This window comes from Paraglaciecola sp., from assembly GCF_039964565.1.
Lineage (GTDB): Bacteria > Pseudomonadota > Gammaproteobacteria > Enterobacterales > Alteromonadaceae > Paraglaciecola.
The window spans coordinates 1-57,671 of sequence record NZ_JBDVXF010000025.1 but is presented as its reverse complement, the minus strand read 5'-3'; the positions used below and the strand labels follow the sequence as shown (position 1 = coordinate 57,671).

The 57,671-nt window shown below is 40.3% G+C and carries 51 protein-coding genes, 1 tRNA gene and 1 rRNA gene (1 of these 53 running past the window's edge); 22 read left to right on the top strand and 31 right to left on the bottom strand.

Features of this window, described 5'->3' with window-relative positions; all coding sequences use genetic code 11:
- From ABJK37_RS10120 to ABJK37_RS10100, 5 genes are all read right to left on the bottom strand, one after another.
- On the bottom strand, window positions 1-1,503 hold the 5' portion of the coding sequence (locus ABJK37_RS10120; protein WP_348352757.1) for an ATP-binding protein. 93 nt of this gene lie to the left of the window's left edge; the window shows 1,503 of its 1,596 coding nt (coding positions 1-1,503); the start codon lies at window positions 1,501-1,503; its stop codon lies off the left edge, out of view.
- Window positions 1,504-1,817: 314 nt separating this feature from the next.
- On the bottom strand, window positions 1,818-3,236 hold the full coding sequence (glgA, locus tag ABJK37_RS10115) for a glycogen synthase GlgA (RefSeq protein ID WP_348352754.1): 1,419 nt from the start codon (window positions 3,234-3,236) through the stop codon (window positions 1,818-1,820).
- 19 nt (window positions 3,237-3,255) lie between these two features.
- Window positions 3,256-4,281: a methyltransferase gene (locus ABJK37_RS10110; RefSeq protein WP_348352751.1), complete on the bottom strand. Its 1,026-nt coding sequence runs from the start codon at window positions 4,279-4,281 to the stop codon at window positions 3,256-3,258.
- Window positions 4,281-5,000, bottom strand: a complete 720-nt coding sequence (gene trmB / locus ABJK37_RS10105) for a tRNA (guanosine(46)-N7)-methyltransferase TrmB (RefSeq protein WP_348352748.1) — start codon at window positions 4,998-5,000, stop codon at window positions 4,281-4,283. The genes ABJK37_RS10110 and trmB overlap by 1 nt, the downstream gene beginning before the upstream one ends.
- Before the next feature lie 99 nt (window positions 5,001-5,099).
- On the bottom strand, window positions 5,100-5,828 hold the full coding sequence (locus ABJK37_RS10100; protein ID WP_348352745.1) for an alpha/beta hydrolase: 729 nt from the start codon (window positions 5,826-5,828) through the stop codon (window positions 5,100-5,102).
- A 78-nt stretch (window positions 5,829-5,906) separates the two neighbouring features.
- Between ABJK37_RS10100 and mutY the strand changes: the two genes are divergently transcribed.
- The 4 genes from mutY to ABJK37_RS10080 all read left to right on the top strand — a co-directional run bounded on the left by mutY (window position 5,907) and on the right by ABJK37_RS10080 (window position 8,620).
- A complete protein-coding gene (gene mutY, locus ABJK37_RS10095) occupies window positions 5,907-6,974 on the top strand; it encodes an A/G-specific adenine glycosylase (protein ID WP_348352742.1) in 1,068 nt (355 codons plus the stop codon).
- A 46-nt stretch (window positions 6,975-7,020) separates the two neighbouring features.
- On the top strand, window positions 7,021-7,293 hold the full coding sequence (locus ABJK37_RS10090; RefSeq protein WP_348352739.1) for an oxidative damage protection protein: 273 nt from the start codon (window positions 7,021-7,023) through the stop codon (window positions 7,291-7,293).
- 184 nt (window positions 7,294-7,477) lie between these two features.
- Window positions 7,478-7,553, top strand: a tRNA-Phe gene (locus ABJK37_RS10085).
- A gap of 371 nt (window positions 7,554-7,924) precedes the next feature.
- Entirely contained in the window at window positions 7,925-8,620 is a 696-nt protein-coding gene (locus ABJK37_RS10080) for a hypothetical protein (RefSeq protein ID WP_348352736.1), read from the top strand.
- Between the two features lie 310 nt (window positions 8,621-8,930).
- Here ABJK37_RS10080 and ABJK37_RS10075 read toward each other — a convergent pair whose 3' ends face one another.
- Window positions 8,931-10,061: a PQQ-dependent sugar dehydrogenase gene (locus tag ABJK37_RS10075; protein ID WP_348352733.1), complete on the bottom strand. Its 1,131-nt coding sequence runs from the start codon at window positions 10,059-10,061 to the stop codon at window positions 8,931-8,933.
- 230 nt (window positions 10,062-10,291) lie between these two features.
- Between ABJK37_RS10075 and ABJK37_RS10070 the strand changes: the two genes are divergently transcribed.
- Together ABJK37_RS10070 and ABJK37_RS10065 are read left to right on the top strand one after the other, a co-directional pair.
- Entirely contained in the window at window positions 10,292-10,687 is a 396-nt protein-coding gene (locus ABJK37_RS10070; RefSeq protein WP_348352730.1) for a c-type cytochrome, read from the top strand.
- 128 nt (window positions 10,688-10,815) lie between these two features.
- Window positions 10,816-13,440, top strand: a complete 2,625-nt coding sequence (locus tag ABJK37_RS10065; protein ID WP_348352727.1) for an EAL domain-containing protein — start codon at window positions 10,816-10,818, stop codon at window positions 13,438-13,440.
- Between the two features lie 16 nt (window positions 13,441-13,456).
- Here ABJK37_RS10065 and rep read toward each other — a convergent pair whose 3' ends face one another.
- Window positions 13,457-15,472 (bottom strand): DNA helicase Rep, encoded by a 2,016-nt coding sequence (gene rep / locus ABJK37_RS10060; RefSeq protein WP_348352724.1) that lies wholly within the window; start codon window positions 15,470-15,472, stop codon window positions 13,457-13,459.
- A 148-nt stretch (window positions 15,473-15,620) separates the two neighbouring features.
- Here rep and ABJK37_RS10055 point away from each other — a divergent pair, with 148 nt between their 5' ends.
- Window positions 15,621-15,866, top strand: a complete 246-nt coding sequence (locus ABJK37_RS10055) for an accessory factor UbiK family protein (RefSeq protein WP_215933866.1) — start codon at window positions 15,621-15,623, stop codon at window positions 15,864-15,866.
- An 81-nt stretch (window positions 15,867-15,947) separates the two neighbouring features.
- Here ABJK37_RS10055 and ubiA read toward each other — a convergent pair whose 3' ends face one another.
- Window positions 15,948-16,829 carry a 4-hydroxybenzoate octaprenyltransferase gene (gene ubiA / locus ABJK37_RS10050; protein WP_348352720.1) on the bottom strand — a complete coding sequence of 294 codons (882 nt, stop codon included), beginning with the start codon at window positions 16,827-16,829 and terminating at the stop codon, window positions 15,948-15,950.
- 6 nt (window positions 16,830-16,835) lie between these two features.
- Window positions 16,836-17,402, bottom strand: a complete 567-nt coding sequence (locus ABJK37_RS10045; protein ID WP_348352717.1) for a chorismate lyase — start codon at window positions 17,400-17,402, stop codon at window positions 16,836-16,838.
- 154 nt (window positions 17,403-17,556) lie between these two features.
- Here ABJK37_RS10045 and ABJK37_RS10040 point away from each other — a divergent pair, with 154 nt between their 5' ends.
- A complete protein-coding gene (locus ABJK37_RS10040; protein WP_348352714.1) occupies window positions 17,557-17,973 on the top strand; it encodes a flagellar basal body-associated protein FliL in 417 nt (138 codons plus the stop codon).
- Window positions 17,974-17,983: 10 nt separating this feature from the next.
- On the opposite strand, the gene glpG is transcribed toward ABJK37_RS10040, so the two are convergent.
- The 7 genes from glpG to ABJK37_RS10005 form a co-directional block, all read right to left on the bottom strand.
- Window positions 17,984-18,844, bottom strand: coding sequence for a rhomboid family intramembrane serine protease GlpG (gene glpG, locus ABJK37_RS10035; RefSeq protein WP_348352711.1), 861 nt, complete (start codon window positions 18,842-18,844; stop codon window positions 17,984-17,986).
- A gap of 14 nt (window positions 18,845-18,858) precedes the next feature.
- Window positions 18,859-19,176 carry a thiosulfate sulfurtransferase GlpE gene (gene glpE / locus ABJK37_RS10030; RefSeq protein WP_348352708.1) on the bottom strand — a complete coding sequence of 106 codons (318 nt, stop codon included), beginning with the start codon at window positions 19,174-19,176 and terminating at the stop codon, window positions 18,859-18,861.
- A 34-nt stretch (window positions 19,177-19,210) separates the two neighbouring features.
- Window positions 19,211-20,236, bottom strand: coding sequence for an L-threonine 3-dehydrogenase (gene tdh / locus ABJK37_RS10025; RefSeq protein WP_348352705.1), 1,026 nt, complete (start codon window positions 20,234-20,236; stop codon window positions 19,211-19,213).
- Window positions 20,236-21,429 (bottom strand): glycine C-acetyltransferase, encoded by a 1,194-nt coding sequence (locus ABJK37_RS10020; protein ID WP_348352702.1) that lies wholly within the window; start codon window positions 21,427-21,429, stop codon window positions 20,236-20,238. Before ABJK37_RS10020 ends, tdh begins: the two co-directional genes overlap by 1 nt.
- 126 nt (window positions 21,430-21,555) lie before the next feature.
- Window positions 21,556-24,015: an EAL domain-containing protein gene (locus tag ABJK37_RS10015; protein WP_348352699.1), complete on the bottom strand. Its 2,460-nt coding sequence runs from the start codon at window positions 24,013-24,015 to the stop codon at window positions 21,556-21,558.
- Between the two features lie 3 nt (window positions 24,016-24,018).
- Window positions 24,019-25,200 carry a TonB-dependent receptor gene (locus ABJK37_RS10010; protein WP_348352696.1) on the bottom strand — a complete coding sequence of 394 codons (1,182 nt, stop codon included), beginning with the start codon at window positions 25,198-25,200 and terminating at the stop codon, window positions 24,019-24,021.
- 6 nt (window positions 25,201-25,206) lie between these two features.
- Complete coding sequence (locus ABJK37_RS10005; RefSeq protein ID WP_348352692.1) at window positions 25,207-25,662, bottom strand: substrate-binding domain-containing protein; 456 nt, start codon at window positions 25,660-25,662, stop codon at window positions 25,207-25,209.
- A 200-nt stretch (window positions 25,663-25,862) separates the two neighbouring features.
- Between ABJK37_RS10005 and ABJK37_RS10000 the strand changes: the two genes are divergently transcribed.
- Window positions 25,863-27,164, top strand: a complete 1,302-nt coding sequence (locus ABJK37_RS10000; RefSeq protein WP_348352689.1) for a 3-deoxy-D-manno-octulosonic acid transferase — start codon at window positions 25,863-25,865, stop codon at window positions 27,162-27,164.
- Between the two features lie 21 nt (window positions 27,165-27,185).
- Here the strand turns inward: ABJK37_RS10000 and ABJK37_RS09995 are convergent, their stop codons facing one another.
- Entirely contained in the window at window positions 27,186-28,262 is a 1,077-nt protein-coding gene (locus tag ABJK37_RS09995) for a glycosyltransferase family 4 protein (protein ID WP_348352686.1), read from the bottom strand.
- Window positions 28,263-28,369: 107 nt separating this feature from the next.
- Here ABJK37_RS09995 and ABJK37_RS09990 point away from each other — a divergent pair, with 107 nt between their 5' ends.
- From ABJK37_RS09990 to coaD, 4 genes are all read left to right on the top strand, one after another.
- Window positions 28,370-29,092 carry a 3-deoxy-D-manno-octulosonic acid kinase gene (locus ABJK37_RS09990; protein WP_348352683.1) on the top strand — a complete coding sequence of 241 codons (723 nt, stop codon included), beginning with the start codon at window positions 28,370-28,372 and terminating at the stop codon, window positions 29,090-29,092.
- 198 nt (window positions 29,093-29,290) lie between these two features.
- Complete coding sequence (locus ABJK37_RS09985) at window positions 29,291-29,686, top strand: adenylyltransferase/cytidyltransferase family protein (RefSeq protein WP_348352680.1); 396 nt, start codon at window positions 29,291-29,293, stop codon at window positions 29,684-29,686.
- Entirely contained in the window at window positions 29,683-30,714 is a 1,032-nt protein-coding gene (locus ABJK37_RS09980) for a CDP-glycerol glycerophosphotransferase family protein (RefSeq protein ID WP_348352677.1), read from the top strand. Before ABJK37_RS09985 ends, ABJK37_RS09980 begins: the two co-directional genes overlap by 4 nt.
- A gap of 80 nt (window positions 30,715-30,794) precedes the next feature.
- Window positions 30,795-31,280, top strand: a complete 486-nt coding sequence (gene coaD / locus ABJK37_RS09975; protein WP_348352674.1) for a pantetheine-phosphate adenylyltransferase — start codon at window positions 30,795-30,797, stop codon at window positions 31,278-31,280.
- A gap of 23 nt (window positions 31,281-31,303) precedes the next feature.
- Here coaD and mutM read toward each other — a convergent pair whose 3' ends face one another.
- From mutM to radC, 5 genes are all read right to left on the bottom strand, one after another.
- Window positions 31,304-32,116: a bifunctional DNA-formamidopyrimidine glycosylase/DNA-(apurinic or apyrimidinic site) lyase gene (mutM, locus tag ABJK37_RS09970; protein ID WP_348352672.1), complete on the bottom strand. Its 813-nt coding sequence runs from the start codon at window positions 32,114-32,116 to the stop codon at window positions 31,304-31,306.
- A gap of 3 nt (window positions 32,117-32,119) precedes the next feature.
- A complete protein-coding gene (locus tag ABJK37_RS09965) occupies window positions 32,120-32,593 on the bottom strand; it encodes a hypothetical protein (RefSeq protein ID WP_348352670.1) in 474 nt (157 codons plus the stop codon).
- A 104-nt stretch (window positions 32,594-32,697) separates the two neighbouring features.
- Window positions 32,698-32,853, bottom strand: a complete 156-nt coding sequence (gene rpmG, locus ABJK37_RS09960) for a 50S ribosomal protein L33 (protein WP_006008015.1) — start codon at window positions 32,851-32,853, stop codon at window positions 32,698-32,700.
- Window positions 32,854-32,864: 11 nt separating this feature from the next.
- Entirely contained in the window at window positions 32,865-33,101 is a 237-nt protein-coding gene (gene rpmB / locus ABJK37_RS09955) for a 50S ribosomal protein L28 (RefSeq protein ID WP_007625404.1), read from the bottom strand.
- A gap of 272 nt (window positions 33,102-33,373) precedes the next feature.
- Complete coding sequence (gene radC / locus ABJK37_RS09950) at window positions 33,374-34,048, bottom strand: DNA repair protein RadC (protein WP_348352665.1); 675 nt, start codon at window positions 34,046-34,048, stop codon at window positions 33,374-33,376.
- Window positions 34,049-34,166: 118 nt separating this feature from the next.
- Here radC and coaBC point away from each other — a divergent pair, with 118 nt between their 5' ends.
- Window positions 34,167-35,381 (top strand): bifunctional phosphopantothenoylcysteine decarboxylase/phosphopantothenate--cysteine ligase CoaBC, encoded by a 1,215-nt coding sequence (gene coaBC, locus ABJK37_RS09945; protein ID WP_348352662.1) that lies wholly within the window; start codon window positions 34,167-34,169, stop codon window positions 35,379-35,381.
- Window positions 35,382-35,390: 9 nt separating this feature from the next.
- On the top strand, window positions 35,391-35,981 hold the full coding sequence (slmA, locus tag ABJK37_RS09940; protein ID WP_348352659.1) for a nucleoid occlusion factor SlmA: 591 nt from the start codon (window positions 35,391-35,393) through the stop codon (window positions 35,979-35,981).
- A 73-nt stretch (window positions 35,982-36,054) separates the two neighbouring features.
- Here the strand turns inward: slmA and ABJK37_RS09935 are convergent, their stop codons facing one another.
- A complete protein-coding gene (locus tag ABJK37_RS09935) occupies window positions 36,055-37,695 on the bottom strand; it encodes a M28 family metallopeptidase (RefSeq protein WP_348352656.1) in 1,641 nt (546 codons plus the stop codon).
- Window positions 37,696-37,843: 148 nt separating this feature from the next.
- Between ABJK37_RS09935 and ABJK37_RS09930 the strand changes: the two genes are divergently transcribed.
- Together ABJK37_RS09930 and ABJK37_RS09925 are read left to right on the top strand one after the other, a co-directional pair.
- A complete protein-coding gene (locus ABJK37_RS09930; RefSeq protein WP_348352653.1) occupies window positions 37,844-38,419 on the top strand; it encodes a TetR/AcrR family transcriptional regulator in 576 nt (191 codons plus the stop codon).
- Window positions 38,420-38,639: 220 nt separating this feature from the next.
- On the top strand, window positions 38,640-38,972 hold the full coding sequence (locus ABJK37_RS09925; protein WP_348352651.1) for a DUF1820 family protein: 333 nt from the start codon (window positions 38,640-38,642) through the stop codon (window positions 38,970-38,972).
- 109 nt (window positions 38,973-39,081) lie between these two features.
- Here the strand turns inward: ABJK37_RS09925 and ABJK37_RS09920 are convergent, their stop codons facing one another.
- From ABJK37_RS09920 to ABJK37_RS09895, 6 genes are all read right to left on the bottom strand, one after another.
- Entirely contained in the window at window positions 39,082-39,543 is a 462-nt protein-coding gene (locus ABJK37_RS09920; protein ID WP_348352648.1) for an EVE domain-containing protein, read from the bottom strand.
- A gap of 83 nt (window positions 39,544-39,626) precedes the next feature.
- Window positions 39,627-41,732: a glucans biosynthesis glucosyltransferase MdoH gene (mdoH, locus tag ABJK37_RS09915; protein ID WP_348352646.1), complete on the bottom strand. Its 2,106-nt coding sequence runs from the start codon at window positions 41,730-41,732 to the stop codon at window positions 39,627-39,629.
- Window positions 41,708-43,249, bottom strand: a complete 1,542-nt coding sequence (locus ABJK37_RS09910) for a glucan biosynthesis protein G (protein WP_348352643.1) — start codon at window positions 43,247-43,249, stop codon at window positions 41,708-41,710. Before ABJK37_RS09910 ends, mdoH begins: the two co-directional genes overlap by 25 nt.
- 273 nt (window positions 43,250-43,522) lie before the next feature.
- On the bottom strand, window positions 43,523-45,472 hold the full coding sequence (locus tag ABJK37_RS09905; RefSeq protein ID WP_348352640.1) for a phytase: 1,950 nt from the start codon (window positions 45,470-45,472) through the stop codon (window positions 43,523-43,525).
- 2 nt (window positions 45,473-45,474) lie between these two features.
- A complete protein-coding gene (locus tag ABJK37_RS09900; protein WP_348352891.1) occupies window positions 45,475-45,858 on the bottom strand; it encodes a metallophosphoesterase in 384 nt (127 codons plus the stop codon).
- Window positions 45,859-46,009: 151 nt separating this feature from the next.
- Entirely contained in the window at window positions 46,010-48,703 is a 2,694-nt protein-coding gene (locus ABJK37_RS09895; protein ID WP_348352637.1) for a TonB-dependent receptor, read from the bottom strand.
- A 336-nt stretch (window positions 48,704-49,039) separates the two neighbouring features.
- On the opposite strand from ABJK37_RS09895, the gene ABJK37_RS09890 reads away from it, so the two are divergent.
- The 5 genes from ABJK37_RS09890 (at window position 49,040) to ABJK37_RS09870 (ending at window position 56,300) form a co-directional block, all read left to right on the top strand.
- Window positions 49,040-49,963, top strand: coding sequence for a diguanylate cyclase (locus tag ABJK37_RS09890; RefSeq protein WP_348352634.1), 924 nt, complete (start codon window positions 49,040-49,042; stop codon window positions 49,961-49,963).
- Window positions 49,960-50,973, top strand: coding sequence for an AraC family transcriptional regulator ligand-binding domain-containing protein (locus ABJK37_RS09885; protein ID WP_348352631.1), 1,014 nt, complete (start codon window positions 49,960-49,962; stop codon window positions 50,971-50,973). The genes ABJK37_RS09890 and ABJK37_RS09885 overlap by 4 nt, the downstream gene beginning before the upstream one ends.
- A gap of 88 nt (window positions 50,974-51,061) precedes the next feature.
- The gene (gene imuA, locus ABJK37_RS09880; protein ID WP_348352629.1) at window positions 51,062-51,751 is read left to right on the top strand and encodes a translesion DNA synthesis-associated protein ImuA; all 690 of its coding nucleotides are present in this window, start codon (window positions 51,062-51,064) and stop codon (window positions 51,749-51,751) included.
- Between the two features lie 32 nt (window positions 51,752-51,783).
- Window positions 51,784-53,205, top strand: coding sequence for a DNA polymerase Y family protein (locus ABJK37_RS09875; RefSeq protein WP_348352626.1), 1,422 nt, complete (start codon window positions 51,784-51,786; stop codon window positions 53,203-53,205).
- On the top strand, window positions 53,205-56,300 hold the full coding sequence (locus tag ABJK37_RS09870) for an error-prone DNA polymerase (RefSeq protein ID WP_348352623.1): 3,096 nt from the start codon (window positions 53,205-53,207) through the stop codon (window positions 56,298-56,300). The genes ABJK37_RS09875 and ABJK37_RS09870 overlap by 1 nt, the downstream gene beginning before the upstream one ends.
- A 92-nt stretch (window positions 56,301-56,392) precedes the next feature.
- On the opposite strand, the gene ABJK37_RS09865 is transcribed toward ABJK37_RS09870, so the two are convergent.
- The gene (locus ABJK37_RS09865) at window positions 56,393-57,049 is read right to left on the bottom strand and encodes a nitroreductase family protein (protein WP_348352620.1); all 657 of its coding nucleotides are present in this window, start codon (window positions 57,047-57,049) and stop codon (window positions 56,393-56,395) included.
- Between the two features lie 528 nt (window positions 57,050-57,577).
- Window positions 57,578-57,671 (bottom strand): 5S ribosomal RNA (gene rrf, locus ABJK37_RS09860); the annotation flags it as partial.

The following is a 57,671-nucleotide window of genomic DNA, read 5'->3' as shown; positions in this document are numbered from 1 at the left end:
AATTGATATTGAACCATTTAAAGCTTGGGTTACTAAGTTATAAACTAAGTGCATTCCAAGACCACTGCCTCCCTGACCTCTTTTGGTCGTAACAAACGGGTCGAAGATCCGCTTACGCAGATGTTCTGGGATACCTTTTCCATTGTCCTTAAACTCAATGCTGACTTTAGTGTCGCCTATCGCCTCAATGGTAATATCTATTTGCCCCTGTTCCATATTCTCAAAACCATGAATGATAGAATTCATGATTAAGTTAATAATAATTTGGTTGATTGGCCCAGCTTTAGACTCGACGACTAAATTATCAGCACAATTAACATTGATTTGATGTTTGACCTTCTTTAATTTTGGACGCATCGACATCAAGATTTCATCCATCAAGCGACTAAAAGAAAATACTCGATTGTTCTCAGAAGTTTGGTCAACCGCAACTTGTTTAAAGCTTGATATTAATTCAGCAGCTCTATTTAAGTTACGATAAATGATATTGAGGTTTTCTTCCCCCTCAGCAATAAACTTCGACAAAGCGCTAGCTTTAAGGGTTTTATCTTCAAACGCTTTACGCATATCAGCAAGTCTGTCTAACATCATAGTAGATGCTGTCACCCCCAGCCCAATCGGCGTATTAACTTCATGAGCAACACCTGCCACCATGTCTCCTAACGAAGCCATTTTTTCATTTTGAACCATTTGCCGTTGGAATTGATGGAGTTTTTCTAAGGTTTGGATCAGTTCACTATTGGCTTCTTTTAACGCATTAGTGCGCTGCTTTACTTTCTCTTCTAAACTGATATTTAACTTTGCCTGTTCAGCTTCAGCAATAGTTTGGCGCTGCATATGTTCTTGGGTTCGTTGCAACATGTTGTTGAAAGCAGCGCCGAGAATATCCAGCTCTTTAATTCCATTCAATTCAGCGCGACTCGAATAATCCTTTTGACGAGAAATTCGCTGCACCAATTTAACCAATCCATTTATAGGGGAAGTAATGGCTCTTTGCAGCCTTAAGGTAAGTAAGAAACAAATAATCAAACATGCAACCAACACGCTGATAGAAAACAAAATTGAATTGGAGGTAAGGGTTTGTAATTCATCTGCGGTGGCACGTAAGTAGAGGTAGCCTACTACTTTATTTTCATGCTGAATCGGGCGAATGATTTCAATGATCCCCGCGGCTATTTTAGGTAAATATATCTGGTCTATTTGATCAATCTTGGCTTTTACAGGCGCAATGCCTTCTTTGTTATAACTAGCAAAAAATTCTATGGTTTGATCGTCATTGGCTCTGTAAATATGGACATTTTCTATTAATTCCGAGGCGGATAGTATCTGCAGGTTTTTATCTTCGGCTAAACCTTCATTGGCAAGCAAAGACTCGACTGAATCACGTCCAATAATCTCGGCGTATATTTCCACATTGTCTTCTAGTGATTGCCTATAGGTATTAATTTGACTATACAAATTAACCCCTGAAGACAAAATTAATGACAATGAAGTAATTGCCATCACTACCCAAACAATCAGGCTTTTAATTGATAAAGATTTAGAGTCTGAAGCCATATTACTTGTAACGTATTCCTAAGTCTGACAACTCGTCAGAAATGATATTGATACAAAAACGTTCAAATTGAAACTAATTGACTGAATTTATGTCGTTTTTTAGCGCAGAAAATAGATACCTAAGAATGGCGAACTATTTTTTGTCTATGCCATATACGCAAGCAACTTGCGTTACTGACGAAAGGCCAATAATCAAAGAGGCGGCATGAACTGCAGTTGTTTTTCAAAAAACGACTAGAACAAACCACGTTTTATCATTTTTAATTCATATAAAGAGTTTGGTATTTTTTGGCGGACACTTCCCACGTAAAACGACTTTGCATGGCTCTCTTCTGTACTTTCACAAATACCCTAGGTGCCTCATGATAAAACAACAAGGCTCTTTGAATACATGACAACAACGCGTCACTATCGGGTTGTTCGAATACAAACCCTGTCGCCATCTCGGGGTTTTCTGCTAAATCGATTACTGTATCTTTAAGCCCGCCAACGGCTCTTACAATAGGTAAAGTACCGTATGCCAAACTATACATTTGATTTAAGCCACAAGGTTCAAACAAAGACGGCATCAAAAAGAAGTCACTACCTGCTTCAATCATGTGGGCTTTACGTACACTAAAGTCTTCGACAAACACCATTTTTTTAGGGTATTTCTGCGCCACTTGTCGCAAAAACTCACTAATTTCGGGGTCGCCGGTTCCTACAATTGCCAGCTGTATATCATGTTGCAACAGCTTTTCTAACATTGGCAAAATAAAACCAAAACCTTTTTGCTCAGTTAAACGACACACCATTCCTATAATAGGAACTTTTGCTTTTTTGGGTAACCCAAATTCTTTTTGCAACTCAGCTTTGCAGCTATTTTTGCCTTTCAGATCAGCATGATGATAGTTTTTTGCGATATGTGGGTCATTGATTGGGTCCCACTGACTGTAGTCACAACCGTTCAAAATACCCGAGACATCACTTCTTCTGTTTTGAAACTCTTCAAACAGGTGATGAGAGCCCAATGGGGTTAATAATTCCAATGCATAATTTGGGCTAACCGCGTTAATTTTATTGGCATAGCGAATCCCCATGCGCACAAAGTTTAGTGCATCGCCATCTAACTGACTGTGTAGCTGATAATGTGGTTGTAGATAGGTTATGTCAGAAAATTTGTGTGTGCCTTGATAGGCACCATTGTGTATGGTGAAAACTGTTTTTGCTTGAGTGAAAAAACCGGAGTCGTCAATACTCACAAAATAAGGGGTAAGAGCAGTATGCCAGTCGTTACAGTGCACAATTTCAGGTTGAAAACCTACCGCTTTTGAAGCTTGCAATGCGGCATGTGCGAAAAATGCAAAACGCTCTGCGTTATCAGGATAAGCATGGTAATCATCAGAATATAAACCGTTACGAGCAAAGTATTCTGGATAATCTACAGCTAATACCTGTACTCCCTGTAGTTCTAATTTTTTAACCGCAAAGTAATAAGCTTTATGCCCAGCAAACAACCTTTGGCTAGCACAACAATCAGCAGCGTCAAACTTGTCGGCCAGTTGTTTGTAATAGGGCATGACAATTGTCACTGTATGACCTAGCTCTGCTAACGCCAAAGGCAAGGCTTTACCTACGTCGGCCAAACCGCCCGTTTTAACTAGATCTTCTACTTCAGACACAACAAACAATATTTTCATTCGAGAAGCTTACCTTATTCTATTTTATTCGAGCACACTGATAGAGAGTAAATTTAGTTGTTTGGGTTATTGAGCTAACCGAGTTGAACTTTTGTTCTAGTAATTCAGAATAACGTAAAAATTTATTGGCTACTAATGTCAACGTTCCGCCTGGCGCTAAATACTTTTTAAGCTGCGCAATGAAGTTCTCAGTAACCGAATAATCAGTCACAATTCCTGTATGAAAAGGGGGATTAGTATAGACCGCAGAAAACTTGCCTTGCACATCCATCAAACCATCTGAAGCGATGACTTTAGCATTGAGATTGTTAAGTTTTGCGCTTTCTTTAGCACAATGCACCGCTAAAGCACTGACGTCACTCATTACCACTTCACTTTCAGGGCTTTGTAGCCCTAGGTAACAGCCAATGACTCCAGCACCACAACCAAAGTCTAATAATCGCCCCTTTTTAATTTCGGGTAAATTATCCAACAATATTGCAGTGCCGGTATCTAACGAACCATGATTAAACACACCTGGTAGCGAACATAGTGTGTAAGTTAAACCACCTGCTTCGATAGTAATTTCGCTTTGCCACTTAGTTAAATCAAATGCTTTGATGGGTTTATCTAGTTGTGCAGCGAATAATGCACAATGGCGCGCTGAATCTATTTTATTAACTTGGTTACTAACAGACTCTAGAAATTTTGCGGCGCTTTTTACACCGCCTTTATTTTCACCGACTAGCAAAAGGCTAGCGTTGTCATTCAAACTCGCTGCGACATTGGCAATTAACATTTTTGCCTGTTCTTTAGACTTAGGCATGTAAATAACCGCGCCATCAAATTTTTCGTCAGTTGGGTAGGCAGCTGCAAAAGTATGTTGTTCGGATTTACCAGCCGCACAGCTTTGTTGGTAAATATCAAAGTACTGATGAAACACTTTGATATCAGGGTTGTTAAGTTGTTGCACAATATGGCTGTCGGTGGGGTTAACTAACAACCATTTGCCCTGCGAAAAGGTTTCAGCACTGCGCATTAGTAGTTGACTAGGAGCAGAAAGCATTAAGACACCCTCTCAAACATTAGATCCCACACGCCATGGCCTAATCTATGCCCTCGCTGCTCAAATTTAGTTAACGGTCGCTGCTCCGGTCTTGGCACATAATCGTTAGTGTCTGATTGATTTTTAAAACCTTCGGCAGCAGACATGACTTCCAACATGTGCTCAGCGTAATTCTCCCAATCAGTGGCCATATGAAACACCCCACCTATCGCCAATTTACTTCGCAATTTTTGTACAAAATCAGGTTGTACAATACGTCTTTTGTGGTGACGCTTTTTATGCCAAGGATCAGGGAAAAATAATTGCACTCTAGCCAAAGTATTGTCTGCAATACAATCCGCAAACACTTCTACTGCATCGTGTTCGTATACTCTCAAATTATGCACGTTGTTTTCGGCAGCTTCACTTAGGCAAGTTCCTACTCCCGGGCGATGCACTTCAATACCGATAAAATCTTTATCCGGCTCTTTTAATGCCATCTCAACCAAAGATTTACCCATACCAAAGCCAATTTCCAAGACTAAAGGCGCGACACGTCCAAAAGTATCAGCGAAGTTTTGCATACCATTTTTATGCTCTAAGCCCATAACCGGCCAATTTTGTTCAATAGATTTGGCCTGCCCAGAGGTTAAACGCCCCTCTCTTTTTACAAAACTCTGTATTTTTCGGATATACACGCCAGATTCGGCTGCTTCTTGTTCAGATTTAAACTGACTCATATTAGGTTCTCTTCTTTCAAATTTTGCTTGGTTACTAGCCAGCATAGATGCGGCGCATTATCCGGTGACACAGCCTGATTGCAAGCCACTCAGCACAATTTAGGCAATTTTTGATGCTAAATATTCAGCTAATTTCTCCGATTGCTCAATTGGCAACATATGCCCAGCTTGTTCAAGTATTATCACATCACTATTTGTTAACTGTTTATGCATAGCCATAATGGTTGACTGGCTCACTAAGTTATCTTGCTCACCACTAATAATGTGGATAGGAAACGCACATTTTGCGAGTGCTGGTAATAAGTTTTTCCTAGACTGAGTAGCGCTAACTTGGGTTGCTAACACATCAGGCCCCAGATCCTGCTCCATCTGTTTTACAATATTTAAATAATCGTTTTGATGCTGATGACCTGCGTAAAAAAAACTAGCAAGGCGTTTCTTAGTCATAGCGTTATATTTTTTGGCACTAATTAACTTTAGCAATTGTTGTCGATGCTGAATTTCGTCTTTGGGTAATGCATCACAGGCACTGGAAATAAGCGTCAAGGAAGCAATTTTACGTTGATTTTCTATGGCTGTCAGCGCAGCGATATACCCTCCCATAGAAAACCCCACTAAGTGCACTGGCGGCTCAAAATACGCCAACCTGTCTGCACTCAACATTTTCATTTGATCTAAGTTTTCAGCCCACTGCAAAGGTACAAAAGCTCGCATAGGCATGTCTAGATGTTGCCAGCATGGATTAAACACCCTTTCATCGCAGAGTGTTCCCGGGAAAAACACTAGCGGTTGACTAATTTGATAAATTGAACCTTTTGTTTTAAGCAATCTATTCTCAACTAAACTATTTCGACTTTGTTAGGGTATTATCGGGTAATTACCTTCAGAACAACAGAACCTTACTCGGTGCCGAACAATATTAACGCTTTAAATAAGACATTTAGTCTAAAAGTTTTGGCTTGGTTTGACCTTAACGGTAGAAAAAACCTGCCATGGCAGCTCAATAAAACACCTTATAATGTATGGGTGTCAGAAATAATGCTGCAACAAACTCAAGTTAAAACCGTTATCCCATATTATCAGGCGTTTATGCAGCGCTTTCCTGACGTTCTCAGTTTAGCCAATGCACCGCAAGATGAAGTATTACATCACTGGACAGGTTTAGGATATTACGCTCGCGCGCGAAACTTGCAGAAAGCAGCGCAAGTAATTAGGGATCAATACCAAGGGATTTTCCCTGAAGATATAGAGCAGTTGATCGCTTTACCGGGTATTGGAAGGTCGACCGCAGGCGCCATTTTATCTTTAGCCTGCGATCAGCATCAAAGCATTTTAGATGGCAATGTTAAGCGAGTATTAGCACGCTATTTTGCAGTAGAAGGTTGGCCAAGTAACAAAAAAGTTGAAACACAGCTTTGGACATATGCAGATAATTTAACACCAAGTACCAGAACCGGTGACTATACCCAAGCTATGATGGACATGGGCGCCACACTTTGCACCCGCAGTAAACCGCAATGTGATAGTTGCCCAGTACACCATGAGTGTTTGGCCTTTGTACAAGGTCGGCAAACTGAGTTACCCCACAAGAAGCCTAAAAAAACCATTCCGGTGCGCACTACCTTTATGTTAATCCCCATGTGGCAGAAACAACTACTCATATATAAACGTCCACCAGCTGGACTATGGGGAGGATTGTGGTGTTTCCATGAAGTAGAACAGCAGGAGCAGGTAGCTGAACTTGCTTCGAGTTTAGGGTTTAAGGATATCCAACAACAGCCACTAGCGGCTTTTCGGCACACTTTTAGTCATTTTCATCTAGACATTCAACCTATTGTGTTACACCTAAAGCAACAACCTATGGACCGAGTAATGGAAGAAACCCAAATGTGGTACGACTTAACTGAACCGCAAAATGTTGGATTAGCCGCGCCAACCAAGAAACTATTTAGTACAATCAATACATCATTTTAATAGGGGTGAACTTTAAGTTGCACCCCCACCATTAAATTAGAGCATTATGAGCAGAACAGTATTTTGTCAACGACTACAAAAAGAAGCAGATGGCTTAGACTTTCAACTATATCCTGGTGAGTTAGGTAAGAAAATTTTCGATAACATCTGCAAAGAAGCATGGGCCGATTGGCAAAAGAAACAAACCATGCTGATTAACGAAAATAAACTCAACATGATGGAACCCGCAGCGAGAACATTTTTAGAAACACAAATGCAAGGATATTTGTTCGAAGGTAAAGAACCGGATATCGAAGGTTATGTTCCTCCGAAGAGTTAAAATAAAACAGTTTTTGGACAACTCTAGCTACGAACTAAGCTGTTTTAGCCGAGATTTTGTTCAATCGATACACAATCTGCAAAATATCCCTAAAAAGGGGTTGACTTAAAAGCACTAAATCCGTTTAATACGCACCCTCAGCGAAACGGACGTAGTCTTACAGACAAAACCCTGTTGTGTTGAAGCCCAGATAGCTCAGTTGGTAGAGCAGAGGATTGAAAATCCTCGTGTCCTTGGTTCGATTCCGAGTCTGGGCACCATTATTCTATAAGCCCTGAACAGTAATGTTCGGGGTTTTTTAGTTTCTGGCATATGAGAATTGAAAATCCTCGTGTCCTTGCCGGTAACCGTAAGTTGCAATTCCGAGTCTGGGCACCATTATTCATAGAAGCCCTGCAAGTAATTGCGGGGCTTTTGGGTTTCTAGCACTTTGAAATTGAAAATCCTCATGCACTTGCCGGTAACCGTAAGTTCAACTCCGAGTCTGGGCACCATTATTTATAGAAACCCTGAACAGCAGAGTCACTAACATGGCTGATCAGATGGAATTGATACCGAGGTATGAACAAACTTGCGGAAACAAAACTACATACTAACATTTGGTAGTAAATTTCAAGGTCAAGGATGCGTTTTGATATCTGTAATCAATTTAACTCTAGCTATAACACTAATAATTTCCACACATTCCTCCGCACAAGAAGTACTTTCAAATTGTCCTGAAGACTCTGTGAATAAATCTGGCACTGTTATAACTGAATCAGTTGCTGGCGTTGATGGAGACACTAAAAATATTTTAGAGGATGCTATAGTAAAATTGGCGTTGGCTATTTTTGCAGGATTGGTTGTTTGGGGCTTTAAGGAATATTATACCCATAATCAGGCTAGCAAACGACTTAAAGCAGGTGTCATAGCTGACATAAACAAACACATAACGGGCATATCAAAGCAAGTAAGGGAAGCTGAAAATATCAAAGATGAATTTATTAAATGGGGGAAACATTTCCCTTTTCCGGTCAATTATTCTGTTGCAAGGTGGGCCTTCTACTCTTCAATCCAAAGAGATCTGCCAAAATATCTAAAAGAAGAAGAGTTGAAACTGGTAATGGAAATACATCAATTTTTGTGGGAAATGGATGTATCTTTTGAAGGTTTCACTAAAACTATAAACTCCTGTGAAAACAAAGAATTGAAAATAAACCAACTTTTATATGACAAGCTGGACAAGCAGGTAAAGAGCATGATGGAAAAAGCCTCAGCTTTAGGTAGTGAACACATTAAAGAGCTGGGAAACCTTGAAGCTATCAACAAAAGGTTAGCCGAAAAATAAGCGTTGTTTCTAAAAATTGTCACGCCTATAAAGATCCTAATAATTGATGGGGGAGTGATTTTCCAGTTATTTTACTGATCAGATGAGTGGGATGGTTTTCCATAGTACGTCTAATATTTTAGTAACACATTTGGTAACACGACTACATAATTAAAAAAATTTAAAATCATAGACTTAAACAAACTTATCAACTCCGAGTCTGCACCATTATTCATAGAAGCCCTGAACAGAAATGTTCAGGGCTTTTTGGTTCTGGTATGTTGTAATTGAGAAGCTACGCCGCTTGCCGGTCACATAAGCGGTGACAAATTTACGTTTTAGACACTATTTTAAATATTCCACCACCATCCGTAGCCACGTAAATATAACCATCAGCGCCCTGTTTCACATTGCGAACTCGGCCTATTCCGGGAAACAAAGTTTCTTGACTGAGCACTTTGTTTCCATCTAATTCAAGTGCCACTACGTAAGCGAACTTTAACGAACCAACTAATACTTTACCTTTCAAGTCGGGATAAATGTCACTAGTAACAAATGTCATACCTGAAGGTGCAATTGAGGGTACCCAATACCAAGCGGGTTGTTGCATGCCTTCTTTTTCGGTCAAATCAGTAAAAGAGGTACCGCTATAATTCACGCCATAACTAATGACCGGCCAGCCATAGTTGGCTCCTAGTTGAATTATATTCACTTCATCGCCGCCTTTAGGGCCGTGTTCATGTGTCCAAATATCCCCAGTAAGAGGGTGCATCGCCATACCTTGAGGATTGCGATGTCCGTATGAATAAATAGTAGGATGGGCATTTTGTTGTTTAACAAATGGATTATCTTTAGGAATACTGCCGTCACTGTTTATACGGTGAATTTTACCCGCATTTCGATCTAAGCGTTGTGGATTAACATCTCGATTGCCTCTGTCGCCGTTGGAGATATACAAATAACCTTGTTTATCGAAACTTAGACGACTACCAAAGTGTTGACCTTTGGTCGAATTGAGTCCACCACCAAAAATAACGGTTTGCTCTGACAACTTAAAATTCTGCAGTTTCGCACGCATAACAGAGGTGTGGGCACCTTCCCCCTCGCCTTCTAATCCAGAGTACGAAAAGTAGATGAGGTGATTTTGGGCATAATTAGGGTCGACTACCACATCCAGCAGTCCACCTTGTCCTTGCGCTCGCAGCGCTGGTAATCCTGTGATTTTTTGACTCAGCAGTTTACCATTGCTGATAATCCTTAACTCTCCTTTACGATCAGAAACCAGAATGTCTTCTTTAGTTAGCCAAGCCATACCCCATGGAATATCTACCCCTTTAGTAACTAATTGATATTCATATGACTGATTACTGTTTGAAACTGGAATATTTGGCTGCTGAGCACAGGCAGAAGCAGTTAAAATAATGCAAAACATTAAGCCAAGTAAACGCATGATAATGTTCATAATCAATTCCTCGTTAGAAAATTTCACTTGAGATACAGAATATCACCGAATAAGTAGAATGAATAAGTCTGCTGCAAATGAAGTCGTTTTATATAATTTAAAATTCATATTGTTGACGCTAAAAATACTAATTCACTTAGATTTATGCGTTAATTAGTTGTTCGCACAATATTAGTAGTTATAATCTGTCCCAGATTTTTAGGTAAACAAAGCTTGTTTTGGAGAATTTTGTGAAATTTAAAGCCTTATTATGTATCTGTATGGGTGTTTTTACCGTTTTAGCGGTACAAGCACAAGAAATGAGCGAAGATGACATTAAGACTCGTATTCAGCCAGTTGGTCAAGTGCATGTAGCAGGTGCAAAACCTGAATCGGCTTCCTCAGGACCCAGAGCAGGTTCAGATATATACGCCAAAGCCTGCGTTGCGTGCCATAGCACAGGTGTTTTGAATGCACCTAAGTTTCAAGACGCAGCAGATTGGGGACCTCGTTTAGACAAAGGTTTTGATACTGTATGGAAAAATGCTATCAATGGGATTGGTGGTATGCCTCCTAAAGGCACTTGCGCTGATTGTACAGATGACGAAATCAAAGCCGCAATCGAACATATGATTGAAGGCATTTAGCTTTACATCAATAACCGCTAACTTGTTGTAAAAAAGACCACTATTAGGGTGGTCTTTTTGATCTTAATAGTTTATTTTTGATAGTTTAGTATCTGCACCTAATTCTCAATTTAGAAGACTAATATATTTTGCCGATAACGCCGAAACAAATTGCCGATCAACTGTCATTGGAGGAATTGCGAGAGCTCGTTCCTCAATTGCAGAAGATAACGCGTAAATATAAGCGTTCGGAATCTATTCAAAAATCGCTGTTCGATATTTCTGAATTAGCTAGTTCAATCAATGAATTATCTAGCTTATATCCCGCAATACATAATATTGTTGCTGGTTTTATGTCTGCACAAAATTTCTTCGTGGCTTTTTATGATGAAGAAAAAGAGATTATTGATTTTGTGTATTTTGTGGACGAGTTCGATGAACAAGTAGTCTCGCAAATCTCCGCAGATGATCTTAAAAACAGTCTCACTGGCTATATCCTGCGCACCGGTAATCATTTATTTCTAACCCAAGAAACCTATAGAGAACAAACTGCCGACATATCGGTCAAAGATTTAGGTGCGCATCCTGTTGACTGGATAGGGGTTCCGCTAAAAAGAGGCTCTCAAGTAATCGGCGCTATGGTAGTGCAAAGTTACGACGAGTCCATTCGCTATAGCCAAGCCGACTTGGAAATATTACTTTTTGTTTCTCAGCATATTGTTAATTGCGTTGATAGGGTTAAAAGTCGAGAATTAACTGAAAAGTCGATTCGCCAAAGTACCAAGCAATTGCGGCAAATCAACGAAGAATTACAAGAAGAAATCAGCGAAAGACAAAAAATAGAATCCCTGCAACAAGCATTATTTGAAATTTCTGAACTTTCAGCTTCGGTTGAAGGCAATATGGATGACTTTTATTCTGCCATCCATGACACTTTATCACGGCTAATTGGTGCGCCTAACTGTTATGTCGCAACCATCGACACTCAAAAACAAACCTTACAGTTCCCCTATTATAAGGACGAAGTGCAATCTAAAATTGAACCGAGGCCGATGGGGTTAGGTTTGACTGAGTATGTTATCCGGCACGGCAGAGCTGAGTTAATAGACAACACAAATGCGCATCAATTATATGAATCAAACGAGCTATCCTTAGACTTAGTAGAAAGTATCCACGAAAAAGTGAATTCTTGGATAGGGTCACCACTAATAATAGACGGTGATATATGCGGAGTAATAGCGGTTCAAAGTTATGGCAAACAAAAGCAATATAACCATAAAGACCTAGAGTTTTTAAGGTTCGTTTCGCACCACATTGCCGTTGCGTTAGGTCGCAAGCGATCTTCTGAGGCAATTCAAGCCTATAACCAAAGGCTTGCAGAAGAAGTAAAAGAACGCACTGAAGAGTTAAACAGTACGAATTTATTCCTGCAAAAACAAATTGAAGAGCGGTTACAAGCGCAACAACAACTCGAATACGACGCGCAACATGATTCGCTCACTGGCTTAGCAAATAGGGTGTTGTTTAATAGCCGACTCGAATTGGCGCTTGCCAGCAAGCAACGATACCGAGAGAGTAACTTTGCGGTAATATTTATTGATTTGGATAGATTTAAACAAATTAATGACTCGTTAGGCCACATGGCTGGAGACCAATTTCTAAAAGAGGTCGCGAGTAGAATTAGCTCATGCATTCGAGGTCATGATCTGCTAGCTCGGTTAGGCGGCGATGAATTTGTAGTATTGTTTGATAACTATGATTCTCCTATCGATGTTGAAGAAATTTCTTCTCGTATAATCCAATCTATTGCCAAACCTTTTAAAATCGAAAACAGAGATATGTACTCTGGAGCCAGTATAGGTATTGCGTACATCGAAAGTGGTTATCAAACTGCAGACGAAGTACTAAGAGATGCAGACGCTGCGATGTACCAAGCAAAGTCGTTAGGACGTGGGCGTTATATTGTTTTCGATAAAACCATGCGAGAAAAGCTGCTTGAAGAGATGGAGATTGAAAGCGAGTTTAGGAAGATACTCAAGACGAGAGCATTTGAAAGCTATACACAGCCAGTACTGAATTTGGCTAGTGGCGAGTTAATATACCAAGAATGTTATGTTCGTTGGAAACATCCCAAAATAGGTAAGATAAAACGAGACCAGTATTGGCAAATTGCTGAACAATGTGGCCTGACTGTTGAAATGGATAGGTTTATGCTATCTAAAGCTTGCGAAATTTTACAAAATTGGCAATTAGATACTGCGACTGACAACAAACAAATTTCTATCAACCTGTCTATTCATCATCTTACTCAAACATCTTTGGCGAAACAATTGATTGAACAAGTTTATGAGGCAGGAGTTGACCCAAAACAGTTAGTCATTGAATTCGACGAGAATGCCTTAAATCGCCGTTCTCAGTTTTTCTTACCTGCGATTAAAATTTTAAAACGCGCAGGCATTACTTTAGTATTGGACAACTTCGGTAGTGGTTTAGCCTCTCTTAGTTATTTGTATTCGTATCCTTTTGACTACGTAAAAGTTGACCACTATTTTGTTAAGACCCTTCCTCGATCTGAACGAAACTTAAAGTTAATTCAATCTGTGCTGTCTATTTCAGGCCATTTGAAGTTTAAGTTAATCGCCGAAGGCATAGATACAGAAGAACAGTATCAAGCCTTGGTCAATGTAGGATGTGAATTAGGTCAGGGTAAATATGTACAGACAGCCAATAAAATTGAATTTAACGAAATTAAAAATAAAGTTGTAAACAGCTAGATTACTCTGGTATTCACTAGCTTTTATTCATCATATTCCGTAGATTCGCTATTCCCACCTGAGATTTTTGCTGACGTTCTTGAGCAGAAACTTTTGGCTTTTTATGCTCCCATATCAAATCATCTTGTGGAAGTTCGTGTAAAAATCGGCTGGGCTCAGGGTTGATCACTTCGCCATATTGACGCCTTTCTTTCACTAAAGTCATAAACAAGACTTTTTGCGCACGAGTAATTCCCACGTAGGCTAAGCGTCTTTCTTCATCAATATTGTCTTCATCAATACTGCTTTGATGGGGCAACAGCCCTTCTTCCATACCGACCATAAATACGTAGGGAAATTCCAAACCTTTTGAGGCGTGTAACGTCATTAATTGTACTTGGTCAGACTCTTCATCATCTTCGCCACGCTCCATCATATCCCTCAAGATTAAACGATTAACCACCTCTTGAAGTGTCATGGGAGGGTCCAGTTCGCTGCCCTCAAGCATGTCACTAATCCAACCAAACAAGGTACTTATATTCGCCATAGCCATTTCAGCTGCTTTAGGGCTAGTACTCGACTCGTATAACCACTCTTCATAACCCATGGCTTTAATCATTTCACGTATAGTGGCAATGCCATCCCCCCTAACCGCTCGGTCTGAAAGCTCAACTATCCAGCGGCTAAATTGTTCTACTGAAACCAACGCTTTACCCGACAACACCTCCTGAAGGTTTGGGTCGAAGGCGGCTTCAAACATAGAGGTGCGATTTTGGTTGGCGAGGTTTCCAAGTTTTTCTAGACTCACCCGACCAATGCCGCGAGTAGGTGTATTAATTACCCGCAGCAAGGCATTGTCGTCATCTTGATTTACCAATAGCCGCAAATAAGCCATGATATCTTTGACTTCAGTTCGACCAAAGAACGACATTCCTCCACTTATTTTATAAGGGATGCGGTTACTCATCAGCACTTTTTCGAACACTCGAGATTGGAAGTTGCCACGATACAAAATGGCATAATCTTTATATTTTGTGGCCCCCATAAATTTATGGGCCATCAATTCAGCCACGACTCGCTCTGCCTCATGCTCTTCATTTTTAGCAGTAATCACTTGCAGTGGTTCACCGTAACCCAACTCTGAAAATAATTTTTTCTCAAATACATGAGGGTTGTTCTGAATAAGAATATTGGCACAATGCAAAATTCGCTCTGAGGAGCGATAATTTTGCTCTAGCTTGATGACTCTTAGATTTGGAAAGTCTGTCTGTAGTAACACTAGATTTTGTGGCCGCGCACCGCGCCACGAATAAATGGATTGGTCATCATCACCAACCACAGTAAACCTAGAACGCTCACCCACTAGTAGTCTCACCAATTCATACTGGCTTGTATTTGTGTCTTGATATTCATCAACTAACAAATAACGGATTTTATTCTGCCATTTTTGTCGAACTGTCTCGTTGTTTTTAAGCAGTAAGGTTGGCAATAAAATTAGGTCATCAAAATCTAGGGCATTATAGGCGCGCAAATGATTGTGATAACGCTCATAGAATTCTGCATGCTCACGATCACTAGGAGAAAGCGTCTGACGTTTTAAGTCCTCTGGCAGAATGAGTGCATTTTTCCAGTTAGATATACAACTTTGCAACGCTGACAACAGCTCCTTGACACCATCAAATTCAATTTCGGTTAAGTCTTTGAGTAGCGACATACTATCTTTATCATCAAACAAGGAAAAACCAGGTTTTAACCCCAAAGTTTTAACTTCAGACTTGATGATATTTAAGCCTAAAGTATGAAAAGTAGATATTTTTAACCCTCTGGCTTCTTTTTTACCTAAAGATTGCGCGACGCGCTCTTTCATTTCTCGAGCAGCTTTATTAGTAAAGGTGACTGCGGCTATATAACGCGCTGGTAGCTCGCATTCTCTAACTAAATAGGCAATCTTATTAATGATAACTCGGGTCTTGCCGCTGCCAGCACCAGCTAGAACTAAGCACGGCCCAGAAATAAAAGTGACAGCTTGGTTCTGACCAGGATTAAGTTTCATGCTAAATTAAACAGCCTATAATTATGGGGCAGTGATTGTAAGAGAATACGCTGGTCAGTCCAAGTAGATTAACGATCAATAGCTTGTAAACTGGACCCTAATTACGTTTAAGAAATCAATTTAAACTCAACAAGGTAAACATATTCCAATGCTAAACCCTAAAAAACTAGAAGAAATCGCTAAGCAAATATCCGAAGCTCTACCACCTGGCGTAAAAAATATGGCAGAGGGAGCAGAAGCTAAGGTAAAACAGGTGTTACAGTCACAAATCAGCCGCTTAGATTTTGTGAGTCGCGAGGAGTTTGATATTCAAAGCCAAGTATTAATGCGTACTCGGGAGAAATTAGCCGATTTGGAAGCTCGACTAGCCAAATTGGAACAACCAGAGGCTTAATCTAACTGAGTCACTCTCAAACCAACGGTAATGTGAACCACTCATACAATTCGAGTGGTTTACTTCTCGCCTAAATAAATCTCAATTAAAAAAAGAGTAATGCGCTATAACACCAATAGCGATAGTTAGACCGACATAGTGGTTATGTAAAAAAGCTTTAAAACACAAACCTCTGTCGCGATCTTTGATTAGGCCCTGTTGATATAAAAACAATCCTAGACTGATAATTAACGAAAGATAAAAGGGCCAGCTCAGTTTTAACGACACAGCAACCGCAGTAAGCAATACCATACAAAACAGTTGTAGCAACATAATGATAAACTTATCGTATTGGCCAAATAAGATAGCCGTTGATTTCACCCCAACTTTAATATCATCGTTTTTATCAACCATGGCATATTGTGTATCGTAAGCCACTGTCCAAGCTAAATTGGCAAAATACAATGCCCATACCACCCAGTTTAGGCTTTGCCCTGTAGCGACAAATACCATTGGTATAGACCAACCAAAGGCTGCGCCAAGCACCACTTGGGGTAAATGAGTATAACGCTTCATGAAGGGGTAAATAGTAGCCAAAACCAAGCCACCTACAGACATAACAACGGTTTGCCATGATAAAGTTAAAACTAACAATAACGCGCAAAATATCAATATTAAGAATAGACCAAGCGCTTCTTTTTCGGTTATTTCACCAGCCACCAAAGGACGAGTAGCAGAGCGCTCCACTAAACCATCGACATGACGATCGGCGTAATCATTAATGACACAACCAGCGGAACGCATCACCACTACGCCCAGTAAGAATACAATCAATATATGAAGTTCTGGAACACCTTGTGAAGCTATCCACAGCGCCCATACACAGGGCCAAAGCAACAAATAAATACCAATAGGTTTGTCGGCACGCATTAAGCGCCAATAGGCGTTTAATTTTGCGGTTGAGAATTGTCCTAAATTATCCATGTTGATTTATTTCATCCCTCGATAGGCGGGCGAACTAGGCAGAAACACCTCACTGACAGTCATTTTTTGTCCCTCAAAACTAAATGCCGAGCGACGCCCCCATAATTCCATCTCATTCGAGATATGTAATTGAGATAAGAATGTTTGACTGGCGCGCATATTGGTTAATTCAAACGGTAACCGTGTGAATCTTTCATCATTGAAAATCAATTGACCTAAAGGTTTCGTGTTGAGGTTAACAAAGTCAATGTCGCATAACTTTTGCGGAATAATCGAGCGCGCAAAGACCCAAGGTTGATTATCGCCCCACAATAACACCTCTCTCACTTGCCACTGTTGCAAATTTAGCTGTTGCTGAGGAGTGCACACTTGTTGAAACTCCTCAGCCGTTATCTGCGCATGCTGCTGACCCAATAGGGTCAAATGAAATGAGGTGCATTGTGATTGTAATCTTTCCGTCAATGATCCAGTGTTTAATAACCAACTCTCTAAACATCGGTTAGGGATAATAAATCGCTCAGGAGCTGCCCATGATGATGCAATACCAATTGGGAAATTATATGATAAATTCAATTTTACAACGTTATTGATTGGTAAAACGTGATCATAACAAGAGCGTGACTTAGACTAAAGTTAAATACATTTGTGGTGAATTTAGTTTTATGCGACCAACAAAAATTGCTAAGCTGATGTTATCTGTAACGATAATTAAAAAATGAAACTAAAGATGAAAAAGACAATATGGGCACTTGTTGGTTTACTGAGCCTTTTAAGTTATCACTCAGTGGTAAACGGGCAGGAAGCAGCTAAAAAAAACTATGCTTACTTCAGTCTTGAACCGGAAATAGTCACTAATTATTTAGGCTCTAGTGCAAGAAAACTAGGTTTTGTAAGAGTATCAATCGAGTTAATGTTAGAAGATGCAGAGTTTCTTGAAGCTGCGGAACATCACTCACCTCTTCTCAGAGCTGCCACTATTGAATCGTTTGGTAGCCAGCCAGCAGAAAAAGTAAAATCTCTTACGGGAAGAGAAGATATCAGAAGAAACTGTTTGGAAAAACTCAGGGAGCTAATGTTAAGAGAAACTGGCTCTGAAATGATCAAGGATGTGATTTTCACTAAATACTTGTATTTCCAGAGTTAATCATCAAACTTTATTGAACATTTGAGTTCTTTGACTTAGTAACCAAAAACCAGGCAAACAAGCAGCCACAAACTAATCCCACTAGGTGCGCGGTATTGGCCATATGCACAGGTAAAACATCTAAATAACCAACAACTAGCCAAACTAATAAGAATACAACTATAGGTTTAGGTAACGTTAATCCCCAGTTTGGTTTTAGCCAACCCAGCCACCAAACACACCCCACCAAGGCATAAACTACGCCAGAAAGACCACCAAAATTTGCACCACTTACCAACAATTGAGCAACATTGGATACTACCGCAGAAAAAACAAATAACATTAACAGGCTACTGATGCCAAAAGTGATTTCAATCTGTCTACCTAAACTCCACCACCACAACAGATTAAACGCAATATGCAACACAGAGAAATGAATCAATGCAGGACCTAATAATCGCCACCATTGCCCCGAATCAACAAGTACATCGATGGGTTGGATTTTAAGCCATAAATAAGGAGCCGTTATCCCTACCATAGCTAATAGGTAAATAAGCAAACAAATAGCCAGTATACTTGAGGTAAAAGGAGCTTGTTTTAGATCGTAAAGGGTTTTAGCAGCGGAAAAAGATTTCTCTGGGATTAGCTTAACTGTTTCGCCTGACTGCCAAGCCGCTTTTTGATATTTTTCATTACTCGGATTGAGAACAAATTCTTCTGCCAGTGTTTTAGCTCGTATTTGTTCTGATGAATCTAACAACATGACGGCATGTGCATAGTCATTTTCTGAGTATTGATACTCTGCCTGAATACCTTGCTCAATGAGGTAAATAGTCAGTAATCTTGCCGGTTGTTCTTTAGAGAAGGCGACTAACTTAAGGGGAGTAGACAAATGAATAAAACTTCCTATGAGGTTTCAAACGGTTGGTTTTGGCGCCACGCCTCAAAACCTCCGTCTAAACTATACACTTCTTCAAAACCTTGATGAATTAAAAACTGCGCCGCTTGTTGACTGCTAATGCCATGGTAACAACAGACGATAACAGGCGTATCGAATTCTACTTCAGACATGAAACTATGCAGCGAACCATTGGTTAATTGAGTGGAGTCTTTGATATGTCCAGCTGCAAATGCTGCATCATCGCGAATATCAACTATACGCACGCCACCTTGCAACAGTTTTTTCTGTGTTTCTTGTACAGAGATATGGGCAAATTGCTCCATCTAAATAACGCTCCTCAGATATTCGAACTTCATACTAACACCAATTAAGGATCACTTTCCCGGATTGACCTGACTCCATCACATCGAAGCCTTTTTGAAAATCATCGATCGCAAATTGATGAGTTATCATAGGTGTTAAATCTAAACCACCTTGGATCAAGCTAGCCATTTTATACCATGTTTCAAACATTTCACGGCCATAAATACCTTTTATCATCAAGCCTTTGAAAATAACTTGGTTCCAATCTATCGCAACATCGCTAGGAGGAATACCTAGCATAGCAATTTTACCACCATTATTCATTTTATCGAGCATATCACGCAACGCAGCAGGCACTCCCGACATCTCTAGACCAACGTCAAAACCTTCCGTCATCCCTAACTCGTCCATGACGTCTTTTAGCGGAGTTTTAGCTACATTCACTGCGCGAGTAGCACCCATCAGGGTTGCCAAATTAAGACGATATTCATTTAAATCGGTGATAACGACATTTCTGGCCCCAACGTGTCTTGCTACTGCAGCGGCCATGATACCTATTGGCCCAGCGCCTGTAATTAACACATCTTCACCCACTAAATCAAAAGATAGAGCGGTATGAACTGCATTGCCGAAGGGGTCAAAAATAGCTGCGAGGTCACTAGATATATTGTGAGGTATTTTAAAAGCGTTAAATGCAGGGATCACTAAATATTCGGCAAAAGCCCCTTGCCTATTGACGCCTACTCCCGTGGTATTTCTGCATAAATGGCGACGGCCGGCTCTGCAATTTCGACAATGCCCACACGTAATATGCCCTTCGCCCGAGACTCTATCACCAAGGGCAAACCCCAAGACTTCTTGCCCCATATCGACTACTTCACCTATATATTCGTGACCTACAACCATAGGCACCGGAATAGTACTTTGCGCCCATGTGTCCCATTGATAAATATGCATATCAGTGCCACAAATTGCGGTTTTGTGAATTTTGATTAATAAATCATTGTGGCCAACCTTCGGTTTTTCACACTGCGTCATCCATATGCCTTTTTCGGAATGTAACTTGGATAAGGCTTTCATCAAATCACTCCCAACTCTTTGCCAACGTCTATAAATGCTGCAACAGCTAAGTCTATTTGTTCAATACTGTGAGCAGCAGACATTTGGGTTCGAATGCGAGCCTGCCCTTTTGGTACCACTGGAAATGAAAATCCCACTACATAAACACCTTTTTGCAGCATCTTATCGGCCATATCGCTGGCTAACTGCGCATCTCCTAGCATCACTGGAATAATGGCATGATCTTTACCTGAAAGAGTAAATCCAGCTTCTGTCATCTTTTTACGAAAATACGCTGCGTTAGTAATAAGTTGTTTACGCAATGCATCACCGTTTTGCATCATTTCAAACACCTTTATTGATGCAGCAACTATTGGCGGAGCAACAGAATTAGAAAATAAGTAAGGACGAGAACGTTGACGTAACCAAGTGATGACTTCTTTTTTCCCCGATGTATAACCACCAGACGCACCACCTAAGGCCTTGCCTAGGGTACCGGTCAATATGTCAACCCTGCCCATCACATCACAATACTCATGGCTTCCTCTACCATTAGCACCGACGAATCCCGTGGCATGACAATCATCAACCATAACTAACGCTTGGTACTTATCCGCCAAGTCACAGATGGCGGATAAATCAGCAATCACCCCATCCATGGAAAACACTCCATCAGTGGCAATAAGCTTGGTTCGAACACCATCAGTATCAGCTTGAATAAGCTGTGCCTCTAGGGCCTGCATATCATTGTTTGCATAACGATACCGCTTCGCTTTGGAAAGCCTGACGCCATCGATGATACTTGCGTGATTAAGTGAATCAGAAATGATGGCATCTTCGGCATCCAAAATGGTTTCAAATAATCCACCGTTGGCATCAAAACAAGAGGGGTAAAGGATTGTCTCTTGGGTACCTAGAAAGTCACTAATAGTGTTTTCTAACTGTTTATGGATATCTTGAGTTCCACAAATAAAACGCACTGAAGCCATACCAAAACCGTGACTATCTAAGCCTGATTTTGCGGCCTTAATTAATTCTGAGTGATTGGCTAAACCTAAATAGTTATTGGCGCAAAAATTAAGAACTTGTTGCTCATTATTGACTTCAATATCCGCTTGTTGGCTTGAGGTTATAATACGTTCACTTTTAAAAAGTCCCTGAGCCTTAGTGTCTGCTATTTGCTGAGACAAACGTTTATAAAAGTCTTGTTTCATAAGGAAATCCTAATGGTGGAATGGCAAAAGAGTGGATCATATATATTCAATTTACTGAATGATATTTTTCAGCGTAGACGCTTCTACACAAGTGGCAATTTTTTTGTACAGCTTATGCCAATGCTATTAGGTGACATGGTTAAGTTTGTCTAACTTGTCCCATACACCAAATTGTAATTTTTCAGGTAACAGTTGGTATAAATCGCCCTCTGGTATTGGGCGAGAGATAAAATACCCTTGTCCAATCTCACATCGCAGTCCTTGCAAGAGTTTCATCTGAGCGCAAGTTTCAACACCTTCGGCAACAACTTGCATGCCTAACTTTTGCACCATTGCAATAGTGGAAGAAACAATCTGCATATCTGCACTATTATCACTCATACCTGACACAAAGCTGCGATCAATTTTGATAATATCAACAGGCATTTGTTTTAAATAAGCTAGTGATGAATACCCAGTACCAAAGTCATCAATTGAAAATATAAAACCCATTGCCTTAAGTTGTTGCATAGTATCAAGGGTTTGTTCGATATCGGCCACCACGGTTCTTTCTGTTAGCTCCACTTCAATTTGTGCGGGGTTGCGATTAAAGGTTTTAATCTGTTCACGGAGGAATGGTAACAAGTCAGGATCTAAAAATTGACTAGCGGATAAGTTGACGGCAATTTTTAGATCGAATATTCCTAATTCATCTAATTTTTGTAATATTTCAAACGCCTTATTTAGCCCCCAATAGCCGATTTTTAGCATATTTTCGGTATTTTCGATCAAAGGAATAAATTCGTCAGGGGGAACAAAACCACGTTCGGGATGATTCCAACGAATCAAAGCTTCAAACCCAAATAGTTTCCCAGTTGCAATTTCTACCTGAGGTTGTAGTGCAAAACTAAACTCGCCTCTTTCAAGAGCTTCGCGCACTTCGTTTTCGAGCTCTACTTTTCGTATGACGGCTTTTTGCATAATGTCATTAAAGGTACTGTATTTGTTACCTCCGGCATCCTTTGAGGCATACATGGCCATATCTGACTGTCTTACTAAATCGTCCATCAGTATCGAACTATCTACGGAGCTAGCGATCCCAATACTACTGGATGTATAAAACAACAATTCATCAACTGCTATTGGCTCTCTAAATGATTCAATCAATTTAGTAGCCAGAAAAGGCGCGCCTTCGTTATGTTTTTTCTCTAAAAACACCACCACAAATTCATCGGCTCCAAATCGAAATAACATATCGGAATCACGTAAACACCCACGTATTCTCAAAGCTGCGTTAACCAAAAATTTATCACCCACATCATGGCCATGGGTGTCGTTAATTTTGCGAAACTTGTCAAAATCAACAAACATTACCGTTAATTTGCTGGCTTCTCGTTTCATGATTGCCAATAATTTTTTTAACTGGTGGTTTAGCATATTGCGATTAGGTAACCCAGTTAGACGGTCGTACATGGCAATGTTTTCTAATTCACGGGTATTCTGCTCAATTTTCTGATCCAAAGACTCCAACTCTTCACTAAGCAAGCTGGCAGAATTTTGCAGTAATTCTATTTCGTCAGAAAAAAGCCAGCTTTTTACATATTTATGGGTTCGAAACTCTTGATACTTTTTTTGAGCCAAAAGAGGGAGTTGCTCAGCTATTAATAACAATCGACGTCGAATTCGCCATGTCAGCAAAAAGAGCGCAAAAACACAGAGCACAACGACTATTATGGATATTGATAATACCTGTTCTTGATATTGATTATGAGCTAAGGACGACTCACTAATATCATGTATAAACATAAGATAAACTGAATTTTCTAAATGCGGATCGATAGGCAATAAATTTAACAAATACACATTTTTATCAAGTGTCAGCCTATAGCCGGAATCAAGCATTTTTGAGAGAGGAAGCTCCTTAGGTAAAGCAGTGAGAATTTCCTGCATAAATTTTCTATTTGCAAAACTTATTGGAGGTTTGATAACTAAATTTTGTAACTCTACTGCTTTGATAGATGTATTTTCTGGTCCTAACACAGCCAATTTAGCAAAAGTTGAACGATTAACTGCGGCCAATGCTTCCATTAACGAGCTACTAACGGATAATACCACCAGTTCCCCAGAATTAGACAAAATTGGCATGCTAATTTGCTGTTGGCACTCTTGTACGCAGCGGATATGTGAAACCGAAGTCTGGGTATTAATCACTTGTTCTATATCATTTAAAATATAATTTTTTTCAGTTGTGGAGGTCGTAAAGCGTAACTTAAGTGTATTATCAAACAACCATAAGTCATTGATTTGCCAATTGAGTTGTAGGTAATCGAACTCATGCTCAAAGAAAAACGCAGTGGCATCAATATTATCCGCATAGTTGGCTTGAAAATGAACAAACGACTCAAACCAGGACTCAACTCTGGTTCGCAACAAGTCCCGGATCAATTCAAATTGCTTTTTATCTTGTTCTCGCAGGGTTTGTTGTTGAACGTAAAAATCTTGATTGTTTTTATTCACCCACAGATACGTTAACGAAGCACTGGCTATCAATAAGAAAGCCATTAATATTCCCATTATTTTAGTAGGTAAGCTGACAAATTTACGCATTGATTAAAACCAATACATAAGCTGAATTGCCCACATATCCCAATATTTGCTGTCGTTTAAAATGGTATTCGGCGTAAATATAGGTGCTAATCTAGCAGTACCTTTTACTTTGTGATACTCGGCTTGTATCTGAATATTTTTAGCAAATTTCCACGTCACTCCCGTCGTCGCTTGATCCATTAAACCAAAATAACCCGGCACTAATCCTTGGCTCAACGTTTGAACATTACTACCGTCTCTGTCTCGTCTATCACGATCATAAATATCTAGCCTAGCAAGCAAAGTTAACTGACTAGATAAAAAATACTTGGCTTGTAAATAGCCCCCCTCTGCAGTGAGGTCACTTTGAAAACCGGGAAACAGTAAATTTTCTACGATAACCCTTTCACGCATAACTTCAGAAGCGACTTCCCAGTTTTGCCCTTGGTATAAAAGATTAAACATGATTCTTTGGGAAGTCTCTTCACCACTAGACAAAGTGTCGCTATCTCCCTGTTTATAACTGAAATCAGCATCAAGCAAAGATAAACCGTATTGAAACTTACTTAAACTGGGGCGCCAATACACACTAATCTGCGTATCGGTATCGTGTGCCAGCTTTCCTGAAGCATAAGTTCCTAATAAATTTTCTTTCTGCTCATCACTTATTTTTGAATTGCCATAACTGAAATTAAAGTCCCATTCTCCCCATTTATTGTCTGTTTGTGCCAGTAATACTATCCCATCAACACCTATAGCAACGTCTCGGAATACATCGAAATATAGTGATTGTGGCAGCACAATAGAGGGGCGAGTATGGGGTACATCGCGGGTTGACGAATATAACCAGTGATAATTTTTGTTTCGACCAATCTGGGTTTTGATAAGCCAATTAGCAGTTTGTAGCAATTGCCATTCTAAAAACAGATAATCAATTCTAAAACCATCGGGATAGCGATTTCCTCCTTCTAAATATACCCCTTGCCCTGCCATTCGTAATGAAGAATTAAATCTGTAAGCACTATTAACGCCTATCTCCGTCAACTTAACCGACACGTCACCATCGTCATTTACGAAGTTCGAATCTTTTGCCTGTACAATTCCTTGAGCAACAAAACCATTTATTTTGAGAGAGTCAGCAGCAACACAAAATGTTGTAAACAATATCCCTACAATCAAGCTGGCAATCCGTATTATTAGTTTCATATAGAGTTATTTCTCCAGCACTTTGATTACGTTGATTTTATCAACGTTAATCGGTTGCGCCACATAACCAATCGCGCCGGGCTTTTGACTGACACGCTCAAGCATCTCTTCTTCACTTTGTAATTTAATAGGCTCTTCTCCCAATCCTGAATACACTAATTTGTTCCAGATACGATCCAATTGATATGGAAACATTCCGAGCACTTGGGTACTAAATACTTGATGGGTTTGGTGTTGATTTGCAAGAACGTACACAGTGATTGTTTGGTCGTTTGACCAAGTGGTTTGCCGCATCGAGAAAATTCTACGTATTTGTTCGACACTCAGATCTTTGGGATCTACAGAAGGATTTACTACAACTTTTACCTCGGGTACCTGACTGCCAACCGAAAAAGCGACAAATAATAGGCAACTCGAAAAAACCAATAGTGCCAAGAAAAGATGTAGACGAGTTTGATTCAAAAACGAACTCCATTCTGGGGTGAATTTTTATACTAAATGAGTTTAATAAAAAAGCTATTACTTATTAGAAATTAATTATTATTCATACTGTTATGAATACCAGAAGGCTGAGGTAATTTACACTAAAAAGACTTATTCAATGGCTAAAGTCTGCTACAGTTGTGTTTGTTTTAAATACTCTCATCTACTATACGCACAGCATGACTAAATCTTTTAAGCCCAGTACTAAGCAAAATATTGTATTACTCGGTTATTCATTATTGTGGCTAATAATTATTCCATTCACTTTGGTTAACTTTAGTTATAAATTGATCAGGCGTAAACCTGGGTACACAAAAGCAAGATTATCTCGTTATGGTTTTACTCAAAATCAAAATAAGAAAATGGATGCATTAGTAATCCATTGCGCGTCGGTAGGTGAGGTAGTAGCGATACAAGGTTTGGTCGAACACTTATTAGTTCAATTTCCCAAACAGCATATTACGATCACCACTAATACCACCACTGGTGCTGATAGAGTGAAATTGCTATTTTCAGACCGTGTTAGTCATGCCTATTTACCCTATGATTTCCCTCTCTTTTTAAAGCTATTTCTAAAAACCAAACGCCCTTCTAAAGTACTCATTAATGAAATGGAGTTATGGCCAAATTTATGTCATCAATGCTGGAACTTGCATATCCCAGTGATTGTTATTAATGGCCGAATGAGTGACAAATCAAAGCAAACTTATCAGAAATTTCCTGCGTTGTTTAAACCTATGTTTGCAAAAATAACAGCAATTTGTGCTCAGGGTCGCAGAGATTATCAGAATTACTTGTCCCTTGGAGTGCCTTCTCTAAAACTGACTTTGACCAATAACATCAAATTTGACTTGAGTGTTTCTAACCAAGACATCGCACTAAGCCAAACGATTAAAAGCAATTTTTCCTTAGAGCAGCGTCTTATACTCGTAGCCGGAAGTACCCACGAACCCGAAGAACAAATTTTAGTGGATGCTTATTTGGCATTGGCAAAAGTGTACCCACAGTTACTGCTAATCATTGTCCCTCGTCACCCACAGCGTTTTGACAAGGTTCATCAACTATTACAAAAACAGAATATAGAAACGGTATTGATGAGTGAATCTCAGCCATGTCAACCCAGCACCCAAGTTCTATTATGCGACCAAATGGGCAAATTACGTTCTATTTACGCTTTAGCAGATATTAGTTTTGTAGGTGGAAGTTTAGCGGAAAGAGGTGGGCATAATGCCTTAGAACCGGCTGCTGTAGGCGTGCCTATTTTAATGGGCGATTCTACCTATAATAATCCCGCCATCTGCCAAGCTTTAGCTGATAGCGGAGCCTTATTATACGTAACCGATGCTCATCAAATTGAATCGGCATGTAATACCTGGTTAAACCATCCAGAACAAAGAAAAAGTGCGGGAGACGCGGGTAAACAAGTATTAATCAACAACAGCGGCGCCCTCGAAAAAACTATGGCTGTACTTAACCACTAAGTTATATCAGAGGCACTGCTTTTATTGTAAGTTACGGAAAAACTCGATCAATCGTGTTGCTTCGTCTTCAACACGATAATCGTTCTCTACTCGCTTTCGCCCTTCTATGCCCATTTGTTCTAATTTTTGTGGATCAGACAATAACAAGTCCATTTTTTGGGAAACGGCTTGCTGGTCATTCACAGGTACAATGTACCCATCCACTTCTGGACGTACTATTTCTTCCCAAGCACCGGCTTGTGTCGCTAACACTGCTGCACCACTACTCATGGCCTCCAATACAGTTAGCCCAAACCCCTCGTTATCACTCAGAGCAGCAACCAAAGACAAGGCACTAAAAATCTGAGGTATTTGTTCAAATGGTAATTCACCTGTAAAAGTAATTCTATCTGACAATTTTGCTTTGGCAGCTTTACTTTTTAGTTGTTCTACAAACTCTTTATTACTCGAAGAAATGGCTCCCACCACAACGCAGTGGTAGTCGGGATATTTGTCAAACAATTCAAGACAGGCTTCTACTAACAGATGAACACCTTTTTGTTTTCTGACTCGGCCAAGAATACCAATGCCATACTTACCCCCGTATCCTAACTCTTGCCACGCCTTTTGTTTGTCTGCAGCAGGTAGATAATCTTGAACTTGCACACCATGAGGATTGACCATATCAGGAGGATCGCATAAAAACCCCGCTGACCTTTTACTCACCGCAATCACAGCATCCATTTTTCTAGTTAACCATACAGTTGAAGCTGAACGTGTACGCTGTGCCGCAGAACTAAATACCAACTTAATTTTCGCTCTAAACAAATATTTAAGCAGTATTCCTTGAATCATTTCGTCTACACGACGCGCATGGAAAACTCGCCATTTACCATTTTTAAGGGGCGACCGACACATTTTTGCGGTTTCCCAAAAACTAATCGCTAAGCTAGGGTCAGGCAAAAAATGGGGTCCCATAATACGTAGATTGATCATGTTTTTTTGATAAGACATGACTTGCAACATAGTGGATGTCACACCTGAAAAGTTTGAATTGGAGTTTCCAATAATTAATTCAACTTCATGTGACGATGATTCACTAGAAATCTGCTTTTTCATAGGTGGGGATTACTCTATTTGTTGGAATATAAAGGTCTATCTGAGTCTGCACTTAACTATGTATTACGTATACAATGCACATATTACTACGGACACAAAATTGTAACATGGCTATTATCCAGCAAAAAACTATTAACTCACAAGTGATGTTATTTGATAAAGAACACTTCCCTAAACTTTCCCCAAAGATGTTTACTGGCCAATTTTGGCAAGCCCAAAATGCGATTACAGGCCAAGCTAAAGGCCGCAGCATTACTTACTTTTTCAAACATAACAAAAAAGAATATGTACTTCGTCATTATTGTCGAGGAGGCCTAATTGGCAAAATACTGGATGATCAATATTTGTATACTGGACTGGAACAATCTCGCCCGTGGCAAGAATTTAGGTTATTGCAACATATGCAGTCCTTGGATTTACCCTGCCCCACACCTGTTGCCGCGATTTTGAATAGGAATGGATTAAGTTATCAAGCAGATATTATTTCCACAAGAATACCGAGGGCTCAAGATTTACATCACATATTACTAAATACCAAATTAAGCGCGGATATTTGGAAAAAAATAGGACGCACGGTTGCTGAATTTCATAATAATCAAATTTATCACCATGACCTTAACATCCATAACATTATGTTAGATGATGGCTATGAAACTTATCTTATCGACTTTGATAAATGCCAGGTAAAACAAGGTGATAAGTGGAAGAGTTCAAATATGAATCGACTGAAACGTTCCTTTGAAAAAGAACGAAGTTTAAGCAATATTCACTGGCAAATAACAGATTGGGAAACACTTACGACCGCTTACAACCAAGCGACTGCACGTTGAGTGTTATTATTTGGATACGCCTACTTCAGGTAACATCGAGATAACTCAGATATACCAATATTTATCACCGTTGTGGATCATTTCCGCAAGACTTAGACGGCGGCTTTTATAATCCTTAACGAACCGATATCATACGACCTTGAGCTAAGTACATTAGGTCTTAGCAATATTATTTAAGTTTTTTACAATAGGCGAGCAATGAGTAGAATCATAACATTTGGTACATATGATGTGTTACACATCGGACACATAAAGTTGCTCAAACGTGCGAAGTCATTAGGAAGTCATCTGATTGTAGGAGTCTCGTCTGATGAACTTAACCAAAATAAAAAAGGACGAGGACCGATATATCCTTTAAAAAGTCGTTTGGAAATCATTTCTTCACTTAGGTTTGTTGACGAAGTATTCGTCGAAGATTCGTTAGAGTTAAAAGCAGAATATATTATTTCGAATAATGCCGATATTTTGGTTATGGGTGATGATTGGCAGGGTCGATTTGACCACTTAAATGAGTACTGTAAAGTCGTTTATCTTCCAAGAACCCCCTCTATTTCTACTACTGAAGTGATTGAAATAATTAAGGAAACTAAGTGAAGCAATATTTATTCTATATCGCTCACAATTATTCTTTCGAAATACTACGGCCGCTGCAGCAAGAAATTCGTTTACGTGGAGATGAGGTTGCTTGGTTTGTTGAAGGAAACGAAATTGATGCCAATTACTTCGAGCAGAATGAAAAAATACTCGAAACTGTTGACCAAGCGGTCGAATATAATCCTAGAGCCGTATTTGTGCCGGGTAATTTAGTCCCAGACTTTATTCCAGGACTAAAGGTACAAGTTTTTCATGGTTTCGAATGGAAGAAAAAAGGTCACTTTCGAGAGCGTGGTTGTTTTGATTTATATTGCACACAGGGCCCTTTTTTCACACAACGTTTCGAAAAGATGCACGCGGAGCACCCGCATTTTTCTGTAATAGAAACTGGCTGGCCAAAAACAGATACGTTATTCAACGCAAAAGCATATGACTGGCCCAATAAACGCGATGCAAAAACAATACTATATGCTCCTACTTTTTCGCCCGCTCTAAGCTCGGCAAGCGCTCTATTTTCTGAAATTTCTCAATTAAGTAAGACCCATAATGAATGGCAATGGATAATAAAATTTCATCCTAAGATGCCAAAGGATTTAGTTGAGCAATATCAAGGACTGACTAGCGATAACATACATGTCATAGAAACAGCTGCGCTCGCTCCTGTGCTACAAGCTGCGGATATCATCGTTTCTGATACGTCATCAATTATTACTGAATTTGGTTTACTTAATAAACCAATCGTCACATTCAAAAATAAAGAACCAGAGCCTCATTTATTAAATATATCCGAGGCAAAAGACTTGTTCTCAACAATTGAAAAAGCCTTAAAGGCAGATTCATTGTTACTAGAGAAAATTCAATATAATACTAGCTTGATGCACCCTTATGTGGATGGGAATTCATCTGCAAGAGTATTGGATGCGGCAGAAAAAATTATTCAAGCACCTCCTGCAGGTTTAAAACCTAAGCCTAGGAATTGGTTACGCAAGTTAAGAACACGCAAAAAATTGTGCTATTGGAAATTTTAATACGTAACATAATACAAATAAATTAGTAAAATATTACCTAATCGGGTTAGCCTAAATGAAACGAAGCAATAAAGCCTATTATGCATAGAAAAGCGATATATCCTGGTACGTTCGACCCTGTTACAAACGGACATGCCGACTTAATTGAACGCGCGGCCAAAATGTTTACCAATGTGATTGTGGGTGTAGCTTCTAATCCAAATAAGAAACCTTTATTTAGCTTAGAAGAACGGGTTGAACTCATTAAACACGTAACCGCACATTTAGATAATGTAGAGGTGATTGGTTTTAGAGGCTTACTTGCAGATTTTGCCGAGAGTCAAGGTGCCAGTGTTTTAGTTCGAGGGCTTCGAGCCGTTTCGGATTTCGAATATGAGTTTCAATTAGCCAATATGAATAGAAGACTCAACCCAGAACTCGAAAGTGTGTTTATGACACCATCTGAGGAAAACTCCTTTATTTCATCCACCTTAGTCAAAGAAGTTGCACTTCACAGAGGCCGTGTGAATGAATTTTGTCATCCTGCGGTAATCGACGCATTACAACAAAAGTTACACGATAAATAAGAGCGCAAAGCCAGTTATTTATGTCAACGTTGGCAGGTTTCGCAGTAAAAAGTATTACGTTGCCCAATGGTAACGGATTGAATAGGAGAGAGGCATGCATCACAGTTCTCTCCTGCTCTGCCGTAGACTAACAATTGTTGTGCAAAGTAACCTGGGTTGCCATCTGCTTGCATAAAGTCTTTCAAGGTAGTGCCACCTTGCTCAATAGCACTAGCTAAAACTTTTTTGATGATCTCGGCAAGTTGCACGTAGCGTTTTTTAGTCACTTTAGAGGCTGATTTTCGAGGATCAATACCGGCAATAAAAAGTGACTCATTTGCATAAATGTTACCGACACCTACTACTACTTTATTGTCCATAATAAATTTTTTCACTGCTACCGATTTGCCACGAGACAACTCAAACAATCTGTCACCGTCAAAATTATCGGTTAATGGCTCAGGGCCAAGAGCAGACAGCAAACTGAGTTGTGGCTCATCACAACCTTGCCATAAGCAGCTACCGAATCTTCTGGCGTCGTTAAACCGTAAACACTTACCATTTTGCATCACTATGTCTAAATGATCGTGTTTTTTCAGTTCGGTATGCTTGTCCACAACACACAGTTTTCCCGACATGCCCAAATGCAAAACAATACTGCCTTTAAGAGTGTCTAGTAACAAATATTTTGCTCTTCGACGAATTGAGGTAATCACTAAACCTTCAGCTTGATGCACCTCTTCAGGAATGGGCCAACGTAATTGACGCTGTCGCACAATAATTTTCTGAATCGTTTGATTTTCTAGGAGAGGACTGATGCCCAGACGACTCACTTCTACTTCAGGTAATTCAGGCATGTTTTACTCTTGCGGGGTTAAGGATTGATAACTAGGACTGATTAACTGATAGGTTTGCTGGTTAATCTTGACCAACGTCTGGTCCTGGTGTTGTTTAAACTGGTATTCAGTAGGCAAGGCTTGGCCAGCAAACCATAGTTCTACCGCAGCGCTAGGGGAATGCCAACTATTGTGTTGCTCAATCAAACTAATCTCTGCATTGACCCAATTTTCGATTAAGTTTGCAAGCATTTCATTTGTGTACTTTATTGTACGCTCGCCAGAAATAGCGCGCCAACCTTGACCAATACGCTCTACTTTGAGTTGTTCGAAAACCATAGTAGTAATTATTTTGTCGCTAGGTACAAGATTACGGGTTGTGGAGGTTTCATCACTCCCACTATTTAGAAAATTACCACTGAAATTAAACAACATGATCAATATTAACATACTGACTATGATGACATTGTTCCAAGCTCGCTGAGATAACTTGCCCATCTAAAAATAACAACCGAATAATTGAGTATGGGGATTATGACATAAGGTGAGAAAGCAAAAAACCCGGCATAAGCCGGGTTCTTCAGGAGACAAAATTAGCGAATTTACTTGATTTTGGCTTCTTTAAACATAACGTGCTGGCGAATTTTAGGATCAAACTTTTTGATCTCCATTTTGCCAGGCATATTGCGTTTGTTTTTATCTGTAGTGTAATAAAAGCCTGTACCAGCACTAGACACTAATTTAATTTTATCGCGCATAATCTGATTCCTTAAACTTTAACACCGTTGGCACGCATATCAGACAACACTGTATCTATGCCTTTTTTATCAATAATACGCATACCTTTAACAGATAAACGCAACTTAACGAAACGGTTTTCACTTTCAACCCAAAAACGGTGGGATTGAAGGTTTGGCAAAAAACGACGACGAGTCGAATTTTTAGCGTGAGAACGGTTGTTACCTACCGCTGGACGCTTGCCTGTAACTTGACATACTTTGGCCATGGCCTTTGTCTCCAAACAATCTAAAAAAATTTAGCTCTGACTCACGTTTAATCGTAATCAATCTACGAGTCAGCTAACGCTATTAACAAGAGGGCGCATTTTATACAGCAAACAAGGGGCGAGTTCAAGAATAATGTGTAGAAAAACAGCTCTTTTATGGCTTGTGGCCATAAAAACCTCTCAAAGCTTAGTTTTAAGGCCTATTAGTGATTTTATAATTGGTTGCAACTAAGTCTCAAGTTTAGCTTAAGGCAGGGTAAACCCAGAACGCTCTAAAGCAACCCTCTTTGCGCAAATGAGACTGCTATACCATCACCAATTACAAAGTGATCAAGCACCTTAATATCCATCAGGTTAAAGGCATCTATAACTCGTTTGGTGATGCTTTTATCTGCCTGACTTGGCTCTGCAATGCCCGAAGGGTGATTATGAGCTAGGATGACCGCAGCGGCGTTATCGAGCAATGCTTGTTGCACTAAAACCCTTGGATAAACGGAAGCACTATCAATGGTACCGTAAAACATAGGCCGATATTTTATCAATCGATGTTGACTGTCGAGTAATAACATTGCAAATACTTCATGGGGTTGATCTCGTAACTTAGCAATAAGGTAGGCTTGGGTTTGTTCTACTGAGTTGAAGGCATCACTTTTATCTAAGGTTTCAGCCATAAAACGTTGGCTCATTTCTAGACTAGCTTGTAATTGCGCGAACTTCGCCTGACCCAAACCTTTAGTTTCACAAAAATCACGCTCTGAAGCACTTAACAAACCACGTAATCCACCAAATTTTGTAAGTGAGCTTCTTGCCAGATCAATAGCACTTAACCCTTTGATGCCAGTGCGTAGAAAAATGGCTAAGAGCTCTGAGTCCGATAGCGCGACAGCACCTTGCGATAAGAGTTTTTCTCTGGGACGCTCGTGTTTGGGCCAATCCGTGATCTTCATGCTTCCTTGCCTTAAATTGCGGGTGAAGGTGATTTACTTCAAAATAAGCCTAGCAAATAGAGTCAATTCCAGCCAATAATGTGGCTATCGAGCACAATGGAACAATATAAAAGAAACAATGCAACTCGAAAACACTAATATAATTCTCGGCATTACAGGCGGTATCGCAGCATACAAGACCCCTGATTTAGTGCGCAAACTGGTCGCTAACGGCGCTAACGTGCGCATAGTTCTCACTCAATCAGCAAAAGAGTTTGTTAGCCCTTTAGCGTTGCAAGCGGTATCTGGTAATCCTGTATCTGATGATTTATTAGATAAAGACGCAGAAGCCGCTATGGGACATATTGAACTAGCCCGTTGGGCAGATAAATTACTTGTTGCACCCGCCACGGCTAACTTTATGGCTAAACTCACTCATGGTTTGGCGGATGATTTATTATCTACTTTATGTCTGGCCACTAATGCTCCGATTGTTATTGCACCTGCCATGAATCAACAAATGTGGTTCGCGGCTGCAACCCAAGCCAATTTAAAGCTACTGACGCAACGTAAGATACAGGTATTAGGCCCAGCTCAAGGTGAACAAGCTTGTGGCGACGTAGGCCCTGGACGTATGCTTGAGCCTCTCGACATTGTAGATTTATTAACCCAAGAGCCCACCGAACAAGTATTAGCGGGCAAACGTATAACGATAACCGCAGGTCCCACGCGAGAAGAAATCGATCCAGTTCGTTATCTCTCTAATCATAGTTCTGGAAAGATGGGTTATGCCTTGGCAATTGCTGCGCAAGAGTTAGGGGCAACAGTGACCTTAATTAGCGGGCCTGTGAACTTAGCGCCACCAGCGAAAATTCAAACAGTATCAGTCTCTAGCGCACAGCAGATGCATGATGCCGTAATGCAAACGACCCACAATTGCGATATTTTTATTGGATGTGCCGCCGTAGCTGACTATCGGGTACAACAAAAAACCTCTCAAAAGATTAAAAAGTCAGATAGTGAGTTAACACTTACTTTTGTTAAGAATCCTGATATTCTTAGTGATGTAGCACATTTGCAACACGCACCTTTTACTTTAGGATTTGCCGCAGAGACCCAGAATTTGCGGGAATATGCCTTAGGTAAGTTACAGCGTAAAAAGCTCAATATGATTGCTGCAAATGATGTATCTGATAATTCAATTGGTTTTAACAGTGAACAAAATGCATTAAGTGTATTTTGGTCAAAGGGTGAAAAAAAGTTGGATCTTGCCGATAAGCAATTACTCGCTAGGCAGTTGATGCAACTGGTAGCCCAAAGATACACAGAAGACACAAACGCCACTATCGCCTAGGAACCCATAATGCCAGCTACAAAACGCCCTAACCGCCGTGCTCAAATTCTTCAAGCACTGGCTAGCATGTTACAAACCAGTCCAGGACAACGGATCACTACAGCCAAGTTAGCGGCGCATGTAGGTGTATCTGAAGCCGCTTTGTATCGTCACTTCCCAAGCAAAGCGCGAATGTTTGAAGGATTGATTGAATTTATTGAAGAAACCTTATTTTCGCGAATCAATAAAATAATAAATGAAGAAAAAGACACAGCCACGCGCTGCCAGCTTATATTGCATCTTATTTTAGGTTTTGCCGAAAAAAATCCAGGGATTACGCGTATCTTAAACGGTGATGCTTTAATGGGTGAACAAGACAGATTAAGAGAACGTATTACGCAATTATTCGAACGTTTGGAAACCCAATTAAAGCAAGTGTTACGAGAGCGCAAGTTACGTGAAGGGAAAACCTTGCCCGCTGAAGAAGGTATTATTGCGAACATATTAATTTGTTTTGCTGATGGACGTATTAATCAGTTTATTCGCAGTGAGTTTACCAAACGGCCTACAGAAAACTTTAATGAACAATGGCAATTAATTAATAAACAATTTTTTGCTTAATTTGATGACAATTTGTCCTATCCTAGCGTGAAAAAGCGGACTCAACTGAGTCCGCTTTTTTGATTGTTAAACTTTACTTTGAAAAATTCTCACCGAAAAAGTCACCTTCATTCCAGCTAGAACGTTGAGCTTGGTTGGCCAGAGTCATGCCTATGTGGTAATTCACCTCAGCAAATTTGGTCGCAGCTTTCCAGTTAAAAGGTTGGCTAAAATCATCTCCAGGCTTGTGATAATTTGTTTTAAGGAAATGACTAAATTGTTTACCGCCGTCAACTTCAGGGTCTGCCGATTTAAAACCAGGCACTAAAAAGACAGCGGGAATGCCCTGTTTTACAAAACTATAATGGTCAGAACGTGTAAACAAAGCTTGGTCAGGCATAGGGTCCGGACTTAATTCTAATCCAATTTTTTCAGCGGCTTTTGCCACTGAGTTTTTCATATCACTGTGGTCAGCACCAAATGCGATGACATCTGCAAATTCGTAGATCAATATGGGCATATCAAGATTCACATTAGCAACCATAGACCCCATTGGAACGGTAGGATTTTGAGCATAATAGTCTGAACCCAATAATCCTTTTTCTTCTCCTGTCACGGCAACAAACAGAATAGAACGCTTAGGACGGGCCTCAAGCAAACTGAATAATCGCGCAGTTTCCAATAACACAGAAGTGCCGGTGGCATTATCCATAGCGCCATTATTAATCTTGTCTTTCTTTACCGTTTTAGCAAAACCAATGTGATCTGAATGGGCTGAATACACCACATATTCGTTTTTAAGCTTTGGATCTGAGCCTTCTAGAATAGCGGCCACATTAGGACTAGAAATAAGCTTATGAGTACTAGTAGACTCAAGTTGGATTTCAAGTGGTATATCAAAACCTTTAGGCGACTCGTCTTTTTCAAGCATCGAATAGATTTGCTCTAAATTTTGTTCAGCATCGGCAAACACTAACTCTGCCGCTTCTTGACTAAAATATGCTGAACCTTTAATTTGCGGATACACACCAGAAGGTATGCCAGCTTGATCTAACCAACGCACTGACGGAGTATGCAAATAATTCAATAAGTTTTGATATGGCCTTACTTTTTCTGCGGTAGGTGTACTGATAGTAACAAATCCGACCGCTCCATTTTCAGATGCGTGGCGAAGCTTTTCACGGCTTGAACCAAAGTGTGCCCCTTCTTCACTAGGGAAAGACTTAGGTTTTCCCGATAAGGCCACAACAACTTTGCCCTTCACATCCATATCTTGATAATCGTTATGCTGCAACTCAGGGGCAATAATACCGTAACCAACAAACACTAACTTGCCAGCCATCCGTGTTAATTCTTCCTGAGGATTAGGAGCTGTAAGAAATTGTTTAGGGTAATTTAACGACACTTCACCTTGAGAACCGTTTAGCGACAACTTAATGGATGTTTGCTCAATATTCGCTTGAACAAAATTCACCCTTTGCATATAAGTGCCATTGTCCCCAGCTGGTTTTAATCCGTATTTTTCAAACTCAGCGGCAATATAAAGAGAAGCAATTTCATGCCCTCGTGCGCCTGTATCTCTACCTTCTAATAAGTCATCAGACAAAAACCTAAGATGAGATTTAATCCGTGAAGCGTCAGCAGACACTTCATTTGTTTGCTTTTCCCCTTCAGACTGACACCCAACTAAAAGTGCGGCAGTCAAAATGGCTCCGAAGCCAAGACGTAATTTCATTATGGTCTCCCTAAAAATTATTTTCGTTATTGTAATTATTTCGCTGGCCAGATTAAGCGAGATGTAGGCCAACTACAACCTTGACAGATAATTTAACTGGGCTACTCTGTGAAGAACAACTATTCTGCCAATTACCAGTTAAACTGCGATGCCACGAAAAGCCCAATACAACGTTGATGACGTGTTAAGCCAAGCGATTGATGTATTTCTAGAACATGGCTATCACGGTGCCATTATGGATGAAATTATTGCTAGAACAGAATTCAATAGAAGAGGCTTTTATATCGAATTTGGCAGTAAGCAAACTTTTCTCTACATGGTATTAAAACACTATCAAACTGTTCATCTAAACAAGCTAGTCAAACATTTAGAATCTAACCAAGGACTCGACTCTATTAATGCATTTTTTACAGAGTACGTAGAACACATCAAGGGTAAAGGATGTTTGCTAATCAACTGTATTACTGAGTTGGGTTTTGATGACCAAAAAGTACAAGAAATTGGCCGCCACTATCTTGATAGATTACAGATAGACTTTATAGGGTGTTTGGAAAAAGCCCAAAGTTTAGGCCAAGTACATACCCATATTAATATAGAATCAACCGCGCTGCAGCTTACCAGTTATGTTCAAGGTTTCGCCGTTAACGCCATTTTGGCCGGTGATACCGATGAATTACAACTGGCCACGCAAGCTTTATTAGGCCCCCTTGCGGTAACCCGTTAATTTAGAGGTTTCCTTGCTAATTAAAGACTTTGTCAGTAAAAGCTTTTAATGCGTACTAACATTTACCCTTTAAAAAACGTCATTCAATAAATATTTCTGATACTTGCTGTTATTAACCTTGCTATTGTTTAGGTTACCTCCATTGATAGGGAGTTGAATCATTCTATTGATAACCCTATTTAGAAAAGGGCAAAATAGCTTAATATATTGAGTAGTAAATATGACCAGTGAAAAACATTTGTTTCGCATCCAATTTATCGCTAACGGCGAGCGCTACGAACTTTATGTTCGTGAAGTATGCCAAGGAAGTATGTTTGGATTTATTGAAATTGGTGACTTTGTTTGGGATACCCATACTAGTTTGGTATTAGACCCTAGCCACGAAAAGCTTAAGGATGAATTTGCTGATGTCACGCGCACCTACTTGCCCATGCATAGTGTATTGCGAATAGATGAAGTAAAAAAACAGGGCACGTCAAAAATCACTACGCTTTCGGATAAGGTCACCGCTTTCCCCACACCTATTTATACGCCGAAAAACACCCCTAACTAATGCTCAATTAGTCAAACACTATAAGTATCCAATAACGCTAGGTTCAATCAGAGGTGTCAAAATTTTTGAACCTAGTTCTATTGAAAATCTGTCTTCAAACTAAGTTACTTTATGAAGTTTCCTTGAGCAAAATCTCAAATTCGTGCTCAGTAACCGGCATCACTGACAAACGCCCACCTTTTTTAACTAGGCCAATTTCACTTATATTGGCCATCTGTTTGATAGTTTTAAGTGGCAATAATGTCTCAAACTTTTGTTTGAACTTAATATCTACCATGTACCAACGTGGATTATCTTGCGTGGACTTAGGATCGAAGTATTTAGTTTCTGGATTAAACTGAGTGTGATCAGGATAACCTTCCTTCACTACCTCAGCCAAACCAACAATCCCCACTTCCTTGCAACTAGAGTGGTAGATAAAAACCTGATCACCAAGCTTAATTTGATCTCGCAAAAAGTTGCGCGCTTGATAGTTGCGAATACCATCCCAATGCTCGGTTTGATTAGGCATCTTGGCTAAATCATCGATACTAAAAGCATCGGGTTCAGTTTTAAACAACCAATATTGCATTATCTTTCCTCATGAATCCCTGCAAAACCATATAGTTTAAAACATTCACTTGCAAGTAAGATAACCATCCCACTGAAACCATGCTAACCAGGAACTTTAATTAGCTTATTAAACAAAGTGCTATCACTTAGTAACGCTAATTTCTCCAATTTAGTCATCCAACTTAAGGCTTCATGAGGATGGGTAGCATCATTAATTTTATATTTTGCAATGATACTGTCTGTATTGGGCTCTCCTCGGGTTGGCTTAGGCGGATTACATAACAAACTAAAGTGATTATGTTGGTAACTATGCTTTTCAATCAGAGACTCAATACTCACATCTTGTAGATAGTCTCTAAGTTGCGCAGCAAATTTATCGCGCTGAGTAATGATATTTAGGCTAATGACCTCTTCAGGGATATTCAAAATACCAAGGAAACGCAAAACTTTTGCGATACTTTTGCTGCCACTCATTGCAGATAATGGAATAGCGAGGGTCAGTCCAATTAATGTAGGAGACAGCCAAACCAATAAAGTGGGAGAGTAGTGGTAAAGTAGTACCGTCATGGCAATTCCAATCGCAGTATGCCAAAAATGCTGCTTACACAATTGCAACCAAGGCGTTCCACTATGCAGTCGTTGCTGTGTATTCCACCCTGAATCGCGACCACGAAATATATCGAAGATATGCTGACTATGGATCAACATAAAAATAGGTGCATACAGCACAGAAAAGAAAATTTCGACTAAGACTCCCAAAATCAATCGAATAACACCTAATGGTTTTCTCAATGTATTTTGGAAAAATGCCCGAATTAAGCCTAACGCCTTGGGTAAAAGTAATACTCCCATGGTAAATAAGAACAATGCCACCATGCGTTCAGAATCGAATACTGGCCATTGAGGGAATAACGATGGTTGATCCGAAAAATATTCGATATTGACATAGTGGATCTGAATGGCCATTACTATTCCAATAAGTATTAAAGCAAACCAAATGGGCGATGCCATATACCCCATCACACCAGTCAACATATGAAACCTATTAGGCCAACGCAAACCTTTTGCTTTAAGCACTGCAAGATGTTGAATGTTTCCTTGCGCCCAGCGCCTATCGCGAGTCGCAACATCGGATAAACTAGGAGGGCTCTCTTCCCACGACCCCTTCAAAGCAGGTAACATCCGCACTGCCCAACCCGCTCTCCTCATAAGTGCGGCTTCAACAAAATCATGGGATAAAATATCCCCTTTAAATGGTTTGACCCCACCTAAAGTGGGTAACCCTGCCGATTCAGCAAAAGCTTTGACTCTAATGATGGCATTGTGCCCCCAATAATTGCCATCATTACCTTGCCATGCGGTGATGCCATGGGCGACTATGGGGCCATATACAGTTCCAGCGAATTGTTGCAGTCGAGCGAATAACGTATCACCTCGATATAAAGAAGGTAAGGTTTGGATAATGCCCGCATTGTCATCACTTGCCATTTCTTGCATAAGCACTTTCAAAGTATTAGCCGACAGTAGACTGTCGGCATCAAGCACTATCATGTAGTCATATCGTGCGCCCCAGCGACTTACAAATTCGTGCACGTTCCCTGCTTTTTTGGCCTTGTTGTTATGTCTGCGCCGGTACCACACGTTAATCTCACCAGACAAGGCTTCTTTGAGTTGTCTAACTGCAGCCGTTTCCTTAACCCAAACATCTGGATCGTTAGAATCTGAAATAATGAAAATTTCGAACTGCTGAGCAAGGTTATTGGCTATCAAGTCTTTGCCCATACTGTAGAGAGCGGCGCAGGTTTCACTAGGCTCTTCATTATATACGGGCATAAGTAACACTGTTTTTTTATCACTGATATCATTCAATGTAGAATTTAGCCTTTTCCCTGCCAATATAAACCCGGCAAATGATGCGCTAGCTGCCAGGGCAATCCACACAAAAGTCAGGCAAAACAATCCAACCATAATCCACTGCATGTTCGTCACCGTTCCTTGAGACACAATGAGTACCATTTGATAGGTGGCATAAGTGGTTAAGGCTAGCGCTCCACCAAACGTGATGATTCTGGCAAAAAGCTGGGTCCAGCCCTGTTTAGTATGTTTTACATTGGGCTTTTTAGAAAAATCTTGAGCCGGCATGTGAAGAGGTGACTCAGAGGGCACTCCCAAGCTTTCATAAGCTATTTGGTCCATCGGTATAGCCATGTCTCCCCCCACTGTTTGTCTTCTTTAGATAGTGATACTCGCAGTTCCGATACGTCTTCTGCTCCCGGTTCAAATTTTGCGACCACACGAAGGTGGTTAGTTTCGGGGATGATCTGACTCGTGACACCGACAATTTGTCCAGAGCTACTAATCGCATTAATACTTAAGTCAGATGGAATAGCCTGCCCAGCGTATTCAATTACAAATTCGCGAACGGTTTCTGAACCCAAAGATTTCCCTGCGGCTGTAGCGACAATTTTGCCTTGGATATTTTTTACAGGTGCATCATTTCCCCAAGATATTTTATAGCTAAACTCTCGCGGTTGGCCGGCTTTTAGTAATTGATTTGGTTGCCAAAAAGCTACAATATTGTCATGAATTTCTGCTTTAGTTGGAATTTCTACTAACTCAACATGCCCCGCCCCCCAGTCATTCATGGGTGTAATCCAAGCTGACGGACGTTTATGATAATGGGCTTCCATATCTTTGAAATCATTGAAATTTCTGGAACGTTGCATTAATCCGAAACCTTTAATCGCATCATCCTCAAAGGCTGAGACCTGTAATCTTTTAGGATTAGCTAATGGTCGCCAAATTTTCTCGTTATTGGCCTTTATCATTAACAAACCATCTGAATCATGAACGGCGGGCCGAAAATCATCAAAACGAGAACGGTTCATGCCATTAAATAAAAACATTGAAGTTAAGGGTGCTACACCAAATGACTCAATGTCTCTTCTTGGATACAGCGTACTGTTAACCAGTATTTCTGTATTTTGCTGTGGTTTTACTGTGAATGTAAACGCCCCAGTTAGCGATTCACTTTCCATCAACGCGTGAATGATTAATTTGTCATTGTTTTTGTTCGGTCGCTCGAGCCAAAACTCGGTAAATACTGGAAACTCTTCTCCCGAAGGTTTAGCAGTATTTATTGCTAAACCTCTTGCAGACAACCCGTACCAATTAGTCTGACCAACGGCTCTAAAGTAAGAACCTCCCTGAAACACCAAAAACTCATCCCACTTATCTTGTGTATTAATAGGGTGAGTGACGCTAAAGCCCGAATAACCTTGCGCTTCGGTATTTTTAAGGTCCTGTTGCTCGGAATCATAATTAAAGATCTTTGAAGTATAGAAAACTCGTCTAGCAACACCGTTTACGACTAAATTTAGCTTTACTGGAATTTTGAACAAAAAGCCGGGATGCAAAGGATTAACTCGAAAATTTCTATTCTCTTTCGACCAAATAGTGGCTCCTCTTTCAAGCTGTATCTTTTTGTAGTCATCATAGCTCATTTGACTAAGTGGATTGTCAGCTGGAATTTGTTTTACTTGATACTCTTTAGTGGCTAGTTCCATCGCTTTAGATTCAAGCCATTTTCTGTCAAAAGGCTCGGTCAATCTATCTTTGCGCTCTGGTTTACTGTCCGCTACTAATGGTTGCTGTGCCTTGGTTGCTGGCTGATACGGAATTAAACTAACACCTAACACTAGAGCAAAGATGTATTTCTTGTACAAAATGAAACTCCTTGTTAATTACCTACATAGAAGGCCTCTGTAATACTGAAAAGTAAGCTCACATAACCTTATGAAAAACAAAGTTATGCGCAGAAGCAATGGGATAAAACAAGGTATTTGCAGCAATCAGGCCAAGTGAATATTATTTACCATTAATTGGATAGACAAACACAACACTTGGCCCAAGAGTTTCTCAGGCTAGGTAAAAATGACGCTGCGGTTTCAAGTTGTTGATGTAATCATTCTTTGTAGTGACTCTTTAAGGTATGCCAGTTATTCATTAGTCAGCCAGTTTTGTAATAGCAGCTGTATATCTCTACCATCCACCAGCTTGAAGTTTTGCGGAGCCAAAGGTAAGCGGTTTCGTCCATCTTGTACCACTAAAAGCCCAGCAGGAAGACTCTCACCCAAAGGGTATGCAGTGATAGCTAATCCATCGGTTTCTGATGCTCCATCTAATCCTAAGCTCAAGTTCATCTCTATCTTAAAACTGCCAAGATATTGATTATTTATATCTAAAGCAAACACCCCATAACTATCGTTGCCTTGACTCGAAGCAAACAAAAAACGTTGTTCTTTGTAGCGATATATTCCCAAACCTTCGACATCAGCCACGAAAGTTTCATTGGTTTGAATTATGAGTCTACTTGCTTCTTCTATAGGTTCTGCAGAAACTTGCCACACCCCAACGGCTTCTTCGCCATAGTAGAGTTGTTGATTTTGATCGTCTACCACACAGCCCTCGGGTTGACTAGGAGCATAGAACTCTCTGACTAATTCACCTGAAATTTTTGCCGCATCTTGTTGCAACAAATACTGCTGAAAATGCCCGTCCGTACCATTGATAAATACGTAATACTGGTTTCCATTGGTATACATGCACAATCCATAAACGTCGTCGATATCCGTTTTGATATCGGAGATATGAGTCATGTAACCTGTATTCGGCTCTATTGAAAACACACTAATAGACTTTGTGCTGCGGTTGCTAGCGGTAGCGATGTCAAAACGCTTACCTCCCAAAGTCATGCCATAACGGATATCCACGTTATTCACCCGCCCCACATTCAGTTCTTGCAATAAGTTACCCTGTAAGTCGTATTGCATTAGGCCTTGTTTTTTATTGGTACCCAAGACTCGGCTTTGAGCGCTGTCATCAAAGTTAATCCAAATTGCGGGGTCATCGGCTGCGTCTCCGTATGCTGCCATAGGTGTACTTTGTGCGTACGCTTGCACTGCAGGCATTAATGGCAGAATAGTTGATTGCGGTTTTTTAGAATAATGCAGCTGTGATGTGAAATACCTTGCTGTTTTATCATCAAATATACCTAATTTAAGCTGCTCATCATCTAACCTAGCCGTGACAGTTTCTGGCATATGAATGCCTTGAAAATGTACAAAACTGGCTTGGTCGTTGTTTTCAGGCTCAACTAGCCAAACACCTTGCTGCTCTGGTGTGCTAACTAACAAGTCTCCTGATGCTAAGACTTCGATGTGAGTCACTTCACTATCAATGGGTCCATGAGGTTGAGTGGCGATGACTAACTCTCGGGAAAGTTCGGACTCGTGATCGGCGAAATAGCGCCAAACACCGATATTTTCCTCTACTATGTAGAGTGATTGAGTGTGATCATTGACCGCACAAGACTTGGTTTGCGGTGCGCCAATAAAAGCATGTACGATCACATCTGTTAACGCCCGTTGCGATTCGTCTATCACAATTCGTTGTTCTACCTGCCCTAAGGCATCGGTGGTAAACAAAGACAGGTGTCCTTGTGGCATTTGGTACCAACATAGGCTTTCTATTTGTGAACTAAAGTCTTTGAATCGGGTTAGTTCTGACAATTGTAAATTTTGCCAATCTAATTGGATGATCACGACTTGCCCTAGATTGCTATCTAAAGCGGCAATTAGCCCAAAAGTTTGATTGCCAATTTTGATATTGTCACGCCAATCGAGCAGTTCAATGTGACCGGCAATGTTACTAAGTAGGTTACCTTGTTGGTCAGTTAACAACACACCTGAGGTTTCACTGGTAAGCAACCAATACTCTGTTTGTTGATGGCGAATAGGCTTGGCGACTTTTCCCGCAATATTGCTATTTTTTTCTAATGCTTTTAAAGATAGAGAAACGGGATTTTGAGCTGAGTGATTGGGTGCTTGGCAAGAACTTAACAATGCCCAAAGCACACAACAAAAAACGATGTTTGATATTGATTTCATGCTTAATCCTTATGAATACTATATTGATACAACACTTCATTTGCGCCAGAAATAAACTGCACTAATAACGCATTTGAGCTCACTGAAACAGATGCAACACCTGCAGTGGCCTCGGCAAAACGCGTAAATGGTCGTTGTGCTACTTTTCTTAATTCTGAACCTGCTCCTGAAACAAAGTGCTGAACTGTGGTGCCTTTAGGTTGGTTGTATTGCAAGTCATGCTCGTGACCAGCGAAATAGGCATCCACGTTGTTTTTTTCGAAGATGGGTTCAAGTACACCGCGTATATCTGCGGTTTTTCCGTAACGTTTACCACTTGAATACAAAGGGTGATGACCCACAATAATTTTCCATTTTGCGTTAGATGGCTCTAGTTTCTGCTCGATCCAAGCGAGTTGTTTTACTCCGTCGTGCTTTTGGGATTCAGTATATTTTGCTACATTTTTGTACCCTGGGTTGAGGGGCTAGTATCAATAAATAGACTCACGCGCCCGTTAGGCGCGTGTTTGTTGCTACCAATTGTTGACGAACGCTGAATTACAATTTCCAGTTAAAACCGAGCTCAAAAGTACGACCATACTCTTCATATTGAGCGTTAACACTTGGTCGATCGAAGTAGTTATAAAAAGGCTCATCCGTTAGATTAATTGCATTAAAATACACATGCATATTAGGGTTAATAAAGTATTTCCCCATAAAATCCATTTGTTGATGTTTATCTTCCATTCTGAGTAGATCACCGTCTATTTCTTCGAGGTTTTCACTTTTGTAAGTCATAGTTAATCTGACGCTAAAATCTTCACTTTCGTATCCTACGGTCAAGTTTCCGATACGGTCGGACTGGTTTGGCAAAGACGTTTCATAACGCTCGCCATCTAACATAGTTATGGCTTCTGAACTAGAAAAGGTGCCATTCGCACTCAGCAATAAGCCGTTCTCGAAACCTTTTACCCAAGATATTTCAAGACCTCTAACACTAGCGGATTCGCCATTAATCGGCTGCATAACTTCATCAAACCCTTCCCAATCTTCTGTTCCTGCAACATCAGTAATGATAACGAAGTTATCGATACTTTTATAAAAGTACCCTGCTGATAAGATCCCAATATCACCAGGATAGTATTCTAAAGATAAGTCAAAGTTATCGGCTTCATAGGGATCCAGTTCAGGATTACCGACTTCTGCTTCGCGCTCAGTGACAAATTCGCCGTCGTCCTCTTCTGTTTTAGATTCAATGATTTGAAATGCCGCTGAGTCTTCAAATTTGGGACGCGAAATGGTTTGGGTAAATGCTGCACGGCCTATGAATTTGTCGTTAAATTCATAGCGTAGGTTGACACTAGGTAATAGATGCGAATAATTTTTATCGCGTTCCCATAGTGTATTGACCACTTCTTCTATGTCAGTTGCTTCATTTTCGATAAGCTCCACTCGCATACCCGAAGTACTAAAGTCAGTATCTTCGTAGCGCAAACCTGCCACTATACGTAAATTTTGCAACTCTATTTTGCCCATTAGATAAAGGGCTAAGATGTCTTCTTGGTTTACGTAAGAGGCACCGTTTGATTCGACTTCTGAATCAAGTTCCGCGATTTCGAAGTTGCTGTTTTGCTGGCCATAATATTCACGCATAAAAGTCCGATCTAATCCCGGACCAAAATCACCCAACCCCCAATCAGGGGTAGATGAGGCAAAGATACTAGGGTCAATGTCGTCAAAGTCACCGTCGAAGATTAAGATGTCGGCATTTGCAGATTTTTCTCGGCTACGATATTTCCCCCCAAACTTAAACTCAAGCTGATTCGACTGCCAATCAAAGTATCGAGTAAAATCAGCTTTGACCATAGCCTCGGTGTCTTCTGCATAGTTTTTTTCAAAACTCACTTCATCTAATTCGTAGTGACTTAAGTCCATCACAGAGGCAACTTGGGCAACAACTGGAATTGGCCCCGCCATATCTGAATCGATTTCCATGCCTTCACCCACTAAGGTGTAATACAAGGCGTCTGGCTCATCTTCATCAGCTTTGGAGTAGCCCGCTTGATATTCTACTAGCCAATCGTCAAGTTGGTGCTCGCCACCTGCCGTTATAGAAAAAATACTCTGCGTTTCTTCACGGTCTTTGCTGCCACGCTCAATTTCAGAATCTTCACCGTCAAACACAAAGGTATTAGATAGTCTAAATTCGTTATCAGCAAAACTGCTGTATAAAGTACGTACATAATACTGATTATTCATGTCTGGACGAAAATCTATATTTACAGCACCACCTATACGTTCACGTTCAATTGAGTAATAACGCTGTTCTACTTCATCATCACCATTTGATTCGACGTTGTCTGAGCCGAAACTGCGGTCAAAGTAGGATAGTGCCGCAGCGATCCCCACTGTGTCAGTTAACATAGTGGTTAAGCTACCAGATACCTTAGGGCTCGTTTCATCACGTAGTTGGTTTTGACTGAGTTGTACATTTAGACTTGCAGAGGTAGCGTTTTTATCAAAAGCGCTAAGACTTTTCACCTCAATTGAACCACCTATAGCATCACCGTCCATATCAGAGGTAACTGATTTTGATACCTCTAAACTTTGGATCAATTCTGATGGAATAACATCAAGTGCAACTGAGCGTACCCCACCTTCAGGAGAAGGCACATTAACCCCGTTAATGGTGACATTATTCAAATTAGGATCGATGCCTCGAATACCCACAAAACGCCCTTCACCTTGATCTCTTTCAATAGACAAGCCCGGTAAACGTTGTAAAGCTTCAGCAGCATTTTGGTCTGCAAATTGACCAATAGCGTCAGCCGACACTATAGATTTAATACTGTCAGACATTCTTTGTTGGTTAAGCGCACTCGCTTTACCTGCTCGTTGCCCGTATACAATGATGCTTTCCAGTGATGTATTGGCAGCAGCCAATACCACAGCTTGTTGCAAAGTTTGCCCCGCGCTAATTTCAATAGGTAGCTCAACTGTTGGAGCCCCTAAGTACTGAACCACTAAGGTATAGTGACCTTCAGGTAAATTAGTAAATCGGAACGACCCATCACGACGAGATACCGCAGTTGCCCCTAGCTCTTTAATTTGAATATCAGCCCCAGCAAAATAGCTGGTTTGGCTTTTGTCCATTAGTACGCCCTGTAATGCACCAACCTCTTGCCCTAGTGCAGATGTACCGACTAATGCGGTTAAACAAGCTATGGCTAAAGTAGATTTAATCATTTTCATAGTAGTAGGTTCTCGTTGCTGTCATCTTTTTAGTAATCGTGTAGCGAGTCTGTAATCTTGCTCGGGCAAATACGCTAGTGAATTGGCATGACATATTTATGACGACACCTCTCATAAATGGCTAAATTAGGCTTAATCACTACCGCTTTAATACCCTTTTTGCAGTTGCATGAGCCAATTTGACCTCCTACTGAGCCCCTATGAAATATGGATTTGGATGGTTTTATTGAAGGAAAGAGCTAAAGACCTTCATCTATCTGTCATTTAGCTGAGCCAAAATGACCCCGCTATGTTTTTTCTTATAACGTCATACTATTTTCAGTAAGAGGACTACCGATGAACTTATCTTTGTTAGCTCGTCACCCAACACTTTTTTCGGTGCTGTGTGGCTCTTTAGCAGTGTCTAGTAGTTTAAGTCTTGGTTTAGGACAGTTGAAAAACCTTTCTGATATATCTTGGTTGGATGTGCTGGGGGAAGGTAGCTTGGGATTACTTTCTATCGTTTGGGTGTTTTTTATACTCATTAGCCGCCCCCCAGGCAGAGTGACTTCAGCCTTGGTAATAGGATTATGCTGCTTTCTTTTTTCAGCTTCGCTCGATTTCTTTGACGAATTTATGGCTTACCAAGAGGTGGCTAAAGGTTTAAGCATGTTTGAATCAATTCCCGCGGCGATTGGCATGCTGATTATGAGTTATGCACTATATCAATGGCATCAAGAGCAATTGGTGCTCAATCAACAATTACGTAACCGCGAACATGGTTTACGCCAGCATGATCAGATTGACTTTATTACTAAGCTATATGGCGCCGATTATATGCGAGGTCAAATTCACAACAAGCTCGCAGCGCCTCCTCACTCTGACTTCTCTGTAGTCATGTTAGACATTGACAACTTTGATCAATTTAATCGTCAGTTTGGCCATGCAGAAGGAGATAGATTACTTCGCCAGATATCCGAATTAATTGTTATGAACTTACGCTCGTCCGACTTAGCCTGTCGTTATGCTGGCGACCGCTTTGTTCTATTGTTACCCAATACAGGGAAGACCTTGGCCTTGGAATTAGCAGAACAAGTTCGTCAAGCCATTTTCCACTTAGCTTACAAACCGCATCAACATCCACAGGCGATATATCACAATTTAACCTTCGCAATTGACTCAGTGAGGCCGGGCGACACAACCGACAATATTATTAACCGAGTCAATCAAAGCTTAGATGCATCTAAACAATTACTTTATCCAAGTGAAGCTGCATTATGAAAACTTCTGCGACTACATTTCTGTGCTTAGAAGATAAATACATACCAGCGCATCAGTTAGCTGCGAGTTTAGTGGATTATTCCGTGTCTCGAGGTGTCAACAAACACAAACTTCTACGTGGCACACGAATTTTCAGTGAAGACCTTAAGTCCGACAAAAAAATCAGCCTAGGTCAATTATTACAATTGCTCAGCAATGTCAGAACCCAAACACCTGGCTATGATTGCGCGTTCCAAATTGGTCGGCGTTTATTCCCTAGTAATTACGGTGCAGTATCTAATGCCTTATTACATAGTCGTGACTTTGCTCAAGCTCTAAAAATTCTCAATATATTACGTATGCAAATCTGCCCTTTCTTCGACGCCTCAAGTTATCAAACTAAACAACGACAATATTTGCTGATTAACCCAGCTTTGGGTTGTCATACCCAGGTACAATTTTTATCCGAAATTTATTGTAGCGCTTTGATTTCTGCAACTAAGTTACTCTTCGGGCACCGCATTCCTATGTATTTTAGTTTCCCTTTTCAACAACCCAAATACATCCAAGAATACCAAGAAAACATTGGATATAGGTTATCGTTCTCACAACCCATGTTCAGTATTAGCTTTGAAAAAAAGTGGCTGACAACACCTTGCCTTCAAAGAAGTGACGGGTTGCGGAGTTATGCGATCAAACAAGCCCGTCTACAAAATCTCCCTAAACAAGGATTTTTACAAGCCGTACGTCATGCAATCACCAAACACAGGCAAGCCAGCTTAAATAACATTGCCACACAATTTTCAATAAGCCCTGCCACCTTTAAACGTAAGTTAAAGTTACACAATACACATTTTAAACAATTGCAGGATGAACTAGGTAAACAGCAGGCCACTTACCTATTACAAATTCAACAGTTTAGTAATGAACAAAGCGCTCATCTTATGCAGTTTAACGACATCCCCAATTTTCGGCGCTCTGTCAAACGCTGGACAGGCCTCACTCCCAGTCAATTGAGGCTAGTTGAATAAAACCTATCGATAGCTGATTTATCACTAAAACTTGCATCTTTGAAGATCATAAATATACTGTACATAAATACAGTATATTTATGATCTTATGCACCCTACGATTTCTTATTTAAAACATAAAAATTTGCTCTGGCAGGCGAGTCATACTCAACCAACTGGTCATGGCCAGCACACTGGATTCAAGGAATTAGACAATGCATTACAAGGAGGGTTTCCTGAGTATGGCGTCATCGATATTCGCAGCCAAATTGGCATTGGTGAGCTGCGCTTATTGCTACCTAGTATTCTTACAAGGCAACAACAAAAGCCAACAGAACTAGTCACTTTTATCGCACCACCACTGTCGATTAATAGTGAAATGTTAGCTGAGTTTGGTTTTGCACTTGATCAAGTAATGGTGGTGCAACCTCTTTTAAATAAACAGGTGTTGTGGAGCACTGAGCAAAGCCTTAAAAGTGGCTGCTGTCATAGCGTGATTTTGTGGCATGCTTCATTGTCTGTGACACAAGTCAAGCGCCTGCAAGTCGCCTCAGAAAAAGGGCAGTGTTTACTTTTTATTGTACGTCAACCTCAACAACAACATATCTCCTTGCCCGTCACTTTAGGAATACGACTCAGCCCTTCTAAAGTGGGGATAAAAGCACAAATCACTAAACGTAAAGGCAGTTGGTCTAACGCTTCGTTTAACATCTACATGGGAGCTTATTGGCCTGAACTGAGTCAGTCTGAAGATTCTAACGTGCTGACATTTCCCTCTCGTGCATCCCGCGCGGGATAAAGCACTTTTAACGTCTAACTTTTAACAGCGATATGATGCAACACCTTTGGCTATATCTGCATTTTCCTAATTTACAATTAGACGCGCTGTTACAACAAAATCCTGAGTCTAATATCCATACCCAAGCTTATGTGATCTTAGATGAGCGAACCAATCAAGTCTGTCAACTCAACCACGCAGCTTACCAATCTGGTATACGTTTAAGTATGGGATTAGGCACTGCCGCGATGTTAAATGGGGACTTGCAAGTCATACCATACCAACGAGAAATCACTCAAAACAGGTTAAGTGATATTGCTCAAAGCTTATATTTAGTCACCAGCGACATCTGCTTTTTTAACGATAATAGTTTGTTGCTAAGAGTACATAATATGCTCACACTATATGGCAATTTACATGCTTATTGGCAAGTTGTGCAGCATCAACTATCACAACAAGAGGTAGTGTTTCATTATGCTACAGGGCACTCCCCCCTCGGGGCTAAATTATTAGCAAACACGGCTTGGGATCAGATAACCGACAACCCGAATGAAATCCAAAAAACAATCGCAGGTAGCGCTTTACAGGACACCGACCTGACGCCTAAAGCAGTAGAAAAGTTACAACGAGTGGGCATATATACCATACAAGATCTACTCAAAGTCCCTCTAGCGGATATTGCCAAGCGCTTTGACATGGAAGTGGCAACTTATATTGGAAAACTCACCGCTCAAATTCCCCACCCAGTGCAATTTTTTCATCCTAAAAAGTCTTTCGATCGTTTTATTGAATTGTTATATGACATAGAAAACGTACAAGTATTACAGGCGCCACTCAAGCAACTTTTACAAGGTTTAGAAGAATTTTTAAAAACACGAGACTTACTAACCCAGACTTTAGTCTTCATTCTTAGTCAGAGAGATGAAAAATCCATTGAGCTAAACATTCACTCTCAGCAAGGCGAGTATTTGGCGCAATCTTGGGCGGTATTAATATCTCTAAAATTAGAAAACATCGTACTCAGTGCACCAGTTTTTGCGATCCGCTTAATAGCAAAAAATACCTATATTAGAACGCCAGAAAAAAATGATTTATTTGCGGGGAAGCAAGGGAAGCTGTCACGTTTACAATTGATATCCCTTCTCCAAGCAAAACTGGGAGAGGAGGCTGTATTTACCCCAACACTAACGAATGATTATCGACCTGAGCAAGTAATTCAAAGCTCCATTCGACCAGCTAAGCCTATACAGACTTTTCAACTCTATCCATTACGCCCAAGCTTTTTATTACCCTCGCCGCAACGTTTACATGAAAAAGTCTCTATTGCTTATGGACCAGAACGTATAGAAACAGGTTGGTGGGACCCTAAACCAATCATCCGCGACTATTTTATGGCTCGCAACCAATTGGGTCAGTGGTACTGGGTATTTAAAACCCCACAAGGTGATTGGTATTTACATGGCGTATTCAGCTAATGGCAAAAACACATCAATATGCAGAGTTATTTTGCCAAAGTAATTTTAGCTTTTTATATGGCGCATCCCACCCACAAGAATTAGTTAAGCAAGCTGATTTTTTAAGTTATCACGCCATTGCTATTACCGATGAATGCTCAGTGGCAGGGATCGCAAGAGCTTATACCGCTATAAAAGAACATGACCTAAACATCAAACTGATCATTGGTAGTCTGTTTCGATTTGGGGAAGATTTAGAGTTAGTTTTACTGTGTCCTGACAGACTGGCTTATGCAGAACTATGCAGAACCATTACTAATGCTCGCAAACGCGCACCTAAAGGAGAGTACCAGCTGAATCAATGGGATTTACTTGGCATCAAACATTGTTTAGCTATTTGGTTACCTAAAGGCACTCAAGAAATAGATGACCATTGGGGAGCATGGCTTAAAAAACATTATAAACGCAAAGTGTGGCTAGGCTATCAACGGCATTTACAAGCTAACGAACATCGTTATCTAACGCATATACAACAACTTAGCGGCAAACACCAACTCACTATCTGCGCCTGTGGTGGAATATTGATGCACCAGCAACAACGTTTACCACTGCAACATGCTCTCACTGCAATTCGTAAGGGTAAACCCATCTCAGAATTAGGTCGTCAATTGTTGCCCAATAGTGAACGTTATTTACGCCCTATCAATAAACTATCGACTTTGTATCAATCCGCCTGGCTTGAAGAAACCCTAACAATTGCCAATTTGTGTACTTTTAGTTTGGCAAGTTTACGCTATGAATATCCTAGCGAACTAGTACCAGATAATAAAACCGCCTCTGAATACCTTCGTGAGCTTGTGATCAAAGGCTTAGGTTTACGCTTTGCCACTGGCGGCAGATTAACCTTCGCAATCAAACGAATAATTATCAAAGAATTAAGACTAATCAAAGAGTTAAAATACGAGTATTTCTTCCTTACTATTTACGATGTGGTGCAATTCGCACAACAACAAAAAATTTTGTATCAAGGAAGAGGCTCAGCAGCCAACTCGATAGTTTGTTATTGCCTACAAATCACGGCTGTCGATCCTAGGCAAATATCAGTATTGTTTGAACGGTTTATTTCCAAAGAGCGCCAAGAAGAACCGGATATTGACGTAGATTTTGAGCACGAAAGGCGTGAAGAAATTATTCAGTACATCTATCAAAAGTATGGCCGAGAACGCACTGCCATAGCAGCCACCGTCACAACCTACCGCAGTAAGAGCGCTATCCGAGAAATAGGTCGGGCATTTGCCATAAACGAAAGCCAACTAGATTTCTTCATAAAGAATATCAATCACCGAGATATGCAATTAGGTTGGCAAACCCAAATTGCCGAACTTGGTTTAGATCCATCGTCATTACAAGGTAAGCAATTTGTCAGTCTAGTGAATGAAATAAAGGGTTTTCCCCGTCATTTGTCACAACATGTAGGGGGCTTTGTTATATCACAGGGGCCGCTCTATCATTTGGTCCCAATCGAAAATGCAGCCATGCAAGATAGAAGCGTGATTCAATGGGATAAAGACGATCTCGAAAGTTTAGGGCTTTTAAAAGTTGATGTACTAGCCTTGGGCATGCTTACCGCAATACGTAAATCTTTTGCCTTAATAGAAAAACATTATCAGCATCACTTTAGCATTGCCCAGATCACCGCTCTAGGTGACGACAAACAAGTTTATAGTATGATCCAACAAGCAGATACTGTAGGTGTTTTCCAAATCGAGTCTCGGGCACAAATGAGTATGCTACCCAGACTAAAACCCGCTACCTTTTATGATTTAGTGATCCAAATTGCGATTGTACGACCTGGTCCTATTCAAGGCGGAATGGTACACCCCTTTTTAAAGCATCGCGCCAATCCAAAACTAATTGAACATCAGTCTCCAGAACTAAAAAAGGTATTAGATCGCACCTCTGGTGTCCCAATTTTCCAGGAGCAAGTGATTAAAATAGCGATGGTAGCTGCTGGTTTTTCAGGCGGAGAAGCTGACAAATTGCGACGCGCTATGGGTAGTTGGAAGAAAACAGGAGAGTTGACAAGTTTTAAAGACAAACTAATAACTGGAATGTCACAGCGGGGTTACACCCTTGATTATGCAGAACGTATATATAAACAAATATGCGGATTTGGAGAATATGGCTTTCCAGAATCTCACTCTGCATCCTTTGCCGTATTAGCTTATGTTTCATCTTGGTTGAAGTATTATTATCCAGCCGCGTTTTATGTGGGCTTATTAAATAGTTTACCAATGGGTTTTTACTCAGCCAATCAACTGATTCAAGATGCACAAAGACATCATGTAGATATTCTTCCTGTTTGTATTAATCATTCAAGTTATGACCATCTATTACAATATAAAAATCGAAGCTGGGCCATTAGACTAGGGATCCGTTTAGTAAAAGGAATAAATAGACAAGAAACTATGGAGTTAATTGAAAAACGTCCGATGTCAGGCTTTAAACACATTAACCAAGTAAAAAAACTAAAATTCAGTCGACAATTTTTAGAAGCATTAGCCAGTGCAAACGCTTTTCATACCATTAGTGGCAATAGATTTGAGAGTCGTTGGCAACTGATGGACAATCAAGATAGTTTAGACTTATTCCAAAATCAATTAAGCGATCCCATTACTAACCTCCCTAGCCCTAGTAAATCTCAAACATTAATAGAAGATTACAACGCCACTAGTATTAGTTTGTACTCGCACCCTATCACCTTACTAAAGGAAGCTAACTTATTACCTAAGTACACCCAAGCCACACAATTAAACAATAAAAAGCATAGTAGTGCCGTCACAGTAATTGGTGTTGTGACTTGTAGACAAAGGCCTGGCACCTCTAAAGGTGTGACGTTTCTTACCCTAGAAGATGACTCTGGTAATGTTAATGTGGTCGTTTGGTTAGCAACCGCTAGAGCACAAAAACAAGCTTATCTAAAAGCCAATATATTGAAAGTAAGTGGCATTTTAGAACGTGGAGACGGGGGCGTAACGCATATTATTGCTGGTAAATTGGAAGACATCAGTCACTTAGTTGATGGATTAGCCAACCGTTCCAGAAACTTTCACTAAGGTTACGTAAAATAGTAAATAGCCGAGTAAAAACCCGGCTATTTGATTCAATATCATTAACTAGCAATGATAATTACACAGCTTATAATCCCTTAGACTACCTCAAGAATATCAGTAACAGGTAAGCGAGCTTTAGGTAAACCAAAATTCCAATCTTCTTTTTCATTTTGGTAACCCATGGCTAGTGCTACTTCACAAACGTGGCCATCAAGTTCATCTTTAAATATATCTCCAATTAACTCAGGGTCAACTCCTTCCATAGGAGTAGACGCAATACCTAGTCGAGCCAAAGTATGTAAAAGGTTTCCTAACGCTAAATAAACCTGCGCTTTCGTCCAGCTACTATTGTTACCGCTTTCATCTGTATTCATTTCAGCAAAAGCATAGGCCCCCATAAAGGAGTCATACATCTCAGCAGGCAAGTGTCCCGAACTGACTTCCACATCCACTCTTTTCGAGAATTTCTCTTTAGTAAACTTAGGATCATAAGCCAGTAACAACGAGTGTGAAGCTTCTTTTGCATGTAATTGATTAAACTGGTGTTTGTTAGCAAAGGTATCGTGAAGACGCTGCTTCCCTTCATCACTTTCAACTAGTATAAACTTCCAAGGTTGTGAATTAACTGAAGATGGAGATAGACGTAGCGCTTCCTTAATTACATCTATATCTTCAGCTGAAATACGTTTACTCGGGTCATACTTCTTGACTGTATAACGAGTGCTAAGTTCTTTGATAATTTGATGAGACATTGTAATTTCCGCCTTTCTTAATAAACCAATAAAAGATTAAGACAAAGTTTACGGCAAGCTAATTAGATTGATAATACACACAAAAAAAGAAAGACTTTTTAGTTTAAAAAGAGAATAGTTCAAATTTCGAACATAAACGAAAGGGAGTCTGCGGGGCTGGCCAACCAGCAATGTGCGGGCACCTTAACAGGCGTCCCCGTGCTACTCTCGCAGGAGGGTTAAACCGAGGCTTTCTGGAGCACTGCTCCAGCGGTTTAACAGCTTGGCATGCGACCTACATGGATGTAGGAAGGTAGAATAAAGCAGGAGCATTTATCGAGATGCCAAGATTGGGTGCATATCATCAGGGATGTGTATTTGACTGCTCGAAAGTAATACGAGCTAAGCTTGAAGTCCGGGAATCCACTTCGTGCAGGTTGGCCTTCCAACGAGTTTACCTGCGTCACAGTCGATAGGTACTGCATATTCAATTTAATTTTTCCATAAAAAAAGGGCCAACCTTTCGGTTAGCCCTTTCTTAGAATGGGAGTCTGGCAATGTGCTACTCTCGCATGGGGAAACCCCAAACTACCATCGCCGCTAATGTGTTTCACTTCTGAGTTCGGAATGGGATCAGGTGGTA

Excerpts from the sequence above, each read along its gene's own strand:
- ABJK37_RS09890 (WP_348352634.1), top strand. The coding sequence starts at position 49,040 with ATGAACTTATCTTTGTTAGCTCGTCACCCAACACTTTTTTCGGTGCTG.
- coaD (WP_348352674.1), top strand. The coding sequence starts at position 30,795 with ATGCATAGAAAAGCGATATATCCTGGTACGTTCGACCCTGTTACAAAC.
- ABJK37_RS09935 (WP_348352656.1), bottom strand. The coding sequence starts at position 37,695 with ATGAAATTACGTCTTGGCTTCGGAGCCATTTTGACTGCCGCACTTTTA.
- slmA (WP_348352659.1), top strand. The coding sequence starts at position 35,391 with ATGCCAGCTACAAAACGCCCTAACCGCCGTGCTCAAATTCTTCAAGCA.
- mdoH (WP_348352646.1), bottom strand. The coding sequence starts at position 41,732 with ATGGCTATACCGATGGACCAAATAGCTTATGAAAGCTTGGGAGTGCCC.
- ubiA (WP_348352720.1), bottom strand. The coding sequence starts at position 16,829 with ATGGATAATTTAGGACAATTCTCAACCGCAAAATTAAACGCCTATTGG.
- ABJK37_RS10090 (WP_348352739.1), top strand. The coding sequence starts at position 7,021 with ATGAGCAGAACAGTATTTTGTCAACGACTACAAAAAGAAGCAGATGGC.
- rpmG (WP_006008015.1), bottom strand. The coding sequence starts at position 32,853 with ATGCGCGATAAAATTAAATTAGTGTCTAGTGCTGGTACAGGCTTTTAT.
- ABJK37_RS10075 (WP_348352733.1), bottom strand. The coding sequence starts at position 10,061 with ATGAACATTATCATGCGTTTACTTGGCTTAATGTTTTGCATTATTTTA.
- mutM (WP_348352672.1), bottom strand. The coding sequence starts at position 32,116 with ATGCCTGAATTACCTGAAGTAGAAGTGAGTCGTCTGGGCATCAGTCCT.
- ABJK37_RS09985 (WP_348352680.1), top strand. The coding sequence starts at position 29,291 with ATGAGTAGAATCATAACATTTGGTACATATGATGTGTTACACATCGGA.
- ABJK37_RS09920 (WP_348352648.1), bottom strand. The coding sequence starts at position 39,543 with ATGCAATATTGGTTGTTTAAAACTGAACCCGATGCTTTTAGTATCGAT.
- ABJK37_RS09990 (WP_348352683.1), top strand. The coding sequence starts at position 28,370 with ATGGCTATTATCCAGCAAAAAACTATTAACTCACAAGTGATGTTATTT.
- ABJK37_RS10000 (WP_348352689.1), top strand. The coding sequence starts at position 25,863 with ATGACTAAATCTTTTAAGCCCAGTACTAAGCAAAATATTGTATTACTC.
- glpE (WP_348352708.1), bottom strand. The coding sequence starts at position 19,176 with ATGGAGCAATTTGCCCATATCTCTGTACAAGAAACACAGAAAAAACTG.
- ABJK37_RS10010 (WP_348352696.1), bottom strand. The coding sequence starts at position 25,200 with ATGAAACTAATAATACGGATTGCCAGCTTGATTGTAGGGATATTGTTT.
- ABJK37_RS09965 (WP_348352670.1), bottom strand. The coding sequence starts at position 32,593 with ATGGGCAAGTTATCTCAGCGAGCTTGGAACAATGTCATCATAGTCAGT.
- ABJK37_RS10110 (WP_348352751.1), bottom strand. The coding sequence starts at position 4,281 with ATGCTTTCTGCTCCTAGTCAACTACTAATGCGCAGTGCTGAAACCTTT.
- ABJK37_RS09995 (WP_348352686.1), bottom strand. The coding sequence starts at position 28,262 with ATGAAAAAGCAGATTTCTAGTGAATCATCGTCACATGAAGTTGAATTA.
- ABJK37_RS09885 (WP_348352631.1), top strand. The coding sequence starts at position 49,960 with ATGAAAACTTCTGCGACTACATTTCTGTGCTTAGAAGATAAATACATA.
- ABJK37_RS10015 (WP_348352699.1), bottom strand. The coding sequence starts at position 24,015 with ATGCGTAAATTTGTCAGCTTACCTACTAAAATAATGGGAATATTAATG.
- ABJK37_RS10040 (WP_348352714.1), top strand. The coding sequence starts at position 17,557 with ATGAAAAAGACAATATGGGCACTTGTTGGTTTACTGAGCCTTTTAAGT.
- ABJK37_RS10055 (WP_215933866.1), top strand. The coding sequence starts at position 15,621 with ATGCTAAACCCTAAAAAACTAGAAGAAATCGCTAAGCAAATATCCGAA.
- trmB (WP_348352748.1), bottom strand. The coding sequence starts at position 5,000 with ATGAGTCAGTTTAAATCTGAACAAGAAGCAGCCGAATCTGGCGTGTAT.
- radC (WP_348352665.1), bottom strand. The coding sequence starts at position 34,048 with ATGAAGATCACGGATTGGCCCAAACACGAGCGTCCCAGAGAAAAACTC.
- tdh (WP_348352705.1), bottom strand. The coding sequence starts at position 20,236 with ATGAAAGCCTTATCCAAGTTACATTCCGAAAAAGGCATATGGATGACG.
- ABJK37_RS10020 (WP_348352702.1), bottom strand. The coding sequence starts at position 21,429 with ATGAAACAAGACTTTTATAAACGTTTGTCTCAGCAAATAGCAGACACT.
- coaBC (WP_348352662.1), top strand. The coding sequence starts at position 34,167 with ATGCAACTCGAAAACACTAATATAATTCTCGGCATTACAGGCGGTATC.
- ABJK37_RS09865 (WP_348352620.1), bottom strand. The coding sequence starts at position 57,049 with ATGTCTCATCAAATTATCAAAGAACTTAGCACTCGTTATACAGTCAAG.
- ABJK37_RS09895 (WP_348352637.1), bottom strand. The coding sequence starts at position 48,703 with ATGAAAATGATTAAATCTACTTTAGCCATAGCTTGTTTAACCGCATTA.
- ABJK37_RS09875 (WP_348352626.1), top strand. The coding sequence starts at position 51,784 with ATGATGCAACACCTTTGGCTATATCTGCATTTTCCTAATTTACAATTA.
- ABJK37_RS09930 (WP_348352653.1), top strand. The coding sequence starts at position 37,844 with ATGCCACGAAAAGCCCAATACAACGTTGATGACGTGTTAAGCCAAGCG.
- rpmB (WP_007625404.1), bottom strand. The coding sequence starts at position 33,101 with ATGGCCAAAGTATGTCAAGTTACAGGCAAGCGTCCAGCGGTAGGTAAC.
- imuA (WP_348352629.1), top strand. The coding sequence starts at position 51,062 with ATGCACCCTACGATTTCTTATTTAAAACATAAAAATTTGCTCTGGCAG.
- rep (WP_348352724.1), bottom strand. The coding sequence starts at position 15,472 with ATGAAACTTAATCCTGGTCAGAACCAAGCTGTCACTTTTATTTCTGGG.
- ABJK37_RS09870 (WP_348352623.1), top strand. The coding sequence starts at position 53,205 with ATGGCAAAAACACATCAATATGCAGAGTTATTTTGCCAAAGTAATTTT.
- ABJK37_RS09905 (WP_348352640.1), bottom strand. The coding sequence starts at position 45,472 with ATGAAATCAATATCAAACATCGTTTTTTGTTGTGTGCTTTGGGCATTG.
- ABJK37_RS09925 (WP_348352651.1), top strand. The coding sequence starts at position 38,640 with ATGACCAGTGAAAAACATTTGTTTCGCATCCAATTTATCGCTAACGGC.
- glgA (WP_348352754.1), bottom strand. The coding sequence starts at position 3,236 with ATGAAAATATTGTTTGTTGTGTCTGAAGTAGAAGATCTAGTTAAAACG.